Annotated in this window: 53 protein-coding genes, 1 tRNA gene and 2 pseudogenes (2 of these 56 running past the window's edge); 31 read left to right on the forward strand and 25 right to left on the reverse strand. The window is 51.5% G+C overall.

The window, feature by feature from the left end:
* Both ybbO and tesA read right to left on the reverse strand, forming a co-directional pair.
* Positions 1 to 261, reverse strand: the 5' portion of a protein-coding gene (gene ybbO / locus A9587_RS05285; protein WP_105263321.1) for an NADP(+)-dependent aldehyde reductase. 549 nt of this gene lie to the left of the window's left edge; the window shows 261 of its 810 coding nt (coding positions 1-261); it begins with the start codon at positions 259 to 261; its stop codon lies beyond the left edge, outside the window.
* Complete coding sequence (gene tesA / locus A9587_RS05290; RefSeq protein WP_024191847.1) at positions 251 to 874, reverse strand: multifunctional acyl-CoA thioesterase I/protease I/lysophospholipase L1; 624 nt, start codon at positions 872 to 874, stop codon at positions 251 to 253. The genes ybbO and tesA overlap by 11 nt, the downstream gene beginning before the upstream one ends.
* On the opposite strand from tesA, the gene ybbA reads away from it, so the two are divergent.
* Positions 845 to 1,531, forward strand: a complete 687-nt coding sequence (ybbA, locus tag A9587_RS05295; protein WP_001515917.1) for a putative ABC transporter ATP-binding protein YbbA — start codon at positions 845 to 847, stop codon at positions 1,529 to 1,531. The genes tesA and ybbA overlap by 30 nt on opposite strands.
* Entirely contained in the window at positions 1,528 to 3,942 is a 2,415-nt protein-coding gene (ybbP, locus tag A9587_RS05300; protein WP_105263320.1) for a putative ABC transporter permease subunit YbbP, read from the forward strand. The genes ybbA and ybbP overlap by 4 nt, the downstream gene beginning before the upstream one ends.
* A 535-nt stretch (positions 3,943 to 4,477) precedes the next feature.
* Here the strand turns inward: ybbP and mnmH are convergent.
* Entirely contained in the window at positions 4,478 to 5,572 is a 1,095-nt protein-coding gene (gene mnmH / locus A9587_RS05310; protein ID WP_105263974.1) for a tRNA 2-selenouridine(34) synthase MnmH, read from the reverse strand.
* Between the two features lie 68 nt (positions 5,573 to 5,640).
* Positions 5,641 to 6,567: an HTH-type transcriptional activator AllS gene (gene allS / locus A9587_RS05315; protein ID WP_000460115.1), complete on the reverse strand. Its 927-nt coding sequence runs from the start codon at positions 6,565 to 6,567 to the stop codon at positions 5,641 to 5,643.
* Between the two features lie 229 nt (positions 6,568 to 6,796).
* Between allS and allA the strand changes: the two genes are divergently transcribed.
* From allA to glxK, 9 genes are all read left to right on the forward strand, one after another.
* Positions 6,797 to 7,279 (forward strand): ureidoglycolate lyase, encoded by a 483-nt coding sequence (gene allA / locus A9587_RS05320; protein ID WP_000776381.1) that lies wholly within the window; start codon positions 6,797 to 6,799, stop codon positions 7,277 to 7,279.
* Positions 7,280 to 7,356: 77 nt separating this feature from the next.
* Positions 7,357 to 8,172 (forward strand): HTH-type transcriptional repressor AllR, encoded by an 816-nt coding sequence (allR, locus tag A9587_RS05325; protein WP_000141275.1) that lies wholly within the window; start codon positions 7,357 to 7,359, stop codon positions 8,170 to 8,172.
* 89 nt (positions 8,173 to 8,261) lie between these two features.
* On the forward strand, positions 8,262 to 10,043 hold the full coding sequence (gene gcl / locus A9587_RS05330; protein WP_105263975.1) for a glyoxylate carboligase: 1,782 nt from the start codon (positions 8,262 to 8,264) through the stop codon (positions 10,041 to 10,043).
* A 12-nt stretch (positions 10,044 to 10,055) separates the two neighbouring features.
* Positions 10,056 to 10,832: a hydroxypyruvate isomerase gene (gene hyi / locus A9587_RS05335; RefSeq protein ID WP_000943579.1), complete on the forward strand. Its 777-nt coding sequence runs from the start codon at positions 10,056 to 10,058 to the stop codon at positions 10,830 to 10,832.
* 99 nt (positions 10,833 to 10,931) lie between these two features.
* A complete protein-coding gene (gene glxR / locus A9587_RS05340; protein WP_016248432.1) occupies positions 10,932 to 11,810 on the forward strand; it encodes a 2-hydroxy-3-oxopropionate reductase in 879 nt (292 codons plus the stop codon).
* Between the two features lie 196 nt (positions 11,811 to 12,006).
* On the forward strand, positions 12,007 to 13,461 hold the full coding sequence (locus A9587_RS05345; protein WP_105225100.1) for an allantoin transporter: 1,455 nt from the start codon (positions 12,007 to 12,009) through the stop codon (positions 13,459 to 13,461).
* Between the two features lie 60 nt (positions 13,462 to 13,521).
* Positions 13,522 to 14,883 carry an allantoinase AllB gene (gene allB, locus A9587_RS05350; RefSeq protein WP_000006909.1) on the forward strand — a complete coding sequence of 454 codons (1,362 nt, stop codon included), beginning with the start codon at positions 13,522 to 13,524 and terminating at the stop codon, positions 14,881 to 14,883.
* 54 nt (positions 14,884 to 14,937) lie between these two features.
* Complete coding sequence (locus A9587_RS05355) at positions 14,938 to 16,239, forward strand: uracil/xanthine transporter (protein ID WP_105263976.1); 1,302 nt, start codon at positions 14,938 to 14,940, stop codon at positions 16,237 to 16,239.
* Between the two features lie 21 nt (positions 16,240 to 16,260).
* Positions 16,261 to 17,406, forward strand: coding sequence for a glycerate 3-kinase (glxK, locus tag A9587_RS05360; protein WP_001515924.1), 1,146 nt, complete (start codon positions 16,261 to 16,263; stop codon positions 17,404 to 17,406).
* Between the two features lie 221 nt (positions 17,407 to 17,627).
* Here the strand turns inward: glxK and allE are convergent, their stop codons facing one another.
* Genes allE through allD form a run of 3 tightly spaced genes read right to left on the reverse strand, consistent with a single transcriptional unit; the run spans position 17,628 to position 20,730 of the window.
* A complete protein-coding gene (gene allE, locus A9587_RS05365) occupies positions 17,628 to 18,413 on the reverse strand; it encodes a (S)-ureidoglycine aminohydrolase (protein WP_000540973.1) in 786 nt (261 codons plus the stop codon).
* Between the two features lie 10 nt (positions 18,414 to 18,423).
* Positions 18,424 to 19,659 carry an allantoate deiminase gene (allC, locus tag A9587_RS05370; RefSeq protein ID WP_001515926.1) on the reverse strand — a complete coding sequence of 412 codons (1,236 nt, stop codon included), beginning with the start codon at positions 19,657 to 19,659 and terminating at the stop codon, positions 18,424 to 18,426.
* A gap of 21 nt (positions 19,660 to 19,680) precedes the next feature.
* Complete coding sequence (gene allD / locus A9587_RS05375; RefSeq protein WP_001515927.1) at positions 19,681 to 20,730, reverse strand: ureidoglycolate dehydrogenase; 1,050 nt, start codon at positions 20,728 to 20,730, stop codon at positions 19,681 to 19,683.
* Positions 20,731 to 21,046: 316 nt separating this feature from the next.
* Here allD and A9587_RS05380 point away from each other — a divergent pair, with 316 nt between their 5' ends.
* Genes A9587_RS05380 through A9587_RS05395 form a run of 4 tightly spaced genes read left to right on the forward strand, consistent with a single transcriptional unit; the run spans position 21,047 to position 25,705 of the window.
* A complete protein-coding gene (locus tag A9587_RS05380) occupies positions 21,047 to 22,714 on the forward strand; it encodes an acyl-CoA synthetase FdrA (protein ID WP_105263977.1) in 1,668 nt (555 codons plus the stop codon).
* Positions 22,715 to 22,723: 9 nt separating this feature from the next.
* Positions 22,724 to 23,983, forward strand: coding sequence for a DUF1116 domain-containing protein (locus tag A9587_RS05385; RefSeq protein WP_085448756.1), 1,260 nt, complete (start codon positions 22,724 to 22,726; stop codon positions 23,981 to 23,983).
* Between the two features lie 10 nt (positions 23,984 to 23,993).
* Positions 23,994 to 24,809 (forward strand): DUF2877 domain-containing protein, encoded by an 816-nt coding sequence (locus A9587_RS05390; protein ID WP_105263978.1) that lies wholly within the window; start codon positions 23,994 to 23,996, stop codon positions 24,807 to 24,809.
* The gene (locus A9587_RS05395) at positions 24,806 to 25,705 is read left to right on the forward strand and encodes a carbamate kinase (protein ID WP_000855393.1); all 900 of its coding nucleotides are present in this window, start codon (positions 24,806 to 24,808) and stop codon (positions 25,703 to 25,705) included. Before A9587_RS05390 ends, A9587_RS05395 begins: the two co-directional genes overlap by 4 nt.
* 514 nt (positions 25,706 to 26,219) lie before the next feature.
* Here A9587_RS05395 and purK read toward each other — a convergent pair.
* The 5 genes from purK to ppiB form a co-directional block, all read right to left on the reverse strand.
* Positions 26,220 to 27,287, reverse strand: a complete 1,068-nt coding sequence (purK, locus tag A9587_RS05405) for a 5-(carboxyamino)imidazole ribonucleotide synthase (protein ID WP_000815515.1) — start codon at positions 27,285 to 27,287, stop codon at positions 26,220 to 26,222.
* Entirely contained in the window at positions 27,284 to 27,793 is a 510-nt protein-coding gene (purE, locus tag A9587_RS05410) for a 5-(carboxyamino)imidazole ribonucleotide mutase (RefSeq protein ID WP_001295318.1), read from the reverse strand. The genes purK and purE overlap by 4 nt, the downstream gene beginning before the upstream one ends.
* 95 nt (positions 27,794 to 27,888) lie before the next feature.
* Positions 27,889 to 28,218, reverse strand: a complete 330-nt coding sequence (locus A9587_RS05420) for a hypothetical protein (protein ID WP_001250482.1) — start codon at positions 28,216 to 28,218, stop codon at positions 27,889 to 27,891.
* Positions 28,219 to 28,329: 111 nt separating this feature from the next.
* Complete coding sequence (gene lpxH / locus A9587_RS05425) at positions 28,330 to 29,052, reverse strand: UDP-2,3-diacylglucosamine diphosphatase (RefSeq protein ID WP_105263433.1); 723 nt, start codon at positions 29,050 to 29,052, stop codon at positions 28,330 to 28,332.
* Positions 29,053 to 29,054: 2 nt separating this feature from the next.
* Positions 29,055 to 29,549, reverse strand: coding sequence for a peptidylprolyl isomerase B (gene ppiB, locus A9587_RS05430; protein WP_105263432.1), 495 nt, complete (start codon positions 29,547 to 29,549; stop codon positions 29,055 to 29,057).
* A 173-nt stretch (positions 29,550 to 29,722) separates the two neighbouring features.
* On the opposite strand from ppiB, the gene cysS reads away from it, so the two are divergent.
* Positions 29,723 to 31,108 (forward strand): cysteine--tRNA ligase, encoded by a 1,386-nt coding sequence (gene cysS / locus A9587_RS05435; protein ID WP_000912352.1) that lies wholly within the window; start codon positions 29,723 to 29,725, stop codon positions 31,106 to 31,108.
* Between the two features lie 41 nt (positions 31,109 to 31,149).
* Here cysS and A9587_RS05440 read toward each other — a convergent pair whose 3' ends face one another.
* The 4 genes from A9587_RS05440 to A9587_RS25410 form a co-directional block, all read right to left on the reverse strand.
* The gene (locus A9587_RS05440) at positions 31,150 to 31,680 is read right to left on the reverse strand and encodes a metal-dependent hydrolase (RefSeq protein WP_001143525.1); all 531 of its coding nucleotides are present in this window, start codon (positions 31,678 to 31,680) and stop codon (positions 31,150 to 31,152) included.
* 108 nt (positions 31,681 to 31,788) lie between these two features.
* Complete coding sequence (gene ybcJ, locus A9587_RS05445) at positions 31,789 to 32,001, reverse strand: ribosome-associated protein YbcJ (RefSeq protein ID WP_000190288.1); 213 nt, start codon at positions 31,999 to 32,001, stop codon at positions 31,789 to 31,791.
* Position 32,002: 1 nt separating this feature from the next.
* Complete coding sequence (gene folD, locus A9587_RS05450) at positions 32,003 to 32,869, reverse strand: bifunctional methylenetetrahydrofolate dehydrogenase/methenyltetrahydrofolate cyclohydrolase FolD (RefSeq protein ID WP_105263431.1); 867 nt, start codon at positions 32,867 to 32,869, stop codon at positions 32,003 to 32,005.
* A 52-nt stretch (positions 32,870 to 32,921) separates the two neighbouring features.
* A complete protein-coding gene (locus tag A9587_RS25410) occupies positions 32,922 to 33,044 on the reverse strand; it encodes a hypothetical protein (protein WP_256734171.1) in 123 nt (40 codons plus the stop codon).
* 95 nt (positions 33,045 to 33,139) lie between these two features.
* Between A9587_RS25410 and A9587_RS05460 the strand changes: the two genes are divergently transcribed.
* A tRNA-Arg gene (locus tag A9587_RS05460) sits at positions 33,140 to 33,216 on the forward strand.
* A 15-nt stretch (positions 33,217 to 33,231) separates the two neighbouring features.
* On the opposite strand, the pseudogene A9587_RS05465 reads toward A9587_RS05460, so the two are convergent.
* Positions 33,232 to 33,402, reverse strand: a pseudogene (locus A9587_RS05465) (integrase); the annotation flags it as partial.
* 93 nt (positions 33,403 to 33,495) lie between these two features.
* Between A9587_RS05465 and emrE the strand changes: the two are divergent.
* Positions 33,496 to 33,828: a multidrug efflux SMR transporter EmrE gene (gene emrE / locus A9587_RS05470; protein ID WP_001070455.1), complete on the forward strand. Its 333-nt coding sequence runs from the start codon at positions 33,496 to 33,498 to the stop codon at positions 33,826 to 33,828.
* Positions 33,829 to 34,181: 353 nt separating this feature from the next.
* Here emrE and A9587_RS05475 read toward each other — a convergent pair whose 3' ends face one another.
* From A9587_RS05475 to cusR, 6 genes are all read right to left on the reverse strand, one after another.
* Positions 34,182 to 34,859: a hypothetical protein gene (locus tag A9587_RS05475; RefSeq protein WP_105263429.1), complete on the reverse strand. Its 678-nt coding sequence runs from the start codon at positions 34,857 to 34,859 to the stop codon at positions 34,182 to 34,184.
* A 658-nt stretch (positions 34,860 to 35,517) separates the two neighbouring features.
* Positions 35,518 to 36,408: a DUF4434 family protein gene (locus A9587_RS05480; protein WP_105263428.1), complete on the reverse strand. Its 891-nt coding sequence runs from the start codon at positions 36,406 to 36,408 to the stop codon at positions 35,518 to 35,520.
* Positions 36,409 to 39,381, reverse strand: a complete 2,973-nt coding sequence (gene nfrA, locus A9587_RS05485; RefSeq protein ID WP_105263427.1) for a bacteriophage adsorption protein NfrA — start codon at positions 39,379 to 39,381, stop codon at positions 36,409 to 36,411.
* Positions 39,368 to 41,605, reverse strand: coding sequence for a cyclic di-3',5'-guanylate-activated glycosyltransferase NfrB (gene nfrB / locus A9587_RS05490; RefSeq protein ID WP_105263426.1), 2,238 nt, complete (start codon positions 41,603 to 41,605; stop codon positions 39,368 to 39,370). The genes nfrA and nfrB overlap by 14 nt, the downstream gene beginning before the upstream one ends.
* 149 nt (positions 41,606 to 41,754) lie before the next feature.
* The gene (gene cusS / locus A9587_RS05495) at positions 41,755 to 43,197 is read right to left on the reverse strand and encodes a Cu(+)/Ag(+) sensor histidine kinase CusS (RefSeq protein ID WP_038355223.1); all 1,443 of its coding nucleotides are present in this window, start codon (positions 43,195 to 43,197) and stop codon (positions 41,755 to 41,757) included.
* Complete coding sequence (gene cusR, locus A9587_RS05500; protein ID WP_000770938.1) at positions 43,187 to 43,870, reverse strand: copper response regulator transcription factor CusR; 684 nt, start codon at positions 43,868 to 43,870, stop codon at positions 43,187 to 43,189. The genes cusS and cusR overlap by 11 nt, the downstream gene beginning before the upstream one ends.
* 156 nt (positions 43,871 to 44,026) lie before the next feature.
* Here cusR and cusC point away from each other — a divergent pair, with 156 nt between their 5' ends.
* The 5 genes from cusC to pheP all read left to right on the forward strand — a co-directional run bounded on the left by cusC (position 44,027) and on the right by pheP (position 51,782).
* A complete protein-coding gene (gene cusC / locus A9587_RS05505) occupies positions 44,027 to 45,409 on the forward strand; it encodes a Cu(+)/Ag(+) efflux RND transporter outer membrane channel CusC (RefSeq protein ID WP_001515936.1) in 1,383 nt (460 codons plus the stop codon).
* 24 nt (positions 45,410 to 45,433) lie between these two features.
* Positions 45,434 to 45,766 carry a Cu(+)/Ag(+) efflux RND transporter periplasmic metallochaperone CusF gene (cusF, locus tag A9587_RS05510; RefSeq protein ID WP_000753225.1) on the forward strand — a complete coding sequence of 111 codons (333 nt, stop codon included), beginning with the start codon at positions 45,434 to 45,436 and terminating at the stop codon, positions 45,764 to 45,766.
* Between the two features lie 15 nt (positions 45,767 to 45,781).
* Positions 45,782 to 47,005 carry a Cu(+)/Ag(+) efflux RND transporter periplasmic adaptor subunit CusB gene (gene cusB, locus A9587_RS05515; protein ID WP_016248445.1) on the forward strand — a complete coding sequence of 408 codons (1,224 nt, stop codon included), beginning with the start codon at positions 45,782 to 45,784 and terminating at the stop codon, positions 47,003 to 47,005.
* Between the two features lie 11 nt (positions 47,006 to 47,016).
* A complete protein-coding gene (gene cusA / locus A9587_RS05520) occupies positions 47,017 to 50,154 on the forward strand; it encodes a Cu(+)/Ag(+) efflux RND transporter permease subunit CusA (RefSeq protein ID WP_000574009.1) in 3,138 nt (1,045 codons plus the stop codon).
* A gap of 245 nt (positions 50,155 to 50,399) precedes the next feature.
* On the forward strand, positions 50,400 to 51,782 hold the full coding sequence (gene pheP / locus A9587_RS05525) for a phenylalanine transporter (protein WP_000786335.1): 1,383 nt from the start codon (positions 50,400 to 50,402) through the stop codon (positions 51,780 to 51,782).
* A 96-nt stretch (positions 51,783 to 51,878) separates the two neighbouring features.
* Here pheP and A9587_RS24975 read toward each other — a convergent pair.
* Positions 51,879 to 51,980: pseudogene (locus A9587_RS24975) on the reverse strand (hypothetical protein); the annotation flags it as partial.
* 338 nt (positions 51,981 to 52,318) lie between these two features.
* Positions 52,319 to 52,927 carry a helix-turn-helix domain-containing protein gene (locus tag A9587_RS05535; protein WP_236942425.1) on the reverse strand — a complete coding sequence of 203 codons (609 nt, stop codon included), beginning with the start codon at positions 52,925 to 52,927 and terminating at the stop codon, positions 52,319 to 52,321.
* A gap of 169 nt (positions 52,928 to 53,096) precedes the next feature.
* On the opposite strand from A9587_RS05535, the gene A9587_RS05540 reads away from it, so the two are divergent.
* The 8 genes from A9587_RS05540 to A9587_RS05575 all read left to right on the forward strand — a co-directional run.
* A complete protein-coding gene (locus A9587_RS05540; protein WP_001274794.1) occupies positions 53,097 to 53,324 on the forward strand; it encodes a helix-turn-helix domain-containing protein in 228 nt (75 codons plus the stop codon).
* A complete protein-coding gene (locus A9587_RS05545; RefSeq protein ID WP_089552728.1) occupies positions 53,318 to 55,315 on the forward strand; it encodes a transposase domain-containing protein in 1,998 nt (665 codons plus the stop codon). Before A9587_RS05540 ends, A9587_RS05545 begins: the two co-directional genes overlap by 7 nt.
* 38 nt (positions 55,316 to 55,353) lie before the next feature.
* Positions 55,354 to 56,292, forward strand: coding sequence for an AAA family ATPase (locus tag A9587_RS05550; RefSeq protein WP_053272314.1), 939 nt, complete (start codon positions 55,354 to 55,356; stop codon positions 56,290 to 56,292).
* 13 nt (positions 56,293 to 56,305) lie between these two features.
* Positions 56,306 to 56,533 carry a hypothetical protein gene (locus tag A9587_RS05555; RefSeq protein ID WP_000987801.1) on the forward strand — a complete coding sequence of 76 codons (228 nt, stop codon included), beginning with the start codon at positions 56,306 to 56,308 and terminating at the stop codon, positions 56,531 to 56,533.
* A 32-nt stretch (positions 56,534 to 56,565) separates the two neighbouring features.
* Positions 56,566 to 56,829, forward strand: coding sequence for a hypothetical protein (locus A9587_RS05560; protein WP_105281903.1), 264 nt, complete (start codon positions 56,566 to 56,568; stop codon positions 56,827 to 56,829).
* Between the two features lie 14 nt (positions 56,830 to 56,843).
* The gene (locus tag A9587_RS05565) at positions 56,844 to 57,263 is read left to right on the forward strand and encodes a hypothetical protein (RefSeq protein WP_105281904.1); all 420 of its coding nucleotides are present in this window, start codon (positions 56,844 to 56,846) and stop codon (positions 57,261 to 57,263) included.
* Between the two features lie 12 nt (positions 57,264 to 57,275).
* Positions 57,276 to 57,563: a hypothetical protein gene (locus tag A9587_RS05570; RefSeq protein ID WP_105266491.1), complete on the forward strand. Its 288-nt coding sequence runs from the start codon at positions 57,276 to 57,278 to the stop codon at positions 57,561 to 57,563.
* A 20-nt stretch (positions 57,564 to 57,583) separates the two neighbouring features.
* Positions 57,584 to 57,671, forward strand: part of the annotated coding region (locus A9587_RS05575; protein ID WP_172955456.1) for a host-nuclease inhibitor Gam family protein (this coding region is incomplete at its 3' end). Its footprint extends 195 nt past the window's final position; 88 of its 283 annotated nt are in view.

Genomic DNA, 57,671 nt, shown 5'->3' on the forward strand with positions numbered 1-57,671 from the left:
ACAATTATCGGTCAGGGCGATCACTTCGTCGGCTGCGCGATCAACACTTTCCGGTGAATCCAGATCGATCAACACGCCGGTTAATCCCATATTGTTCATGCGCTCAACATCATCCGGTTTCCGGCAACCTGCCAGTACATGAAAACCCTGGCGTTTTAATTCGAGCGCGCTTTCCAGGCCAATTCCACTGGAACATCCGGTAATTAAGACCGATTTTTGCATAACTTTACCTGTCAGGATCTCCGTTGCTTTATGAGTCATGATTTACTAAAGGCTGCAACTGCTTCGCCATCCAGTCGGCAATAAACGGCTGGGCGTCGCGGTTGGGATGAATACCGTCATCCTGCATCCATTGTGGTTTGAGGTAGACCTCTTCCATAAAAAAGGGCAGCAGCGGGACATCGAACTCTTTGGCGAGTTTGGGATAAATGGCGCTAAAGGCTTCATTATAACGGCGACCATAGTTTGCAGGCAGACGTATTTGCATTAACAATGGTTCAGCGTTGGCGGTTTTGACATCCTGCAAAATCTGGCGCAGCGTCTGCTCCGTTTGCTGCGGCTGAAAACCACGCAAACCGTCATTGCCGCCCAGTTCAACCAGCACCCAGCGCGGCTGATGCTGTTTCAGCAGAGCCGGAAGGCGCGCCAGCCCTTGTTGCGAGGTGTCGCCGCTGATGCTGGCGTTGACTACCGACGTTTTACTCTGCCACTTATCATTCAACAAGGCAGGCCAGGCCGCGCTGGCAGACATTCGATACCCGGCGCTCAGGCTATCACCCAGAATTAATAACGTGTCCGCTGCGGCGGCACGGAAAGTTAACAGGACCAGGAACAGGAAGGGCAAATGCCAGCGGAAAACATTGTTGAAGTTCATCATCTTAAGAAGTCCGTCGGTCAGGGGGAGCATGAACTCTCCATCCTCACCGGAGTTGAGCTGGTTGTCAAACGCGGCGAAACCATCGCGCTGGTGGGCGAGTCAGGGTCGGGTAAGTCAACCTTACTGGCGATCCTCGCCGGGCTGGATGACGGTAGTAGTGGTGAAGTGAATCTGGTGGGGCAACCGCTACATACTATGGATGAAGAAGCGCGGGCAACGTTACGCGCGAAGCATGTCGGCTTTGTTTTTCAGTCATTTATGTTAATTCCTACCCTTAATGCACTGGAAAATGTCGAACTTCCGGCGCTGCTGCGCGGTGAGAGTAGCGCGGAAAGCCGTAACGGTGCGAAAGCGTTGCTCGAACAGTTGGGGCTGGGTAAACGTCTTGATCATCTTCCGGCACAGCTTTCCGGTGGAGAACAGCAACGGGTGGCGCTGGCGCGAGCTTTTAACGGTCGGCCTGATGTGCTGTTTGCCGATGAACCCACCGGCAACCTTGACCGCCAGACGGGCGATAAAATTGCCGACCTGCTGTTTTCCCTCAACCGTGAGCATGGCACCACCCTGATTATGGTGACCCACGACCTGCAACTGGCGGCACGCTGCGACCGCTGCTTACGGCTGGTGAACGGACAGTTGCAGGAGGAAGCATGATTGCACGTTGGTTCTGGCGCGAATGGCGCTCGCCGTCGCTGTTGATTGTCTGGCTGGCGTTAAGCCTGGCGGTGGCCTGCGTGCTGGCGCTGGGCAATATCAGCGATCGGATGGAGAAAGGTTTAAGCCAGCAAAGCCGTGAGTTTATGGCGGGCGATCGGGCGTTGCGCAGTTCGCGCGAAGTACCGCCAGCGTGGCTGGAAGAGGCGCAAAAGCGCGGCCTGAAAGTCGACAAGCAGCTTACCTTTGCCACCATGACCTTTGCGGGCGACACGCCGCAACTGGCGAACGTCAAAGCGGTTGATGATATCTACCCGATGTATGGCGAGCTACAGACCAATCCTTCTGGACTAAAACCGCAACCGGGCAGCGTATTGCTGGCTCCACGGCTGATGGCGCTCCTGAATTTGAAAACGGGCGATACCATCGACGTGGGTGATGCCACGTTGCGCATTGCCGGAGAAGTGATTCAGGAGCCGGATTCCGGTTTTAATCCCTTCCAGATAGCCCCACGCCTGATGATGAATCTGGCAGATGTCGATAAAACAGGAGCCATACAGCCGGGAAGTCGGGTCACCTGGCGTTATAAATTCGGCGGCAACGAGAACCAGCTCGACGGCTATGAGAAATGGTTGTTACCACAGCTTAAACCCGAACAACGCTGGTACGGTCTGGAACAAGACGAAGGTGCGCTGGGGCGTTCGATGGAACGCTCGCAACAGTTCCTGCTGCTTTCGGCGTTGCTGACCTTGCTGCTGGCGGTGGCGGCGGTCGCGGTGGCGATGAATCATTATTGCCGCAGCCGCTACGATCTGGTGGCGATCCTCAAAACGCTGGGGGCTGGGCGGGCGCAACTGCGTAAGTTAATCGTCGGTCAGTGGCTGATGGTACTGATACTTTCAGCCGTTACCGGCGGAGCGATTGGCCTGTTGTTCGAAAGCGTGTTGATGGTTTTGCTCAAGCCTGTTCTGCCCGCCGCGCTACCGCCTGCCAGCTTCTGGCCGTGGTTGTGGGCGCTCGGCACCATGACGGTTATCTCGTTGCTGGTGGGGCTGCGACCGTACCGACTGTTGCTGGCAACGCAGCCTTTACGCGTATTACGTAATGATGTGGTCGCCAACGTCTGGCCGCTGAAGTTTTATCTGCCGATTGTCAGTGTGGTGGTTGTGCTGCTGCTCGCCGGATTAATGGGTGGCAGTATGCTGCTGTGGGCGGTGCTGGCGGGCGCGATAGTGCTGGCTTTGCTGTGCGGTGTGCTGGGCTGGATGCTGCTCAATGTATTACGCAGTATGACGCTGAAATCGCTGCCTCTGCGCCTGGCGGTTAGCCGCCTGTTACGTCAGCCGTGGTCAACGTTAAGCCAGCTTTCGGCATTTTCGCTCTCCTTTATGCTGCTGGCACTGCTGCTGGTGTTGCGTGGCGATCTGCTTGACCGCTGGCAGCAGCAGTTGCCGCCAGAAAGCCCGAACTACTTTTTAATCAACATCGCCACGGAACAGGTAACGCCGCTGAAAGCGTTTCTCGCGGAACATCAGATAGTCCCGGAATCGTTTTATCCGGTGGTGCGGGCGCGGTTGACGGCGATTAACGACAAGCCGACAGAAGGCAATGGAGATGAGGCGCTTAATCGCGAGCTGAATCTCACCTGGCAAAATACGCGGCCGGATCATAACCCGATTGTCGCCGGTAGCTGGCCGCCAAAAGCCGATGAAGTGTCGATGGAAGAGGGGCTGGCAAAACGCCTGAACGTTGGTCTGGGCGATACCGTCACCTTTATGGGTGACACCCAGGAGTTTCGCGCCAAAGTCACCAGCCTGCGCAAAGTGGACTGGGAAAGTCTGCGTCCGAATTTCTATTTTATTTTCCCTGAAGGGGCACTGGACGGGCAACCGCAGAGCTGGCTCACCAGTTTCCGTTGGGAGAACGGCAACGGCATGTTGACGCAACTCAACCGCCAGTTCCCGACCATTAGCCTGTTGGACATTGGTGCGATCTTAAAACAGGTCGGCCAGGTGCTGGAGCAGGTAAGTCGGGCGCTGGAAGTGATGGTGGTGCTGGTCACTGCCTGCGGTATGTTGCTGTTGCTGGCACAGGTGCAGGTGGGAATGCGTCAGCGGCATCAGGAATTGGTGGTGTGGCGCACACTCGGCGCGGGCAAAAAGCTGCTGCGCACAACATTGTGGTGTGAGTTTGCCATGCTCGGGTTTGTTTCCGGCCTGGTAGCCGCAATCGGCGCGGAAACGGCGCTGGCGGTGTTGCAGGCGAAAGTGTTTGATTTCCCGTGGGAGCCAGACTGGCGATTGTGGATTGTGCTGCCGTGCAGCGGTGCGTTGCTTCTTTCCCTGTGCGGCGGCTGGCTGGGTGCGCGACTGGTTAAGGGGAAGGCACTGTTCAGGCAGTTTACGGGGTGATGAGAGGCGTTAGATTGCCCGATGCGACGCTTTGCGCGTCTTATCAGGCCTACGGTCTACGGGCAAAATGTAGGCCGGATGAGGCGCTTGTGCTGCATCCGGTAGCCGTGCACTGATGCCCGATGCGACGCTTTGCGCGTCTTATCAGGCCTACGGTCTACGGGCAAAATGTAGGCCGGGTGAGGCACTTGTGGCGCATCCGGTAGCCGTGCACTGATGCCCGATGCGACGCTTTGCGCGTCTTATCAGGCCTACGGTCTACGGGCAAAATGTAGGCCGGGTGAGGCGCTTGTGCTGCATCCGGTAGCTGTGCACTGATGCCCGATGCGACGCTTTGCGCGTCTTATCAGGCCTACGGTCTACGGGCGAAATGTAGGCCGGGTGAGGCACTTGTGGCGCATCCGGTAGCTGTGCGCTGATGCTCGATGCGACGCTTTGCGCGTCTTATCAGGCCTACGGTCTACGGGCAAAATGTAGGCCGGATAAGGCGTTTACGCCGCATCCGGCATGAACAACGCGCACAGAATGCCGCCCATCACTGCGCCTTCACCCACTCCATCACTTCCGCCCACTCACCGCGAAAGACAACTTTTTCCGCTTTTTTCTCAAGCTGATAGCGATACATCGGGTCGTAATACTCTTCAAGCAGCGGCACCAGCCAGGCCATATGACCGTCGGTGCTGCCGGTTGCGAGTTGCGTTGTCAGCGCCGCATCCAGCCGTGCCGCCAGTTCGTTATAGCGCTGTAATCCCAGCCGACGCTTAATTGCTGAAAGCCCATGATGCAGGTACTCGCAATACTCTTGCCAGCCCTGTTCTTCACCATATGCATGGGTAAAATCATGATGCATACGCAGGAAATACTCTTCGTTCAGGCGTTCAAGACGGATCTCAAACGGGTCTTCCACCACCGCAATCGCCGCCTGGGTCATTCGCTCGCGCAGACATTCCGGAAGGTGATTTGAACCAATCATCCGGCTTTCATCTTCCAGCACCCACAGGTGCAGATCCTGACGGGCGTCGGTTTTTAGCATTTCGGCGGCCAGCAGGTTTTCAAAACTCGCCTGGCTAAGTTGTGGTTGTAACGTGCGACCAAAAGCAGAACCACGATGGCGCGCCAGCCCTTCCAGATCAACACCGTTCGGTTGCTGTTGCACTAACAGCGTTTTGCCGCTGCCGGTACAACCGCCAATCAGCACTATCGGTTTTTTTGACAGTTCAATGGTCGCCTGAATCGCGGTCTGGCGCAGTGCCTTATAACCGCCTTCCACCAGCGGATAATCAATCCCTGCGTCATGCAGCCAGCGTTGCACAATATGTGAACGTTGACCGCCGCGGGCGCAGCAGAGAATACCTTGTGGATTTTGCCGGCACGCTGCCCGCCAGGCGTCCATGCGATGCTGACGAATTTCACCCGCCACCAGTTTATGCCCCAACGCCAGCGCCGCCTCTGATCCTTGCTGTTTATAGCAGGTGCCAATGGCGGCGCGTTCATCGTTATTCATTAACGGCAGGTTGATAGCGGCGGGCATTGCGCCTTGCTCAAACTCGATGGGGGCACGAACATCAATAATGGGCGTATCAGCAATCAGCAGGGCACGATAGTCCTGTTCCGTGTATCTCTCTTGCATAGTAAAAAGTGAACCTCAAATCAGCTTGCGCGCTATTTTACGCGCCAACGCGCAAGGAAACTTGATTTTTAACTACGTGGGTTGCCGAAAATTTCTAAAAAACCGCTGATTTCCGGCCTGCGCTGGGTAAACAAGGTCACAATATCTTCCACCGCTTTGCCGCTGCCAAACTTGCGCCATGCCAGACTTAATGGCGAAGGAGGGCGCATCGTCGGGATGACCCGGCTGACCAGTTGTTGATTATCAATCATCGACTGGCAAAGTGATTTTGGCAAAAAACCAATGCCAACGCCCGCCAGATGGGCGGCGATTTTCGTTTCCATATCAGGAACAATAATTTCCTTTTGTCCCGGCAAACGCCAGGCGACGCGTTTGGTTAAGGTTCGGGCGCTGTCTTCAATATTGACCGCCGGAAAGCGCCGTAACTGCGCTTCTGTTAGCGGCTCTTCAACGTTCGCCAGCGGATGATCCGCCGCGATAACAAAGCGCCATTGCACCGAACCTAAAGGATCAAGGCTAAAAGTATTTGCCAGTGCTTCGGTCCCCGTGACGCCGATAGCCAGGGAAAAGCCTTCGTACAATAGCGAATCCCAGACACCCATATAGATTTGTCGGGAGATGTGAAACTGGGTAAAGGGATAACGTTCATTCAGCCACGCCAGCAGTTGGGCGACGGCCTGGGGATTGTAGAGCAGGTTGTTGATGACGATATTCACCTGGCGTTCCACGCCATCATTCACCTGTTGCAGCTCGCTGGGCATACTTTCCAGCCAGCTCAGCCAGTCTCTGGCCTGACAAAGCAGATGCTCGCCTGCCGCTGTCAACGTCACGCTGCGAGTCGTGCGGAAAAACAACGCCACCCCGGTATTCTCTTCCAGAAGTTTAATGCGATAACTGATAGTCGCCGTGGTCTTACATAATCGTTCAGCCGCTTTTGAAAAACTTCCTGTTTCAGCAACAGCAATAAAAGTTCGCAAGGTTTCTGGATCAAACATCTTCAGGTATCCCATTTTAAATCAGCAAGTTGCATGATTTTCTTGTCCTTTGATTTACCTGTATTTTCACATGATAACCCTGCGTGATTTGTGGACTAAATCTGGTTTTGGAAAAATATTCCAACTTTTGTATTGATGTTGTTCTCTTAAGGTTTTAGATTGCCTGTTATTGAAACCTGGCTGACCGGTCGGCGGTGGTTGAACGGAATTATGTTACAAGGACAAAAAGATGAAACTTCAGGTATTACCGTTAAGTCAGGAAGCCTTCAGTGCTTATGGCGACGTTATCGAAACGCAGCAACGGGATTTTTTCCATATAAACAATGGACTGGTGGAGCGTTATCACGATTTGGCGCTCGTTGAGATTCTTGAGCAAGACCGGACGCTTATCAGCATTAACCGCGCGCAACCGGCGAATCTGCCGCTGACCATCCACGAACTCGAACGCCATCCGTTGGGCACCCAGGCATTTATTCCGTTGAAAGGGGAAGCGTTTGTGGTGGTCGTGGCGTCAGGTGATGAAACCCCAGATCTGTCAACGCTGCGGGCGTTTATCACCAACGGTGAGCAGGGGGTGAATTACCATCGTAATGTCTGGCACCATCCGCTTTTCGCCTGGCAGCAGGTTACCGATTTTCTGACCATCGATCGCGGCGGCAGTGACAACTGTGATGTCGAAAGTATTCCTGAACAGGAACTCTGTTTTGCGTGACGCCTGGAACCGACTTGCATAAGATAAACTAATTGTTCATTGTTTATGCTCACTTGTAGGTCGGAGTTAACGTAGGTATGACGGAAGTTAGACGGCGCGGCAGGCCAGGACAGGCAGAGCCTGTGGCACAGAAGGGCGCACAGGCGTTAGAACGGGGAATTGCGATCCTGCAATATCTGGAAAAAAGTGGGGGAAGTTCATCGGTTAGCGATATTTCTCTCAATCTGGATTTGCCGCTCTCAACGACCTTTCGCTTGCTGAAGGTTTTACAGGCAGCGGATTTTGTCTATCAGGACAGTCAGTTAGGCTGGTGGCATATAGGATTAGGTGTCTTTAACGTCGGCGCGGCGTACATCCATAACCGCGATGTCCTCTCCGTTGCCGGGCCGTTTATGCGCCGCCTGATGTTGCTTTCCGGCGAGACGGTCAATGTCGCAATTCGTAACGGCAATGAAGCGGTTTTAATTGGTCAGTTAGAGTGTAAATCGATGGTCAGGATGTGCGCGCCGCTGGGCAGTCGTCTGCCGTTACATGCTTCCGGCGCAGGCAAGGCGCTGCTTTATCCGCTGGCGGAAGAGGAGCTGATGAGCATCATCCTGCAAACCGGTTTGCAGCAGTTTACGCCAACGACGCTTGTGGATATGCCCACCTTGCTGAAGGACCTGGAACAAGCGCGTGAACTGGGCTATACCGTAGATAAAGAAGAGCATGTTGTAGGCCTGAATTGCATAGCTTCAGCAATTTACGACGATGTAGGTAGTGTTGTTGCCGCTATCTCTATCTCCGGGCCTTCATCACGACTGACAGAAGATCGTTTTGTCAGCCAGGGTGAGCTGGTCAGAGACACCGCCCGCGATATTAGTACGGCGTTGGGACTGAAAGCACATCCATAGTGTCTGTCGCATCCCGCTCTGCGGAGCGGGTTTTTTTGACAAAAAATGAAAGTTGGAAAATTTTTCCAATTAATAGAGGTAGGAATAAAATGGCAAAAATGAGAGCCGTTGACGCGGCAATGTATGTGCTGGAGAAAGAAGGTATCACCACCGCCTTCGGCGTTCCGGGAGCAGCAATCAACCCTTTCTATTCAGCGATGCGTAAGCACGGCGGTATTCGTCACATCCTGGCGCGTCACGTAGAAGGTGCGTCGCACATGGCTGAAGGCTATACCCGCGCAACGGCAGGGAATATCGGCGTTTGTTTGGGGACTTCCGGTCCGGCGGGCACTGATATGATCACCGCGCTCTATTCTGCTTCTGCTGATTCCATTCCTATTTTGTGCATTACCGGTCAGGCTCCGCGCGCTCGTCTGCATAAAGAAGATTTCCAGGCGGTGGATATCGAAGCTATCGCCAAACCGGTCAGTAAAATGGCGGTTACTGTACGTGAAGCGGCGCTGGTGCCTCGTGTGCTGCAACAGGCATTTCACCTGATGCGTTCTGGTCGTCCGGGGCCGGTACTGGTGGATTTACCGTTCGACGTTCAGGTTGCGGAAATCGAGTTTGATCCTGACATGTACGAATCGCTGCCGGCCTACAAACCTGCTGCCAGCCGTATGCAGATCGAAAAAGCGGTAGAAATGTTAATTCAGGCCGAACGTCCGGTGATTGTTGCCGGGGGCGGGGTAATCAACGCCGATGCCGCGGCGCTGTTACAACAGTTTGCTGAACTGACCAGTGTTCCGGTGATCCCAACGCTGATGGGCTGGGGCTGTATTCCGGACGATCACGAACTGATGGCCGGGATGGTGGGGCTGCAAACCGCGCATCGCTACGGTAACGCAACGTTGCTGGCGTCCGACATGGTGTTTGGTATTGGTAACCGTTTTGCCAACCGTCATACCGGTTCGGTAGAGAAATACACCGAAGGGCGCAAAATCGTCCACATCGATATTGAGCCGACACAAATTGGCCGCGTGCTGTGTCCGGATCTGGGTATTGTCTCTGACGCTAAAGCGGCGCTGATGCTGCTGGTTGAAGTGGCGCAGGAGATGCAAAAAGCCGGGCGTCTGCCTTGTCGTAAAGAGTGGGTTGCAGAGTGCCAGCAGCGCAAACGCACTCTGCTGCGCAAAACCCACTTCGATAACGTGCCGGTGAAACCGCAGCGCGTGTATGAAGAGATGAACAAAGCCTTTGGACGCGATGTTTGCTATGTCACCACTATTGGTCTGTCGCAAATTGCCGCTGCACAAATGCTGCATGTCTTTAAAGACCGTCACTGGATCAACTGTGGTCAGGCAGGCCCGCTGGGCTGGACCATTCCGGCGGCGCTGGGCGTGTGTGCGGCTGATCCAGAGCGTAATGTGGTGGCGATTTCCGGAGACTTCGACTTCCAGTTCCTGATTGAAGAGTTAGCCGTTGGCGCACAGTTCAACATTCCGTACATCCATGTGCTGGTCAATAACGCCTATCTCGGTCTGATTCGCCAGTCGCAGCGTGCATTTGATATGGATTACTGCGTACAGCTCGCGTTCGAAAATATTAACTCCAGTGATGTGAACGGTTACGGCGTTGACCACGTAAAAGTGGCGGAAGGTTTGGGTTGTAAAGCCATTCGCGTCTTCAAACCGGAAGATATTTCTCCGGCCTTTGAACAGGCGAAAGCTTTAATGAATCAGTACCGTGTTCCGGTGGTAGTGGAAATTATGCTGGAGCGTGTGACTAATATTTCGATGGGCAGTGAACTGGATAACGTCATGGAATTTGAAGATATTGCGGATAACGCAGTGGACGCACCGACGGAAACCTGTTTCATGCACTATGAATAAGGGAGATAAATAATGTTACGTTTCTCTGCTAATTTATCGATGTTATTTGGCGAATATGATTTTCTCAGCCGTTTTGAGAAAGCCGCTCAGTGTGGTTTTCGCGGTGTTGAATTTATGTTTCCTTATGACTATGACATTGAAGAATTAAAACAGGTACTGGCGAGTAATAAACTTGAACATACGCTGCATAATTTACCGGCGGGTGACTGGGCGGCAGGCGAGCGGGGTATTGCCTGTATTCCAGGGCGTGAAGAAGAGTTTCGTGATGGCGTAGCAGCAGCGATTCGTTATGCCCGTGCGCTGGGTAATAAAAAAGTTAACTGTCTGGTCGGGAAAACACCAGCAGGCTTCAGCAGTGAACAGATTCACGCAACGCTTGTGGAAAATCTGCGTTATGCCGCGAATATGCTGATGAAAGAAGATATTTTATTATTGATTGAGCCAATCAACCATTTCGATATTCCTGGTTTTCATCTCACCGGAACTCAGCAGGCACTGAAACTGATTGAAGATGTTGGCTGCTGCAATGTAAAAATCCAGTATGACATTTATCATATGCAACGGATGGAAGGTGAATTAACCAATACCATAACCCAATGGGCCGATAAAATTGGTCATCTGCAAATCGCTGATAATCCACATCGCGGCGAACCAGGAACCGGAGAAATTAATTACGATTATCTCTTTACGGTAATTGAAAATTCTGACTACAACGGTTGGGTTGGGTGTGAATATAAACCCCAAACCACTACGGAAGCCGGTTTACGCTGGATGGAACCGTACCGTTAAAACGTAACGCTGTTCAGACAATGCTTTTTTAGGCCGCAACATCGGCAGGGGATCGTGTTGTCTGAATTCAGGAATGGCGACATTTAAAAGAGGTTAATTATGAAACTGGGATTTATTGGCTTAGGCATTATGGGCACCCCGATGGCCATTAATCTGGCGCGTGCCGGTCATCAATTACATGTCACGACCATTGGACCGGTTGCTGATGAATTACTGTCACTCGGTGCCGTTAATGTCGAAACCGCGCGCCAGGTAACGGACGCTGCCGACATCATTTTTATTATGGTGCCGGATACGCCGCACGTTGAAGAGGTTCTGTTTGGTGACAATGGCTGTACTAAAGCTGCGCTGAAGGGCAAAACCATTGTTGATATGAGTTCTATTTCACCGATTGAAACTAAACGTTTTGCTCGTCAGGTAAATGAACTGGGTGGTGATTATCTCGATGCGCCCGTTTCCGGCGGTGAAATTGGCGCGCGTGAAGGGACGTTGTCAATTATGGTTGGCGGTGACGAAGCGGTATTTGAACGCGTGAAACCGCTGTTTGAACTGCTCGGTAAAAATATCACCCTCGTGGGCGGTAACGGCGACGGTCAAACCTGCAAAGTGGCGAACCAGATTATCGTGGCGCTCAATATTGAAGCGGTTTCTGAAGCCCTGTTGTTTGCTTCGAAAGCCGGTGCTGATCCTGTGCGTGTGCGTCAGGCGTTGATGGGCGGCTTTGCCTCCTCGCGCATTCTGGAAGTTCACGGAGAGCGTATGATTAAACGCACCTTTAATCCGGGCTTCAAAATCGCTCTGCACCAGAAAGATCTCAACCTGGCGCTACAAAGTGCGAAAGCGCTGGCGCTGAATCTGCCAAACACCGCGACCTGCCAGGAATTATTTAATACCTGTGCAGCAAACGGCGGCAGCCAGTTGGATCACTCTGCGTTAGTGCAGGCGCTGGAATTAATGGCGAATCATAAACTGGCCTGATAAATGAGCATCATGGCTGATGAAGCTACGATGCCCGCAATAAATAATGGCCGATATCAAATAATTGATTCGGCCTGCAGTAAAAAAGAAAGCAGCCAACGATGTTGCTTCAGTATTAAATCTATTTTTTATTTTATTAGTTCCTCATAGCTAGATTAAAACAGCGTTATTCAATACGTGAAATTAAGAGGGATTTATGGAACATCAGAGAAAACTATTCCAGCAACGTGGCTATAGCGAAGATCTATTACCGAAAACGCAAAACCAGCGGACCTGGAAAACATTTAACTATTTTACCTTATGGATGGGGTCGGTACATAACGTTCCCAACTACGTAATGGTAGGTGGCTTTTTTATTCTCGGCTTGTCTACCTTTAGTATTATGCTGGCAATTATCCTTAGTGCCTTTTTTATTGCAGCGGTAATGGTATTAAACGGTGCGGCGGGCAGTAAATACGGCGTACCATTTGCCATGATCCTGCGTGCTTCTTACGGTGTACGTGGCGCACTGTTTCCCGGATTATTAAGAGGTGGTATTGCCGCTATCATGTGGTTTGGCCTGCAATGCTACGCGGGGTCACTGGCCTGCTTGATCCTGATTGGCAAAATCTGGCCGGGGTTTTTAACTCTCGGTGGTGATTTCACTCTGTTAGGACTTTCTCTACCCGGCCTGATTACCTTCTTGTTTTTTTGGCTGGTTAACGTTGGAATTGGCTTCGGTGGCGGCAAAGTTTTAAATAAATTCACCGCCATTCTTAACCCGTGCATCTATATCGTTTTCGGTGGCATGGCGATTTGGGCGATTTCGTTGGTTGGGATCGGTCCAATCCTCGACTACATCCCCAGTGGTGTACAGAAAGCAGAAAACAGTGGTTTCCTGTTCCTGGTGGTGATAAACGCGGTGGTTGCAGTCTGGGCAGCACCGGCGGTAAGCGCATCCGACTTTACGCAAAACGCCCACTCGTTTCGTGAGCAGGCGCTGGGGCAAACGCTGGGTCTGGTCGTGGCCTATATTCTGTTTGCGGTTGCTGGGGTAAGTATTATTGCCGGAGCCAGTATTCATTACGGCGCTGATACCTGGAACGTGCTGGATATTGTTCAACGTTGGGACAGCCTGTTCGCCTCATTCTTTGCGGTACTGGTTATTCTGATGACGACCATTTCGACTAACGCTACCGGTAATATTATTCCGGCCGGTTATCAGATTGCTGCTATTGCACCGACGAAACTGACCTATAAAAACGGCGTACTGATTGCCAGTATTATCAGCCTGCTGATCTGCCCGTGGAAATTAATGGAAAATCAGGACAGTATTTATCTGTTCCTCGATATTATCGGCGGAATGCTGGGGCCGGTAATTGGTGTGATGATGGCTCACTATTTCGTGGTCATGCGTGGGCAAATTAATCTTGATGAATTATATACCGCATCCGGTGATTTTAAATACTACGATAACGGCTTTAACCTTACCGCGTTCTCAGTAACTTTGGTGGCGGTTATTTTATCTCTCGGCGGTAAATTTATTCCGGTCATGGAACCATTATCTCGAATTTCATGGTTTGTCGGCGTTATCGTCGCCTTTGCGGCTTACGCTTTATTAAAAAAACGCACAGCAATAGAAAAAACAGGAGAACAAAAAGTCACAGGTTAATTAATCCCGATATTGAACATTGAGTTAAAAAAACAATCTGTATTTTACAAGGAGTTTGTTATGTCTTTTGATTTAATTATTAAAAACGGCACTGTCATTTTAGAAAATGAAGCTCGCGTTGTAGATATCGCCGTTAAAGGCGGAAAAATTGCCGCTATCGGTCAGGAGCTGGGCGATGCAAAAGAAATTATGGATGCGTCTGGTCTGGTGGTCTCTCCGGGCATGGTTGATGCGCACACCCATATTTCTGAGCCAGGTCGCAGCCACTGGGAAGGTTATGAAACCGGCACTCGCGCAGCGGCAAAAGGCGGTATTACCACCATGATCGAAATGCCGCTCAACCAGTTGCCAGCTACCGTTGACCGCGCTTCTATTGAACTGAAGTTTGATGCCGCTAAAGGCAAGCTGACTATCGATGCGGCACAACTCGGTGGCCTGGTGTCTTACAACATCGACCGTCTGCATGAGCTGGATGAAGTGGGCGTTGTCGGCTTCAAATGCTTCGTCGCAACCTGTGGCGATCGCGGTATCGACAATGACTTCCGTGACGTCAATGACTGGCAGTTCTTCAAAGGCGCGCAGAAGCTGGGCGAACTGGGTCAGCCGGTGCTGGTGCACTGCGAAAACGCGCTGATCTGTGACGAACTGGGCGAAGAGGCGAAGCGTGAAGGCCGCGTAACCGCGCATGACTATGTCGCTTCGCGCCCGGTATTTACGGAAGTGGAAGCGATTCGCCGCGTACTGTATCTGGCAAAAGTTGCCGGTTGCCGTCTGCACGTTTGCCACATCAGCAGCCCGGAAGGTGTTGAAGAAGTGACTCGTGCGCGTCAGGAAGGTCAGGACGTTACCTGTGAATCCTGCCCGCATTACTTTGTGCTGGATACCGATCAGTTTGAAGAAATAGGCACTCTGGCGAAGTGTTCACCGCCGATCCGCGATTTGGAAAACCAGAACGGCATGTGGGAAAAACTGTTCAACGGTGAAATCGACTGCCTGGTTTCTGACCACTCTCCATGCCCTCCTGAAATGAAAGCCGGTAACATCATGAAAGCATGGGGCGGTATCGCTGGTCTGCAAAGCTGCATGGACGTGATGTTCGATGAAGCGGTACAGAAACGTGGTATGTCTCTGGCCATGTTCGGCAAATTAATGGCCACCAATGCGGCGGATATTTTCGGTTTGCAGCAAAAAGGTCGTATCGCCCCAGGAAAAGATGCCGACTTCGTCTTCATTCAGCCGAATAGCAGCTATGTTCTTACCAATGACGATTTGGAATATCGCCACAAAGTCAGCCCGTATGTTGGCCGTACCATTGGCGCGCGTATCACGAAAACCATCTTACGTGGTGATGTGATTTACGACATCGAACAGGGCTTCCCTGTTGCGCCTAAAGGTCAATTTATCCTTAAACATCAGCAGTAATCTGGCCCCTGCAATGCCCGCCGCGTGCGGGCATTCTCCGGTTAAGGTGTGTTTATGTTCAATTTTGTAGTCAGCCGCGAAAGCCTGTTATCAGGGTTTCAGTGGTTTTTCTTTATTTTTTGCAACACCGTTGTGGTTCCTCCTACGTTGCTTTCGGCTTTTCAGTTGCCGCAAAGTAGCCTGCTTACGCTCACCCAATATGCTTTTCTCTCTACCGCGCTGGCCTGCTTTGCTCAGGCATTCTGCGGTCATCGTCGCGCAATTATGGAAGGGCCGGGGGGCCTGTGGTGGGGAACCATCCTCACCATCACCCTCGGAGAAGCGTCGCGCGGTACACCGATCAACGATATCGCCACCAGTCTGGCGGTGGGAATTGCGCTCTCCGGCGTACTGACAATAATGATTGGTGTTAGTGGCTTAGGTCATCGCCTGGCGCGGTTATTTACCCCGACGGTGATGGTGCTGTTTATGCTGATGCTTGGCGCACAACTGACCAGCATCTTTTTTAAAGGTATGCTCGGGCTGCCGTTTGGCATAGCCGATCCTGATTTTAAAATTCAGTTACCGCCGTTCGCGCTCTCGGTGGCGGTAATGTGTCTGGTGCTGGCGATGATTATCTTTCTGCCGCAACGTTTTGCCCGTTACGGCTTGCTGGTCGGCACGATAACCGGGTGGTTGTTATGGCATTTTTGCTTTTCGTCCTCGCATTCGCTTTCCGGTGAGTTGCACTGGCAGTGGTTCCCGCTCGGCAGTGGTGGCACGTTGTCACCGGGAATTATTCTGACGGCGGTGATTACCGGTCTGGTTAATATCAGTAATACCTACGGTGCGATTCGCGGTACAGATGTTTTTTATCCGCAACAGGGCGCGGGGAATGCGCGTTATCGTCGCAGCTTTGTGGTGACCGGATTTATGACCTTGATAACCGTACCGTTGTCGGTAATTCCATTCTCGCCGTTTGTTTCATCAATTGGTTTATTAACCCAGACCGGCGATTACTCGCGACGCTCGTTTATTTATGGCAGCGTTATTTGTCTGCTGGTGGCGCTGATTCCTGCACTTACACGACTGTTCTGTAGTATTCCATTACCGGTGAGTAGCGCGGTTATGCTGGTTTCTTATCTACCGCTGCTCTTTTCTGCTCTGGTATTTAACCAGCAAATAACTTTTACCGCTCGCAATATTTATCGCCTCGCATTGCCGTTATTTGTCGGCATATTTTTAATGGCATTACCGCCTGTGTATCTGCAAGATCTTCCATTAACGCTTCGTCCTCTACTCAGTAACGGTCTACTGGTCGGAATTTTACTGGCTGTTCTTATGGATAATCTTATTCCGTGGGAACGCATCGAATAATTTGTTGAAAAAGGATTAATAATGAAAATTGTCATTGCGCCAGACTCTTTTAAAGAGAGCTTAAGTGCAGAAAAATGTTGTCAGGCAATTAAAGCTGGATTTTCGACCCTCTTTCCCGATGCGCACTATATCTGTTTGCCGATAGCGGATGGTGGAGAGGGGACGGTTGATGCGATGGTTGCTGCGACGGGCGGCAAAATCGTGACGCATGAAGTCTGTGGACCGATGGGCGAAAAAGTGAATGCTTTTTATGGCATTACTGGGGATGGGAAAACGGCGGTGATCGAGATGGCGGCGGCAAGTGGCCTGATGCTGGTCGCACCTGAAAAGCGTAATCCGCTACTGGCGTCAAGTTATGGCACCGGTGAGTTAATTCGCCATGCGCTTGATAACAGCATTCGTCATATTATTCTCGGCATTGGCGGCAGCGCGACGGTAGACGGCGGCATGGGCATGGCGCAGGCACTCGGTGTGCGTTTTCTCGATGCTGATGGTCTGGTGCTGGCGGCAAATGGCGGTAATTTAGCCCGTGTGGCAAGCATTGAGATAGAGGAGCGCGATCCGCGTCTGGTGAGCTGCCATATCGAAGTCGCGTGCGATGTCGATAACCCGCTGGTAGGGGCACGCGGTGCGGCTACGGTGTTTGGCCCACAAAAGGGGGCAACGCCGGAAATGGTCGAAGAGCTGGAACAGGGGCTGCAAAATTACGCCCGTGTTTTACAACAGCAAACTGAAATTAACGTCTGCCAGATGGCAGGTGGCGGCGCAGCGGGCGGAATGGGCATTGCGGCGGCAGTGTTTCTCAATGCGGATATCAAACCGGGTATTGATATTGTGTTAAATGCGGTCAATCTTGCGCAGGCGGTGCAAGGTGCGGCGCTGGTGATCACCGGTGAGGGGCGCATTGACTCACAAACGGCAGGCGGTAAAGCGCCGCTGGGTGTGGCGTCAGTGGCGAAGAAATTAAATGTCCCGGTGATTGGGATTGCTGGCGTATTGGGTGATGGCGTGGAAGTGGTGCATCAATATGGTATCGACGCTGTTTTCAGTATACTGCCGCGGCTGGCACCTTTAGCCGAAGTGCTTGCCAGTGGTGAAACCAATCTCTTTAACAGCGCGCGGAATATTGCCTGTGCCATTAAAATAGGTCAGGGAATTAAACTCTGATTCTTACCTTAATAAAGTGGATGCGGTTCATATCGCATCCGTTCAGATTACTGACAACGTGCGTGTTGTGTATGCCGGTTCCGTCCTGGAAATCGCGAAAATTATCATGTAGGCCTGATAAGTGAAGCGCATCAGGTAATGTTGCGAAAAAAAAGCCACGGTATAAACCGTGGCGAAATCCAACATAGCTAAAATAAAAATCTCAGCGAGAGTGGTATTAATTAAATCTCAACGTCGCGGTTGCAATCTTTCGAATAAATATAACTAAACGCTTCACCGCGCCCTACGCCATAACCGGCTTGCAAGGAATATGCGCCCATAAAGATGTAATCGCCTTTTTTCACTGGGATCCAGTTATTGTCGAGGTTATAAACCCCCTGACCGGAAAGAATATAGGCACCGTGTTCCTGAACGTGGGTTTCGATATAACCGTGGCTGGCACCTGGCGCAAAAGAGAGGATATGCATGTTCATATCAAAGCCTAACTCTTTTGGCAGGAAGTCCAGCAGGATCACATCGTCCATACCTTCATAGTGAATACGTTCCAGTTCATTTGCATTGCCAGAAACCAGCCACGGCGCATGGCCTTCTACCGGAATATAACGGCGCTTATATAAGAAGATTTGGCTGTCTTCGGTCTGGGAATTAACAAACGTCATTAAGGAACCTGGCGGGCAATACAGATACCCACCTTCGCTTAAGTCAAATTTTTTCCCTTCAGCTTCGGCAGTGATATTTCCAGAAATCACATACAGGAAAGTTTCTATCCCATCGCCGCCGAAACCCTGCTGATTACCGCCGTTTTGATGCAGCGTGACCAGATAATCGACAAACGTAGCGCCCAGCTTTGGTGTAGACAGGATCGTCGAGTCACAATTTTCAAAGCCCGGAATAATATTTTTCACCAGGCCGTCTGGGGTTAACAGTGCGAAATTACCGTGTTTCACAATCGCGCGGTTAGCCAGTAAATCATCGCGGTAACCCGTGACGTTATTTAAATATCCCATTTATGACTCCTTATTTCTGCCAGGCAAGTTGATAAAGCATGAGTGCCAACGTTTTGACCCCTTCGGCAAGGTCGTTAATATTGGTGCGTTCCGCCGGGTTATGGCTGATCCCGTTAATGCTGGGAATGAAAATCATGCAGGTCGGCACGCGAGGCGCGAAAATTTGCGCGTCGTGTCCGGCACCGCTGTGCATTACCCGATAGTTCAGGGCTTCCTTCTTGCACAGCTCCGTCAGGGTGGCGACCAGTTCTTTGTTCATTGGCACGGGTTCTTCATCCATCCATAAATCGATATCAATACCGATATCCATTTCATCGCAAATCGCCCGCATGTCGTTTTCTAACCGTTGGGTGAAATCACGCAACACGGCGGCGTCAGTATGGCGACAATCAATAGTGAAAGTGGTTTTCCCCGGCACCACATTCACCGTATTCGGGCGCGGCTCCACCTTGCCAAAGGTGAGCACCAGCGGATCGCCCATCTTTTTCGCTTTTTCAACCGCTTGATTGCAAATGCGACTGAACGCGTAGACCGTATCACGACGATAGCCCATCGGCGTGGTGCCTGCATGGTTTGATTCGCCGTTCAGCGTCACCGTGTAGCGACGTTGCCCGACAATTGCATTCACGATGCCAATTGATTGACCATTACTTTCCAGTACACAGCCTTGTTCAATATGCAGTTCGACAAAGGCTTTGATGTCCTCGCGTGGTGGTAGCGGCGCGTTCGGCAGGACAAATCCGCAGGCGAGCATCGCATCAAGGAAGCTGTTGCCTTTGGCATCACAGATATTCCGCACATCGTCAGGATTCGCCAGACCGAAAATGTTTTTACTGCCCCAGAAGACATATGGGAAGCGGCTGCCTTCTTCTTCTGCCATCGCCACCACTTCGACTGTACGCAGCGGCGCGCCGTATTGCGTTTTCAGCCAGTCAATTGCCAGCCACGCCGCCAGTGCGCCGAATTGCCCGTCAAGGTTACCGCCGTTAACAACGGTATCGATATGCGAACCGCTCAGAACCACTTCCTGTGGGTATTCGGTGCCGCTCAGGCGGCCGTATAAATTCCCCACTTTGTCGAAATGTGTTTCCAGCCCGCTGACGGCCATTCTTTTTTTGAATTGTTGCTGGGTTTCCAGCCATTCCGGCGAATAAAGTAAACGGGTCATTCCACCCGTTGGGTCTGCGCCAAAAGAGGAAAGCCAGGGCAGCGTTTCTTCTATGGCCTGGCGAAAATGTGTGATCATAGGAAAGTCCTGTCTCAATTATTATTGTGCAAAGGGATTTTTCGTTTCATATGACGTGTTATAAAGCGCGTCGGAAATTAAATACTGGTAAATATCATCAACAATCTCGATACCTTCGACGGCGGCTTTGCGTTGTTTAATATCTTGATCCTGTCCGGGATAATAAACTTGGCTAAAACCGGGCGCGGGGGTAATGGCATTTAATTCGCACATGGTCTGGCTAAGATGTTGTCGGAATAATTCGCTGGAGGAGAAAAAGTCAGGATTAATTACCAGATGTAATTGCCCCAAATTACGTCCGGCGTGTAAATCGTCATACATTGAACTGACCTGACGCCCGAACGGTAAACCGAGTAACACGCCTGAAAGCAGATCAATCATCATCATCAGGCCATAACCTTTCGGTCCGGCAGCGGGCAGCAGGGCGTTAACCGAGAATGGATCGGCTGTTGGTGCTCCGTTTTTATCGACCGCCCAGGTCTCCGGAATAGACATATTGCGCGAGCGCGCGTCGAGTACTTTCCCCCATGCCTGTACGGTAGTCGCCATATCAAAGGTAAGGATCTCGTCACTTTCTCCCGGCGCGGCAAAGGCCAGCGGGTTAGTACCGTAGTAAATTTCCGCCCCGCCAAATGGCACCACCATGGGATCGGACTGACACATCGAAATGCCAATTAATCCGGCGTGAGCTGCCTGCTGCACAAAATAAGAGATTGCACCGCTGTGCCCCATCCGACTAATGCCGACCACGGCAACGCCATTTTGTTGGGCGGTTTTGATGGCATGTTCCATAGCCATTTTTGCGGCAACCTGCCCGGCGGCGTTGTCGGCATGTAAAATTGCTGAGCACGGCCCTGTCTCCTCAAGACGGAATGCCGGTTCGCGGTTAGTGCCGCCTTTTGAAATGCGTTCTGCGTAGTATTCCACGCGTACCGCGCCATGAGAGTGGATCCCTCTGGCATCGGCGTAAACCAATACTTCAGCAACGGTTGCAGCGTGCTCACGTTTTAACCCAGCCAGGCAGAGTTTATTCTCAATTAGCTGGTGGAGTGTTTCCCGACTGATTTTCATCTGTCTTCCTTTTTAACGACGGTGTGAAGCATGACTGCAATTAACATACAGGGAAAATATCTGGATTATGTGATCCAGACAGGCAAAAAAATATAGTTAGAATTTATTTGATAATCCGCCTGTTTTTAATCTGATTTTTAAAATTACGTCGCTTGTTAAAAAATAACACGTAATGCTCTGGCGGTTATTTGATTTATTTTACTAATAATCTCTGTGTGATGTTTATCACCTTATTTACCATCGGCCGACGATACCGTAATTGACACATTAATACTGCTCGTGCAATTGCCATGGGTGCAATTTTTAAGGAGTTGTTATGATCCACGCCTTTATTAAAAAAGGGTGTTTTCAGGATTCGGTCAGTTTAATGATTATTTCACGAAAACTCAGCGAATCAGAAAATGTTGATGATGTTTCCGTAATGATGGGTACGCCCGCTAATAAAGCGTTATTAGAGACTACAGGTTTCTGGCATGACGATTTTAATAACGCCACGCCGAACGATATTTGCGTGGCAATTCGTAGCGAAGCGGCGGATGCGGGGATCGCGCAGGCGATTATGCAGCAGCTTGAAGAGGCGTTAAAGCAACTGGCGCAGGGGACGGTCAGCAGCCAGGCGTTAACGCAGGTGCGCCGCTGGGATAGCGCCTGTCAGAAATTACCCGACGCTAATCTGGCGCTGATTTCAGTGGCGGGTGAGTACGCGGCGGAACTGGCTAATCAGGCGCTGGATCGCAACCTCAACGTGATGATGTTCTCCGATAACGTCACGCTGGAAGACGAAATCCAACTCAAAACTCATGCGCGGGAAAAAGGCTTGCTGGTGATGGGGCCGGATTGCGGTACGTCGATGATTGCCTCTACGCCGCTGGCTTTCGCTAATGTGATGCCGGAAGGCAATATTGGTGTCATTGGCGCTTCTGGTACAGGGATCCAGGAATTGTGCTCGCAGATTGCGCTGGCAGGGGAGGGGATCTCCCACGCAATTGGTCTGGGCGGGCGCGATCTCAGCCGTGAAGTGGGTGGCATCAGTGCGCTGACGGCGCTGGAAATGCTCAGTGCAGACGAGAAAAGCGAAGTGCTGGCGTTTGTCTCAAAACCGCCAGCCGAAGCCGTGCGCCTGAAAATTGTTAATGCCATGAAAGTAACCGGCAAACCGACGGTGGCGCTGTTTTTAGGTTATACCCCGATGGCGACTCGTGACGAGAATGTGTGGTTTGCCTCCTCGCTGGATGATGCCGCGCGTCTGGCTTGCCTGCTTTCACGCGTTACAGCGCGACGTAATGCGATAGCTCCGGCCAGCAGTGGATTTATTTGCGGCTTGTATACCGGCGGTACGCTGGCAGCCGAAGCGGCGGGATTACTCGCCGGACATCTGGGCGTGCCAGCCGACGATGCCCATCATCACGGCATGATGCTGGACGCTGATGGTCACCAGATCCTCGATCTGGGCGATGATTTCTACACCGTCGGGCGTCCCCATCCGATGATCGACCCGACGTTACGTAATCTGTTGATTGCCGATCTCGGTGCTAAACCACAAGTGCGTGTATTGCTACTCGATGTGGTGATTGGTTTTGGTGCGACTGCCGATCCTGCCGCATCGCTGGTAAGCGCATGGCAACAAGCCTGTGACGCCCGTCCAGATAGTCAACCTCTGTATGCCATTGCCACGGTGACGGGTACTGAACGTGACCCGCAATGCCGTTCGCAACAAATTGCCACACTGGAAGATGCGGGGATCGCGGTGGTCAGTTCACTGCCTGAAGCCACGTTGCTGGCGGCGGCGCTGATTCATCCGCTTTCGCCAGCCACGCATAAATACACTCCATCATTACTGAAAAACGTCGCTGTGATTAACGCCGGGTTACGCAGTTTTGCGCTGGATCTTCAAAGTGCCAGCAAACCGGTAGTGCATTACCAATGGGTGCCAGTCGCTGGCGGCAATAAAAAACTGGCTCGTTTATTAGAACGTTTGCAATAAGGGGTTCCCATGTTTACATCAGTGGCGCAAGCCAATACTGCGGTTATCGAACAAATTCGTCGCGCTCGTCCACACTGGCTGGATGTGCAACCGGCTTCTTCACTCATTAGCGCGTTAAATCAGGGTAAAACACTGCTTCACGCCGGGCCACCGATGCGCTGGCAGGAGATGACCGGGCCAATGAAAGGAGCGTGCGTGGGCGCATGTCTGTTTGAAGGCTGGGCAAAAGATGAAGCGCAGGCTTTGGCGATGCTGGAGCAGGGGGAAGTGAACTTCATTCCTTGCCACCATGTGAATGCTGTCGGGCCAATGGGCGGTATTACCTCTGCCAGTATGCCGATGCTGGTGGTTGAGAATGTGACCGACGGTAACCGGGCGTATTGCAACCTCAACGAAGGTATCGGCAAAGTGATGCGTTTCGGTGCCTATGGCGAAGATGTTCTGACTCGCCATCGCTGGATGCGCGATGTGTTGATGCCAGTATTAAACGCCGCGCTGGGGCGCATGGAGCATGGTATCGATCTCACCACGATGATGGCGCAGGGCATTACGATGGGCGATGAGTTCCATCAACGCAACATTGCTTCCTCAGCACTGTTGATGCGTGCGCTGGCACCGCAAATCGCCCGTCTCGATCACGATAAACAGCAAATCGCGGAGGTGATGGACTTCCTTAGCGTGACCGATCAGTTCTTCCTCAATCTCGCGATGGCCTATTGCAAGGCGGCGATGGATGCAGGCGCGATGATCCGTGCGGGCAGCATCGTTACGGCAATGACCCGCAACGGCAATATGTTTGGGATTCGGGTAAGCGGTCTGGGCGATCGCTGGTTTACTGCGCCAGTTAACACTCCACAAGGTCTGTTTTTCTCCGGCTTCTCGCAGGAGCAGGCGAATCCGGATATGGGCGATAGCGCGATTACCGAAACCTTTGGTATCGGTGGAGCGGCAATGATCGCCGCCCCAGGCGTAACGCGTTTTGTCGGTGCGGGTGGCGTGGAGGCTGCAAGAACGGTATCTGAAGAGATGGCGGAAATCTTCCTTGAACGCAATATGCAGTTGCCGATCCCCGGCTGGGATTTCCAGGGCGCATGTCTGGGGCTGGATATTCGTCGCGTTGTGGAAACCGGCATTACGCCGCTCATCAATACTGGTATCGCCCATAAAGAAGCGGGGATCGGGCAGATTGGGGCAGGCACTGTACGGGCACCGCTGGCCTGCTTTGAACAGGCGCTGGAAGCCCTGGCTGAAAGTATGGGTATTGGTTGAGGAACGCGCGATGACGATCATCCATCCTCTGCTTGCCAGTCGTAGCGCACCAGACTATCGCCAGTCCTGGCGGTTAGCGGGCGTCTGGCGGCGGGCGATTAATCTGCTGACGGAAAGCGGCGAACTGTTAACGCTGCATCGTCAGGGAAGTGGTTTCGGCCCCGGAGGATGGGTGCTTCGCCGCGCGCAATTCGATGCGCTATGCGGTGGATTACGTGGCAATGAACGACCGCAAGTTGTGGCTCAAGGGATTTGCCTCGGGCGTTTTACGGTTAAACAGCCACAGCGTTATTGTTTGCTACGTATTACGCCGCCTGCGCATCCTCAACCGCTTGCCGCTGCATGGATGCAACGCGCGGAGGAAACCGGGCTTTTTGGGCCACTGGTGTTGGCGCTAAGCGATCCGCTACCCGCTGAATTGCGCCAGTTTCGTCACTGTTTTCAGACCGCACTCAATGGCGTTAAGACCGACTGGCGGCACTGGCTGGGAAAAGGTCCGGGATTAACGCCAAGTCATGATGACACGCTGAGCGGAATGCTGCTGGCGGCCTGGTATTATGGCGCTTTAGATGCGCGCTCCGGTCGCCCGTTTTTTGCCTGTTCCGACAATCTTCAACACGTTACCACGGCGGTGAGCGTTAGTTATTTGCGTTACGCCGCCCAAGGCTATTTCGCCTCGCCACTCCTGCACTTTGTTCATGCTCTGAGTTGCCCGAAACGTATCGAAGCAGTGATTGATTCGCTGTTGGCGCTGGGGCATACGTCAGGGGCAGATACGCTGCTGGGGTTCTGGCTTGGTCAACAATTATTACAAGGAACACCATGAAAACACTGGTTGTAGCTCTTGGGGGCAACGCCTTACTCCAGCGCGGTGAGGCGCTGACGGCAGAAAATCAATATCGCAATATTGCCAGTGCTGTACCCGCGCTGGCACGTCTGGCGCGTTCTTATCGGCTGGCGATTGTTCACGGCAACGGGCCGCAGGTGGGGCTGCTGGCGTTACAGAATCTGGCGTGGAAAGAGGTGGAACCGTATCCGCTGGATGTGCTGGTGGCGGAAAGCCAGGGGATGATTGGCTATATGCTGGCGCAGAGTTTGAGCGCACAGCCGCAGATGCCACCGGTGACGACGGTGCTGACGCGCATTGAAGTTTCACCTGATGATCCGGCATTTTCGCAGCCAGAGAAGTTTATCGGTCCGGTTTATCAGCCGGAAGAGCAAGAGTCGCTGGAAACGGCATATGGCTGGCAGATGAAACGCGACGGTAAATACTTGCGCCGGGTGGTGGCATCTCCACAACCGCGTAAAATTCTCGACAGCGAAGCCATTGAGTTGTTGCTCAAAGAGGGGCATGTGGTGATTTGTAGTGGCGGCGGCGGTGTTCCGGTGACGGATGACGGAGCTGGGAGTGAAGCGGTGATTGATAAAGATCTCGCCGCTGCGTTGCTCGCCAGGCAGATTAATGCCGATGGGCTGGTGATCCTCACCGATGCTGATGCGGTATATGAAAACTGGGGAACGCCACAGCAACGCGCCATTCGCCATGCCACACCGGATGAGTTAGCGCCATTTGCCAAAGCCGATGGTTCGATGGGGCCGAAGGTGACGGCGGTGAGTGGTTATGTCAGAAGCCGTGGTAAACCCGCGTGGATTGGTGCGTTATCGCGAATTGAAGAGACGCTGGCGGGCGAGGCGGGAACCTGTATTTCGTTGTCGTCGTAGGCATTTGTGCCTGATGCGATGCTTGACGCATCTTATCAGGCCTACAATTGGTGCCGGATCGGTAGGCCGGATAAGGCGTTCCCGCCGCATCCGGCAATTGGCGCACGATACCTGACGCGATGCCGGCGCATCTTATCAGGCCTACAATTGGTGCCGGATCGGTAGGCCGGATAAGGCGTTCCCGCCGCATCCGGCAATTGGCGCACGATGCCTGATGCGATGCCGGCGCATCTTATCAGGCCTACAATTGGTGCCGGATCGGTAGGCCGGATAAGGCGTTCCCGCCGCATCCGGCAATTGGCGCACGATGCCTGACGCGATGCTGGCGCATCTTATCAGGCCTACAATTGGTGCCGGATCGGTAGGCCGGATAAGGCGTTCCCGCCGCATCCGGCAATTGGCGCACGATACCTGATGCGATGCTTGACGCATCTTATCAGGCCTACAATTGGTGCCGGATCGGTAGGCCGGATAAGGCGTTCCCGCCGCATCCGGCAAGAATATGAGCACCAGGTTAACTGAACTTACTCTGCGCCCAAATCACGCCGCTGGCATACTCCGGCGGCAGCAGTGGGATTAATGCTTCCAGCGTCGCGGTCAGACGCGATGTGTCGCTGTCGGTCAAATTCAGATGCCCCACTTTACGACCTGGGCGTACTTCTTTGTCGTACCAGTGCAGATGCACCAGCGGCAGTTTCAGCCAGTCATAGTTCACATCGCTACCAATCAGGTTGATCATCACCGACGGGCTATTAACCACCGGTTGCGGTAACGGCAGATCGGTAATCGCCCGCAGGTGCAGCTCAAACTGGCTGATGCTGGCACCGTTTTGCGTCCAGTGACCGCTGTTATGCACACGCGGAGCCAGTTCGTTGATCAACAGACCTTGCGGGGTGACAAAACACTCCATCGCCATCACACCGACATAACCCAGTTCCTGCATAATCGCTGACAGCATTTCTTCGGCCTGCGCCTGCTGCGGTGCATTGGCCTGCGGGAAAGCCACGCTGGTGCGTAAAATACCGTCCTGATGCAGGTTGTGCGTCAGCGGATAAAACACTGTGCTGCCATCAAAGCCGCGCGCGCCAACCAGTGACACTTCGCCAGAGAAGTTAATGCCCTGCTCGACAATACATTCGCCGTAGCATTCAGCCGGTAACTGTTCGGTTTCATCGGCGCGTAAACGCCATTGACCGCGACCGTCATAGCCACCAATACGACGCTTAACAATCGCCAGCTCACCTAAACGATCAAACACCGCAGGCCACTCGCTGCGATCGGCAAGTAACTGCCACGGCGCGGTCGGTAGGTGAAGTTTGTCGAAAAGCTGCTTCTGAGTCAGGCGATCGGCAATAATCGGGAATACATCGCGGTTCACAAAGGCCGGATGGCGCGCCAGCTCGCGAGTTAATGCGGTTTCTGGCCAGCGTTCGATCTCAGCGGTAATCACGCTTTGTTGAAAAGGCACCGCCGCCGGTTCAGCGTCCAGCCCGACCGGCCAGACAGCAATGCCTAACGGTTCGCCTGCCTGGCGCAACATACGGCCTAACTGCCCGTTACCGAGGACGCAAACCTGTTTCATGCCGCACCTCGCGGGTCCGGGTTTTCCAGTACTTCGTCGGTCTGGGCTTTGCGCCAGTCATTCAGACGCTGGTGCAGTTCTTTATCATGAGTAGCAAGAATTTGTGCTGCCAGTAACGCCGCGTTTGCCGCGCCCGCTTTACCAATCGCCAGCGTACCCACCGGAATGCCGCGCGGCATTTGCACGATGGAGTAGAGGCTATCGACACCGCTCAGTGCGGCGCTCTGTACTGGTACGCCCAGCACCGGCACCAGCGTTTTTGCGGCAATCATGCCTGGCAGGTGCGCTGCGCCGCCAGCGCCCGCAATAATCACCTGATAACCGTTCTCTTCGGCGCTTTCAGCGAAGCTGAACAGTTTATCAGGGGTGCGGTGAGCAGATACCACTTCTACGTGGTGCGGGACATTCAGGATTTCGAAGATTTCGGCGGCGAACTGCATGGTAGCCCAGTCGCTTTTGGACCCCATCACGATGGCGACACGCGCCGGATTATTGCGGGAAGACATGCGTCTTAAAACTCCTGTGGTGCACAACTCTCGGCTTTAGAGGGCACAGAGAATAGCACGGAAAGAGAGCAAGGAAAACGGTTGCGTAGGCGGGATTAACCGTCATTTGTTGAGTTTTTAATCTGATCTGCGTGTTGATTATGCGCTCTGGATGAACTGGCAAAGAATGCCCATATCAGCACAATGCTCCACGGAAAAAAGCAAATACCGACAATCAATACAAATCTTTCGACAAAACGTTGGTTATGGGGGCGGGTGAGTACTAAGTAAATGAGCCAGAAATAGACTATCCACGAAATGACCGCTGCAACTACCAGTGACAATACGCCAAAATAGAAGCCGACAAGGCCAAACCAGCTAATACACAGAGGCGCTCCTGCCGTAAGGGCGATGCCAGAAATCAAAAATCCGTTGCAGCGTCGCATAATAATATTCCCTGTTGTTATTTCACTCAGGGACTTATTACCTTGCTGACTCAGAAAAAGATATACAGGTTACGGTAGTCTGGCGCTTTTTCAGAATCTGTTCATTCGCGGTCAGAAAGGAAAATGGATTAGCTCAACGTCATCTGCCGTGACTTTCACCATCGAACCTTCGGTATGCCAGGCTCCCAGCACGACGCGGAAAGCAGGTTGCGCATTGGCGATGAGTTCATGCACCGCCGGGCGATGCGTATGCCCGTGGATCAGCCATTGCACCTGATGCTTTTCCATCGCACTGACCACCGCGTTTTGGTTAACGTCCATGATCGCCAGCGATTTACTGCTGTTGGCTTCTTTACTGTTTGCGCGCATTCGCGCAGCAATACGTTTACGTAAAAACAGCGGCAGGGCGAGGAATAGCGTTTGCAACCAGGGCTTGTGGACTTTGGCGCGAAAAGCCTGATAACCGACGTCATCGGTGCACAGCGTGTCGCCATGCATAATCAGCACCCGACGACCATAAAGTTCGAGCACTTTTTCTTCTGGCAATAACGTCATGCCGCTTTCACGGGCAAAGCGTTTGCCGAGCAGAAAATCACGGTTGCCATGAATGAAATAACAGGGAACGCCGGAGTCGGATACCGCTTTGATCGCCGCCGCCATCTGGCGATGAAACGGGCTGGGATCATCGTCGCCAATCCATGTTTCAAACAGATCGCCAAGAATATACAGCGCGTCGGCCTTGCGGGCTTCTCCCGCTAAAAAACGCAGAAAACCGGCGGTGATCGCCGGTTCTTCCACGCAGAGATGAAGATCTGCAATAAAGAGTGTCGCCACGATTACTCGCTAACGGTCACGCTTTCAATGATAACGTCTTCTTTTGGCACGTCCTGGTGCATACCGCTACGACCGGTTGCGACACCTTTGATTTTGTCGACTACGTCCATGCCTTCAACCACTTCGGCAAATACGCAGTAACCCCAACCTTGCAGGCTCTCGCCGGAGAAGTTCAGGAAGTCGTTATCAACCACGTTGATGAAGAACTGGGCAGTTGCAGAGTGCGGAGCCTGAGTACGAGCCATTGCCAGCGTACCACGGGTGTTTTTCAGACCGTTGTTGGCTTCGTTTTTGATTGGCTCTTTGGTGGCTTTTTGCTTCATGCCCGGTTCAAAACCGCCGCCCTGAATCATAAAGCCGTTGATAACACGGTGGAAAATGGTGTTGTTGTAAAAACCTTCGTGGCAGTAGTCCAGGAAGTTTTTAACTGTTTCAGGTGCTTTATCGTCAAAAGTTTTGATGACAATATCGCCGTGATTGGTGTGGAAAGTAACCATTTTTGCATCCTGTTCCGTTTGATTGGTGCTTCAACCCGGTTCGGGTCATATATAGGGTGGTGTTATAGCATAACCGCACGATCGGATCATCTCGCAATGTATGCTGATTCGCGCGGGAAATATGGGTATTATACGCAACTCAATTACCCACACATGTCTAAACGGAATCTTCGATGCTAAAAATCTTCAATACTCTGACACGCCAAAAAGAGGAATTTAAGCCTATTCACGCCGGGGAAGTCGGCATGTACGTGTGTGGAATCACCGTTTACGATCTCTGTCATATTGGTCATGGGCGTACTTTTGTCGCCTTTGACGTAGTTGCGCGTTACCTGCGTTTCCTCGGTTATAAGCTGAAGTATGTGCGCAACATTACCGATATCGACGACAAAATCATCAAACGCGCCAATGAAAACGGCGAAAGCTTTGTGGCACTGGTGGATCGCATGATCGCTGAAATGCACAAAGATTTCGATGCTTTGAATATCCTGCGCCCGGACATGGAGCCGCGTGCAACGCACCATATCGCAGAAATTATTGAACTCACTGAACAACTGATTGCTAAAGGTCACGCCTATGTGGCGGACAACGGCGACGTGATGTTCGACGTACCGACCGATCCAACTTACGGCGTGCTCTCGCGTCAGGATCTCGACCAGTTGCAGGCAGGCGCGCGCGTTGACGTGGTCGATGACAAACGCAACCCGATGGACTTCGTGCTGTGGAAGATGTCGAAAGAGGGCGAACCGAGCTGGCCTTCTCCGTGGGGCGCGGGTCGTCCTGGCTGGCACATTGAATGTTCGGCAATGAACTGCAAACAGTTGGGTAATCACTTTGATATCCACGGCGGCGGTTCTGACCTGATGTTCCCGCACCACGAGAACGAAATTGCCCAGTCCACCTGTGCGCACGATGGTCAATACGTCAACTACTGGATGCACTCCGGCATGGTGATGGTTGACCGCGAGAAGATGTCCAAATCGCTGGGTAACTTCTTCACCGTGCGCGATGTGCTGAAATACTACGACGCCGAAACCGTGCGTTACTTCCTGATGTCGGGTCACTATCGCAGCCAGTTGAACTACAGTGAAGAGAACCTGAAACAGGCGCGTGCGGCGCTGGAACGTCTCTACACTGCGCTGCGTGGCACAGACAAAACCGTTGCTCCTGCGGGTGGCGAAGCGTTTGAAGCGCGCTTTATCGAGGCGATGAATGACGACTTCAACACGCCGGAAGCCTATTCCGTGTTGTTTGATATGGCGCGTGAAGTGAACCGTCTGAAAGCAGAAGATATGGCAGCGGCGAACGCAATGGCGTCTCACCTGCGTAAACTCTCTGCCGTGCTGGGTCTGCTGGAGCAAGAACCGGAGGCGTTCCTGCAAAGCGGCGCACAGGCAGACGACAGCGAAGTGGCTGAGATTGAAGCGTTAATTCAACAGCGTCTGGATGCTCGTAAAGCCAAAGACTGGGCGGCAGCGGATGCGGCGCGTGATCGTCTTAACGAGATGGGGATCGTGCTGGAAGATGGTCCGCAAGGAACCACCTGGCGTCGTAAGTAACACCCTCACTCTTATCCTCTCCCGCAAGGGAGAGGATACGCTCAGCGCAATTTACGCCTGCTCCACCACAATATTCCCATCACTATTATTCCTGGTAGCCATACCCACATTAGCTCTGAAATAATCACCTGATGCCCATATGGCGTGGTGTAACGTGATAACGCAAACGGCGCGACTTTAATCACCTGCCAGGGGGCGAAAAATCGTTCCTCTGACCACGGCCACAACCAGCCAACACCTTTGCCGCCAGTGGTTACCGAATCCAGCAAGCTGTGTGATAGCAGCGATACGGTTAAAAATAGCCAGCAGCGAATCAGCCCCGTCCTGAACCATCGATGCCCAATAAGCACGCATAACAGCGGGACAACAAACGCAAATACCAGCGAATGAGTAAAACCGCGATGGCCAAAAACATTGCCGTAAGCAACGCCAAATTTAAACGACAATACGTCGGCGTCTGGCAGCATCGCCAGGACGATTCCGGCAAATAACAGACGCGGCGGGATGATTTTCGACCCCAACCCTAAACCAATACAAAGGGGGACGGCGGCGTGGGTAATAACGGTTGGCATGATGATTGCTTCGGCAAAATGTTGATGCTAACAGCATGAATGAAAGCAACGAAGAGGGCAAAGGTCTGAAAAGAGAATCGGCCTGCATACAGGCAGGCCGGAATGGGGTCAGGCAACAACCTGTACGCTGTGACCTGCAAAACTCACTGTCTGACCGGCGACGATTTTGCAACGTTTGCGCGTTTCAACTGCGCCGTCGACTTTCACCTGGCCTTCAGCAATCGCGATTTTCGCCTGCGCGCCGCTTTCGCTCCAGCCTTCCAGTTTCAGCAAGTCGCACAGCTCAACGTGCGGATGTTTACCTAAAGAAAATGTCGCCATGTTACTCACCCTGTGGATCATGATATTCAACGCACGCCTGTAGCGTGTTTTCAATCAGCGTGGCAACCGTCATTGGGCCAACGCCGCCGGGAACAGGCGTAATGTATGAGGCGCGCTTAGCCGCTTCTTCAAACACGACGTCGCCCACAACTTTGCCATTTTCCAGACGGTTGATACCGACATCAATCACAATTGCGCCTTCTTTGATCCAGTCACCGGGAATAAAGCTTGGCTTGCCGACGGCGACGATCAACAAATCGGCGTTTTCCACATGATGACGCAGATTTTTGGTGAAGCGGTGAGTCACGGTGGTGGTGCAACCTGCCAGTAGCAGTTCCATGCTCATCGGGCGACCGACGATATTCGATGCACCAATCACCACAGCATTAAGGCCAAAGGTATCAATGTTGTAACGCTCAAGCAGCGTGACGATACCGCGCGGGGTGCAAGGACGCAGGCGCGGCGCACGCTGGCACAGACGACCAACGTTATAAGGATGGAAACCGTCTACGTCTTTGTCCGGGTGAATACGTTCCAGTACTTTGACGTAGTCAATTCCCGCCGGAAGCGGCAACTGCACCAGAATACCATCGATGGTATTGTCGGCATTCAGCGCATCGATAAGCTCAAGCAGTTCTGCTTCGCTGGTGGTTTCAGGAAGGTCATAGGAGCGGGAGACGAACCCGACTTCTTCGCAAGCTTTGCGTTTGCTTGCGACATAAATTTGCGATGCAGGGTTGCTGCCGACCAGCACAACGGCCAGTCCTGGCGCCCGCAGTCCGGCCGCAACGCGTGCCTGAACTTTTTGAGCAACTTCAGAGCGCACCTGCTGCGCAATCGTTTTACCGTCAATAATCTTTGCTGCCATCAGAGAGAGGATTCCATCTGTTACGTAGGTCGAAGGGGATGCGTCTATTTTGTCAGAAGCGTAGCGCGCTGTCAGTTTTCGTTTTCTGAAAAGTAAAACCTTCTGTACCAGGCAGATTAACGCCGATAATGATAACCGCCGTTGGTTTGCCGTCGTAGTGAGATAAATCAGACACGACCGTACACTTGTTCAGCAACCAGTTCAAAAGCCATTGACTCAGCAAGGGTTGACCGTATAATTCACGCGATTACAGCACATCGTGGTATCAATGCGCCCTTAGCTCAGTTGGATAGAGCAACGACCTTCTAAGTCGTGGGCCGCAGGTTCGAATCCTGCAGGGCGCGCCATTACAATTCAATCAGTTACGGCTTCTTTATATCCTCCATAATTCCAGAGTGGGACATATTTTGGACATTATCACCAAAAATGTCGTCTATTTTCCTCGCGTGCTCTGTCAAATGATTAGACGTAAGGTGAGCATATCTACGCACCATTTCTATGGATCCCCATCCGCCCATTCCCTGAAGCACTGATGAAGAGCATCAATGAATGCACCAGGGGGAACCAGTGAGTTAAGTTCGAACTGTAGTACAATTCTCTCCGGTATTAACAGGAATGAATATGCTATGAACCCTTATATTTATCTTGGTGGTGCAATACTTGCAGAGGTTATTGGTACAACCTTAATGAAGTTTTCAGAGGGTTTTACACGGTTATGGCCCTCTGTTGGTACAATTATTTGTTACTGTACATCATTCTGGTTATTAGCTCAGACGCTGGCTTATATTCCTACAGGGATTGCTTATGCTATCTGGTCAGGAGTCGGTATCGTCCTGATTAGTTTACTGTCCTGGGGATTTTTCGGCCAACGGCTGGATCTTCCAGCCATTATAGGCATGATGTTGATTTGTGCCGGAGTGTTGGTAATTAACTTATTGTCACGAAGCGCACCACATTAAAAAGAGTTTCGTTCGAGTTTAATGAAATACGTCAGCTCGTATGTTTATACGGGCTGCTTTTTTATACTGCGGGTAAATGTTTTTTGGCAAGTGGAGCAGGGGATTACCATATTTGTGTTTTGAATAGCAATAACAAAGTTGTAGGCAAGAAATACTGTCGGCATTTTGTGATTAAATGGTTTATAGCAATATAACAAGAAACTCTTAAGTCTGTTTGTTTTTTAAACTTCATCCACATCGTGGATAAATATGAGAGCCACCCGCTGAACGGGTGGTTTTACGTAAGTTAAATTTTATAATTTCAGTGAATGTTTACGCTACAATAATACAAATGATAGTGGGCAAAAACACAATCAGGCGATGGATTCACCGTAGGATGCAACTGCCTGAGCGGTGAAACCCACGCTCAATTCCTGTCTGACCCCATCATTTTTAAGCCAATAATAAATATTATCTTCTTTATTAAAAGCGTAAATTCTACAAATGCCCGCACATTCACTATTTGTGTTCCATCCACTATTAGCTACATCGCCCCATTCCTGGTAAAGTCCTGCGTTAACTTCTCGCTTAATAATATGCCCTGAATCATGATCATTATAATCGTAACTATCGATATCCTGCGCTTCGGGAAATTCCCCGTTCATTTTTTTAACCCACGGTAAAATATCTTTAACTGAATCATAAGCTTCAATGCTGTATTTGAAAAAACGCTTCACGGTAAAAATATAAATACCGGCAGATTTGTTCGTTGATTTATCAGTAGCGAAAATGGCAAAAATATTCCCGATGCACTTTTCGTCAACGTCAGGAAAAGTTACTGTGCCATCCTGACTGATCGCCAGAACATTATTGTCTGCATCAGTGCTACAGCTCCATTTTACCTTGCCATTATTAACCGGGTCATTATCAATGACCATCTTAAAGGTGGCACCTGGAAACAAGCAGTTAGGGAAATGGTAACCATTCGTCATATCATTTTTAATATCATAGATATGGTTGTCAACTAAAACGCCTGTAATTTTACTCATCATTGACTCTCTTTGTTTATTAAATAAAAGGTTTTATTCCTGTGTAAAGGAATATGCTGATATTAATGCGCTTGATGAATAATTGTTCTTATTTAAAAGTTATATAGCGGTATAAATATGATTATATAATCCCTCTGAGTAGTGGTTACGCCGCTTATTTGTGTTATGTACGGGAATATCTGGAAAGTGCCAAATCGTCGCAAGCGTAATCCTGAGCCGAAGCATTGCAAGATCTGATGGCAACTATCATGTGGTGACAAATGGTAAAGCGGGTAATGATGTTTATTGTGAATATAATGGTGTAACCGCTGATAAGAATATTTGACTGGAGGGCAGATAATTAAAAGATAACGTATGAAAGAATGAGCTTTGAAGTTTCATGACAAACAGCAGTTTAAAACCTTCCGGTTATCTATTGACCGGTAGGAGAATGAAGACCTCCAGAACAAACAGTTAGTCGATGAAATTAGTTTCACCTATATTATTCCTTTAACGCCTCCTCTTTCGCAAATTACACTATCACTTTTTGATCGCGGTTTGGTTAAATAATTGAAAAACGTCAGACACATAAAATGCGTTGAAAACTGAGAATTAATACAGACAGGATTCTGATCAGGCAAGTGAAAAGGAAGGGAGCAAGCAAAGTTGCTCCCTTAAACAATTAATACTCGAGGATGCCACGCGCGACGGGCAAATAGCGCAGAGAGAAATAGAGTGCGTCTTTGCCACAGGCGGAATGTTTTGCTAGTAGCGAGGCGATCTCCGCATTCGGTTTTGGTTTAGCTGCAAACGTTTTACCTTTGCCCGCGACAAACAACTCATAAACAATGCCGCTGGCGGGTGAGGCAGTTTGGCAATCTGCGCTGGCTTGCAGATAACGGTCACGCTGTTCGGCGGTGAGTTTATCAACGCCGCCGCCATCCTGTACCCAGACATTAACGCCTGTCGCTCTAACTTGTTCCAGCAGTTGCCGATAGCCATCGGGCGACATATTGCCAGCGAAAAAGCTACTGATATAAACCGGTTTTGCTGAAACATTGCTAATCAGTCGCTGCGTATTGTTTAACCATTTTAGTAAAGGTTGTCGGGCGGCTTCACTGCGCCAGTTCAGATCGTCAATTTCCGCACTGATGTACCAGCCATCCGGCGTTACGCCAGGCGCGGCACGCCATAATCTGGCTTGCTGGAGATCGGCGGCCAGCAGGCGATTAAGGTAGCTTTCCAGCGCTGCAGATGACTGCTTCTGATGCAGAAAAAACTCCGGATCGGCGTTCAGACCAACAATCAGCTTCAGACCAGCCTGTTGCGCTGCTGCGGCACGCTTAAACAATAACGCGCGCTGTTCTGGCTGGGTGAATGCATCGCCATAACGAGTCCATTGCAGAATCAGGGTGTCGAAGCCCTGGAGACGCAACTGACTCATCAGTCCCTGCCACTGGGCGTCGGTGACCTGACTGTCACGGTTTTGCGGTTGCCAGATAATACCTTTCATTGCAAAGGAAAAAGGGCTGACCAGGAGCAGTGTCAGCAATACGAAAATGAACTTACGCATTTACCAGTGCACTCCAATGGTGAGAAACGCGTTGTTGCGCTCCCCGCTACGTTGATTAATCACCTTAAAGGTATGCTGATATTCGACGCCGAGACTGACTTTGTGCGGCCAGGCATCGTAATGCGTCTCGCCGGTCCAGATATTCCAGCGCACGCCGACGCCACCAAGCTGTGCGCCCTGAGTGCCTTTATCACGATAGCCGTTATCCTGTATGTGAGCGTAAGGTTCGATTGTCTGCCCGTTCGCGACTTTCTGATGCCAGCTCACACGGTAATCAGCCGTCCACGCCTGAATATCCTGGCGGACATATTGCGCCGCATCGAAATACAGGTTTTGGGCAAACCAGCCTGAACCGTTCGGGTGCCACTCATCGCTGTATTTACCGCCGTTAAAGAACGAGGCGCTGGCACGCAGCATGGTGTCGGAGGTGCCATTTTGCCCATTCAGCGGGAACTGCTGTTCAACGGCAAGGAAAAAGATCTGATCGCGCAGCGGCTTCCAGCGCAGGCCGGTGCCGGACATCGGATTTTTCACCGGCATCACCACACCGTTTTCTCCGGTATCGGCAAACACACGGCTGTAAACCGAAAGCAGGTCGCCTTCCAGCAGTATATTGCGCCCGATGCGGTATTCGGCTTCCAGTTGTCCGTAGCTACGATAGCTTTTACCTGGCGCAGCGCCACCGACGTTATTGCTAGCTGAACTCATCGCGCCGGAACGCAAGCCGATGGAGGAATCGAAACTGAACGTCCAGCGGCGACCGACGTCCTCATGCAGACGACGGAAATTGAAGCGTTGCTGATTTTGTTCCGGTGTCAGCGGTGTAATCAGCGCCTGGTTATCAATGTCATCAATCACCAGCCGGGCGTAGTGTTGCGTCGCAGGCATATCATCCAGACGCTGATTCACGTAAGCCAGTTGTCTGATGAGTGCCGGATCGTCCGGTAGCCCTTTATGCGCCTGTTCCAGCATCTCCCGCGACTGCGCGATATCGCCGCTATCCCACAAGGCGTAACCGAGCGCCGCCTGGGTATTGCTGTTATTCGGTTCCAGTTCCAGAGCGGCGCGCAAATCGCTCACTGCCGCTGAGACATTATGACGTTGCCGATAAATCGTCGCCCGCGCAACGTAAGCGTTAGCTGAAGGCGCAATGTTAATTGAGCGAGTGAGATCGTTCAGTGCAAGTTCTGGCTGAGCAGGAATATAACGTTGTGCATGTAGCCACCAATACTGAGCATTGTTGCCCAGCCCGCGTTGTTCTGCCTGCTGAAGCCAGCGATCGCGAGCCGTGCCATTTCCAGCCGCCTGGGCGGTATTGGCGGCAGCGAGCAGATCTTCATTGCTCATGTCGTGAAGACTGATTTTCTGCCAGGCCGCCAGTGCGGTGGCGTAGTCTTCAACCTGATACGCCTGATAGGCCACCGCGCGATGTTGCCACGCGTTCGGTTGCCGTTTTTCTGCCTGAAGCCATGCATACAACGCCACACCAGGTAGCGTCTCCCGATAACACTTCGCCAGACGGTTCCAGGCGGCTGCATCGTAAGTCGGTGACATATCGCCCAGTAAACGGACGATTGCCGGGCAATTGTCAGCAATACCCGGCAACTGGCTTTGCCACTGGCGTTGCGCCGCCAGCGGCAACGGTTTCGATAAAATCGCCACTTTCGCTGGCGTTGCCAGGTAAGGATGACTTTCCAACAGAGACGCCAGCCGCGTCATTAACGTATGGCTGGCGCTTGCATCGCCCTGGAAAGGGTAGCGTTGCAGTAACAAATCAGCAGCTTCACGTGACTGTCCGTTCTGCATCAGTTGCCAGGTCAGTTGATCCAGGCGCGTAAGATTTGCTGGTTCTCGCTGATACAGCAACCGCGCCAGACGTAGTGCTTCAACTCTGTTGTGGGTTGCCACACTGACGGCATAACGCTCTTCAAGCATTTCATTGGCGGGGAGGGTGGCGAGCAGTTTTTGCGCCGCGTCGTACTGACCCTCTTTTAACAGCTCCGGAAGCGTTGCGCCAATAACGTACTGGCGGTTATCGGCAAACTGTACCGTGTAATTCGCCAACGCTTGCACCGGAGTGTCACTGTATTTTGATAACAGATAGAGCCAGCTTTTCTCTTGTAAGTCAGTAGTGAACAGAGGTTTGTTTTCAGCGAGATAACGCTGGAGGCGTGCTTTTTCGCCACGATAAGCCAGTGCGGTCGCGTAAGTAATATACGACTGTGGATCGGTGAAGATCCCCACTGATTGCAGCGCCAGGATCCGATCATCCAGATGCCCGGCAAGAAGCACGTCAAACCACTGACGGCGCTCTGCTGCGCTTAATGTATTCTGCTGGCGTGCTTCATTGTATAGCGTATCCGCCTGGGACCATTGTTTCAGGTAGATTGCGCGTTGCAGCAGATCGGTTCGTAACGTTTTTCCTTCCGGCGATGCGGCAAACGTCGCATCGTTCAGTTGCGCTTTGGCAACAGATAACTGTGCCAGCCGCAGCGCATTCTGCCCAACTTCACTGCGGCAACGCAGAGTCGGCGCAGCATCGCACGCTTTTTGCTGGGCCAGCAGCTCCTCGACGGTATTCACTGTTTTGACTTCCACAGGAATTGCCGCAAGGCTACGTTGAAGTCGGGCATCGCCGGGAGTTCGTTTAAGCTGATCCTCAAGCAACAGCCGCGCGCGGTCATCATGACCAAAATGGCGATAGGCTTCTGCCAGATATAAAGTCAGCGGAATATTATCCGGCACCTGCTGATGAATATATTCAAATTCACGGATGGCGGTTGCTTCGTCGTTATTTTTCTGTGCTTTCAGCGCCTTATCGAGGCGGGGATAAATAACAAAATGGCGATAGTCGCTAAGCCCCAGCTCTTTGGCGCTGGTGCCAATATTGTCTGCGAGTGCGCCAGTACTCAATAAAGACGTCAGCAGTAAACCAGACCATCCGATGATGCGATTAAGGTTATTTTCCTTCATTTTCGGACTCCAGTTGCGCAACCTGTTCTGTGGTTAAACCTGCTTTGAGTAATAGAGATTGCATCGAAACTTGTAATTCGCGTTGAATTGTCAGTACGCGATCCAGCGTTTCCTGGCTGATGACACCTTCAGTAACCAAAAATTTGCCGAGCGGCAGAGAGCTGCGTTCATGACGCAGTAGCAGCACATTAATCGCTGAACGATTAATATGGCCGAGTGTGGTCAGTATTTCGGCAAACAGGAACTGATGCGGCACATATTGCTGCCAAATATCGCTGGCCTGTTGTTCCGTGAGCCACTGATGCTGAACCGCATTGTACAACATTGCCCGCGGATCGTGACCGCGGCGGCGTGCATACCAGTGGCGTAATCCGGTGACAATTTGCCCGCGCAGAACAATGACGTAGCGCACTTTACGTCCAACCTTGCGCGTCAGTGCCGCCAGTGACACCGGATCAATGCCGTCTTCACTACCGACAATTAACTCATCATTTTCCAGACGCAGTGGCAGCACCGCATAATGCAGCGCTACGGAAGCCGGCATTTCGGCAATCAACGAGGAAGGGATCTGCCAGGCATCGATGGATTCCCATGCCACGCCGTTTTGCTCAGCCAGCGCCTGCGCCAGTTGTTCGGCGCTGATCAACTCCTGCATCAGCATCGAACCGCCGAGACGCAGACCTTCGACACGATTACGCAGTGCTGTATCGAGTTGTTCTTCGGTGATGACCTGATTTTCCAACAAAATTTGACCTAACGGGCGCAACGAACGGGTATCGCCAGTCACGCTGGGGAAATCGTGCGTCGTTTTATCCCACGCTACGCGACGCGGATCGCCATGTTGAAGCACCTGTTTCAACGCGCGCCAGTTAGCCATAAAGTTAATCAGGTTGCCCCAGAATAGCCGCAGGACGGATAGCAGGCCCTGCGTCAGGCCGTAGTAACCGGTGACAAAAATCACCCGCTGCACAATACGGTTAACCATCAAGCCAAAGTTTAGCCATAGCAGGGTCATTAACCATGCGCTGCCGCTGAAAATAGAAAGAAAATGCCAGGCATCAGGGCATAAACTTTCATACGCCAGTAACAGCAAAAGCTGGATCATCACTAGCATCGCGAGGAAACTAACAAAGTTGCTGATTGCCCCTTTGCGGTCACGCCAGAGAAAGTAGTTGAGTGTCAGGCTGGAAGTCCATTTATGGGTTTTAAATCCCTGGAAAACAATGCCGATGATCCAGCGAGACTTTTGCCGTACTGCGGTGGAAAAGGTATCGGGGAAATATTCGCGCACGCAGATCATGTTTGACGTCCGCGCGTGCTGTAAAAATTTACGCTGCTCGCGTTCTTTAGCTTCGTCCACCACCGGAAAACGGACAAAAATCTCCGTCATTCCTTTCTCTTTCAGGCGGAAACCAATGTCGTAATCTTCGGTGAGACTTTGCACGTCAAAAGCAATGCCGTCACCGTCAGCCAACAGCGCGGTCACGGCGCGGCGGCTGAAACAGGTGCCAACACCTGCGCTGGGCACCTGTCCGGCGAGGGCTTCACGCACCGGAACATCTTTGCCATGCAGTTCGGAAAACTCATCGATATAGGTCATGCTGGTGAAGTGCGTCCATTCGCGTTCGAACGGATACACCGGGATCTGAATCAGATCCTTACGCTCGACAAGGTAGTTGAACAGACGCAGTTCCATTGGCGAAATCACATCTTCGGCGTCATGCAGAATAAAACCCGCAAAGGCGAAATTGGCGCTTCGCTCAAACTGGGTGATGGCGTCCAGCACATTGTTCAGACAATCTGCTTTGCTGGTGGGGCCAGGACGTGCGCAGACCACCTTATGCACGTTCGGGAAGCGAGCACACACTTCGTCAACATCACGCTGAGTATCGGGGTCGTTCGGGTAAGTGCCGACAAAGATATGATAGTTTTCATAGTCGAGCGTGGTTGCCGCCAGCTCGGCCATATTGCCGATGACGCCAGTTTCATTCCACGCCGGAACCATAATCGCTAACGGTTTTTCATCTGGTTTGTACAGTTCGCGGTAACTCATTCGTGGGTAGCGCCGATAAACACTCAACTTGCGCTTAATGCGACGAACCCAGTAGACGACATCAATGAAAAAATCGTCCAGTCCGCTGATGAACATTATGACCGCTAACGTTATCGCGATTACTTTTAAGCCATAAAGCCAGGTAGCAAAAACATCAAGAAGCCAGTCCACGCCAAAACCTTACATTAACGCTGCTTATGTTTAGGGTGGCGTATATTAAGGTTTTTTATGAATTGTGACAGCTTTTTACCATTAATAGGTATGACTATTGCGGCACGTTATTTTTACACTGGTGATAAAAGTTGCTGTTTGCTGAATGATTAAGCGGGTAATGAGATCACAAACCTTGTCCCACGCGCATCTGACGTTACCGCAACCGTGCCTTTATGCGCGACAACAATCGATTTCACAATCGCCAGGCCAATGCCGCTACCTTCACCTTTTCGTTGGCGGGAGGGGTCAACGCGGTAGAAGCGGTCGAACAATCGCGGTAAGTGTTCGGGCGGAATGGGCGTACCGGGGTTTTCGACGGTAACCTGTACCTGGCGATCGGTAGCCTGGCAACGCACTACAATTGCCTCTCCGGGCGGCGTATAACGCAGGGCGTTAGAAAGCAGGTTGCTTAACGCCCGACGCAACATCAACGGATCGCCCGCGACCTGACACTTGTCGCCAACAAATCGCAGTTCCACGCCGCGATCTTCCGCTAACGCCTCGAAAAAATCGAAAACTTTGCTGACTTCATCTGCCAGGTTGAGCATTTTCTTTTCCGGGATTAGCTGGTTGTTATCGGCCTGGGCGAGAAACAGCATATCGCTGACCATTTTCGCCATTCGCGTCAACTCTTCCAGATTAGAGTAGAGCACATCTTCCAGTTCCTTCTGGCTGCGCGACTGACTCAGGGCAATTTCCGTTTGCGTCACCAGATTCGTAATTGGCGTGCGAATTTCGTGGGCGATATCTGCCGAGAAGTTGGACTGGCGGGTAAAGACATCTTCAATACGTTCAATCATATGATTAAACGACAGCACCAGTTGCTCCAGCTCAATCGGCACGGTCTGCGGGTCCAGGCGAACGTCGAGATCTTTCGAAGTGATATTCTGGATCTGGCGGCTGACGCTGCGGATCGGCGCGTGACCTTTATGTACCGCCAGCAGCACGATAAAGACGATCAGGATGCTGATGATCGATGCAGTCATTACAAGTTTATTCATCAAATCATTTATGTAATGAAGATGAAAATCGATCGACAGCGCAATGTAGAGCGTATAAGCCGGTTTGCCGTCCACCAGCGGGCCAACCGACAAGTTAATCATCCGCCAGTTGCTGTGTTCCCTATGCCCGTGACCGTGGCCCGGCATCATAATCGTCGGGCCGGAGAGGAGATACACCTCACCACCACGTGCGTCTTTATCGGGTATGGCATCGCGTGCAAACTCGCGGATATCCGGCGCGCCTGGGGAGTGATATACCGTTTTACCGTGGCTATCTGCCAGGGAAATCAAGACGTTGGAATAACCACTGACGATATCTTCCAGCGTCATTAAGCGTCGGGCTTGTGTCTCGTCAGGGTGATTAAGTACCCGTTCAAGGGTGGTGCTAATCTCTTTTAAATCATTAATATCCTGCTCAGCAAAATGGACTTTTACCGAGTGGATCATGATCCATGCAAAGGCGAAAAATGCCGCGATGGTGGCAAGGCTGATAAAAAAGGTCAGGCGGGTTGCCAGCGAAAACGGGCGCTGAAATGGCTTATTGGCCATCCGGCACCTCAAGCATGTAACCCACGCCACGCACGGTTTGAATCAGCTTTGGCTCAAAATCATTGTCGATTTTGCCGCGCAGTCGCTTCACCGCCACATCAATGGCGTTGGTGTCGCTGTCAAAATTCATGTCCCATACCTGTGAAGCGATAAGCGAGCGGGGCAGTACTTCGCCCTGATGACGGAGGAAAAACTCCAGCAGGGTAAATTCTTTACTGGTCAAAGTGATACGCGTGCCGCTGCGGGTGACTTTGCGGCTGACAAGATCGACCATCAGGTCGGCAACCTGAAACTGGCTTTCGATAATCACCGCCGCTCCGCGCCGCAGTAAGGTGCGCACCCGCGCCAGCAGTTCAGCAAAAGCGAATGGCTTCACCAGATAATCATCCGCTCCCAGCTCCAGCCCCTTGACGCGATGTTCAATCGTACCCAGCGCGCTGAGCAGCAGAATCGGCATCCCTTTGTTGGCAGAACGCAACATGCGCACGATATCCCAGCCGTTCACGTCTGGCAGCATAATATCGAGGATTATCAGGTCGTAATCTCCAGTCATCGCCAGATGGTAGCCGTTAAGTCCGTTATCGGCCAAATCGACCACAAAACCGGCTTCGGTTAACCCTTTGGTCAGATATTCGCCGGTTTTCTTTTCATCTTCGACAATCAACAGTTTCATGTTTCCTCCGCATACTGCCCGGCCAATTCTAGAGGAGCGCGATCAGATGGCAATCGCTTATTGGCAAAATGACAATTTTGTCATTTTCCTGTCACCGGAAAATCAGAGCCTGGCGGGTAAAGTTGGCGGCATAAAATCACCAGAAATTATGCGCCTATGTCTCATTGTAAACTCCTGACACTTTGTGTGGCCCTCGCGCTAAGTGGTTGCTCACTGGCACCGGATTATCAGCGCCCGGCAATGCCCGTGCCGCAGCAGTTTTCGTTAAGTCAGAATAGCCTGATCAACCCGGTCGATAATTACCAGAGTGCGGGCTGGCGCACCTTTTTTGTTGATAATCAGGTGAAGACGCTGATTAGCGAGGCGCTGGCGAATAACCGGGATTTGCGTATGGCGGCGCTAAAAGTGCAGGAGGCGCGGGCGCAATATCGACTGACCGATGCCGATCGCTACCCGCAACTCAACGGCGAGGGTAGCGGCAACTGGAGCGGTAATCTTAAAGGCAATACCGCCACGACACGGGAGTTCTCGACTGGCCTTAACGCCAGTTTTGACCTCGATTTTTTCGGTCGCTTAAAGAACATGAGCGAAGCCGAGCGACAAAATTATTTAGCTACTGAGGAAGCCCGGCGCGCGGTGCATATTCTGCTGGTTTCGAATGTCGCGCAAAGCTATTACAACCAGCAACTGGCTTATGCGCAATTGCAAATAGCCGAAGAAACGCTGCGTAATTATCAACAGTCATATGCGTTTGTCGAAAAACAACTGTTAACCGGTAGCAGCAATGTTCTGGCGCTGGAACAGGCTCGTGGGGTGATTGAAAGTACCCGTAGCGATATTGCTAAACGTCAGGGGGAACTGGCGCAGGCGAATAATGCGTTGCAACTGTTATTGGGACGCTACGGCAAGCTGCCGCAAGCGCAGGCAGCAAACAGCGACAGCTTGCAAAGCGTTAAATTACCGGCGGGTTTGTCATCGCAAATCTTATTGCAACGCCCGGATATTATGGAAGCCGAACATGCATTAATGGCAGCCAATGCCAATATTGGCGCTGCACGCGCGGCATTTTTTCCGTCTATAAGCCTGACCAGCGGAATATCAACCGCCAGCAGCGATCTGTCGTCATTATTTAACGCCAGCAGCGGGATGTGGAATTTTATCCCCAAAATTGAGATCCCCATTTTTAATGCCGGACGTAACCAGGCCAATCTGGATATCGCTGAAATTCGCCAGCAGCAGTCGGTGGTGAATTATGAACAGAAAATCCAGAACGCCTTTAAAGAAGTGGCCGATGCGCTGGCGTTACGCCAAAGCCTGAATGATCAAATCAGCGCTCAGCAGCGTTATCTGGCGTCGTTGCAAATTACCCTGCAACGGGCGCGGACGTTATATCAGCACGGCGCGGTAAGTTATCTGGAAGTGCTGGATGCCGAACGTTCTTTATTTGCTACCCGACAAACCTTACTCGACCTGAATTATGCCCGTCAGGTTAACGAAGTTTCCTTATATACCGCTCTGGGTGGCGGTTGGCAGCAATAATTTTTTAACTCCAGGAGATATAAAATGAAAAAGACACTGCAAGTCGCAATGTTCAGTCTGTTTACCGTTATTGGCTTTAATGCGCAGGCTAACGAACATCATCATGAAACGATGAGCGAAGCACAACCGCAGGTAATTAGCGCCACCGGTGTGGTAAAAGGTGTTGATCTGGAAAGCAAAAAAATCACCATCCATCACGATCCGATTGCTGCCGTGAACTGGCCGGAGATGACCATGCGTTTTACCATCACCCCGCAGACGAAAATGAGCGAAATTAAAACCGGTGACAAAGTGGCGTTTAATTTTGTCCAGCAGGGCAACCTTTCTTTATTACAGGATATTAAAATCAGCCAGTAACCCAGGTTTAATGAAATGAAAAAAATCGCGCTTATTATCGGCAGCATGATCGCGGGCGGTATTATTTCCGCGGCAGGTTTTACCTGGTTTTCCCAGGCGGAACAGCCAGCAGAAAAAACACCAACCGCAGAACGTAAAATTTTATTCTGGTATGACCCGATGTATCCCAATACGCGGTTCGATAAACCGGGTAAATCGCCGTTTATGGATATGGATCTGGTGCCGAAATATGCCGATGAAGAGAATTCTGCGTCTGGTGTGCGTATTGACCCGACCCAGACGCAGAATCTGGGGGTGAAAACGGCCACCGTCACGCGCGGGTCGTTGACGTTTGCCCAGAGTTTCCCGGCAAACGTCAGTTACAACGAGTATCAGTTTGCTATTGTGCAGGCCCGCGCCGCCGGGTTTATCGACAAGGTTTATCCGCTTACCGTGGGTGATAAAGTGAAAAAGGGCGCGCCGCTTCTCGAGCTGACTATTCCCGACTGGGTGGAAGCGCAGAGTGAGTATTTACTGCTACGTGAAACCGGCGGTACGGCGACCCAGATCGAAGGCATTCTTGAGCGGCTGCGACTGGCGGGAATGCCGGAGGCCGATATTCGCCGCTTGATCGCCACGCAAAAAATCCAGACTCGCTTTACGCTCAAAGCGCCCATTGATGGCGTGATCACCGCGTTTGATCTGCGCGCGGGAATGAATATCGCCAAAGATAACGTGGTAGCGAAAATTCAGGGTATGAACCCGGTGTGGGTCACTGCCGCGATCCCGGAGTCCATCGCCTGGCTGGTGAAAGATGCCTCGCAGTTTACGCTCACCGTTCCGGCGCGACCCGATAAAACGCTCACCATTCGCAAATGGACGCTGCTACCCGGCGTGGATGCCGCGACCCGCACGCTGCAACTGCGTCTGGAAGTCGACAACGCCGAAGAGGCGCTAAAACCGGGAATGAACGCCTGGTTGCAACTCAATACCGCCAGCGAACCGATGCTGCTGATTCCGTCACAGGCGCTGATCGACACCGGCAGCGAACAGCGGGTGATTACCGTTGATGCCGACGGGCGTTTTGTTCCGAAACGCGTTTCCGTTTTCCAGGCATCACAAGGTATCACCGCGCTACGCTCTGGTCTGGCGGAAGGTGAAAAGGTGGTTTCCAGCGGGCTGTTTCTGATTGATTCCGAAGCCAATATTTCTGGTGCGCTGGAGCGGATGCGCTCTGAAAGTGCTACCCATGCGCATTGAGGGAATAACCAATGATTGAATGGATTATTCGTCGCTCGGTGGCGAACCGTTTTCTGGTGCTGATGGGCGCATTGTTTCTGAGTATCTGGGGCACCTGGACCATTATTAACACGCCAGTGGATGCACTGCCGGATCTCTCCGATGTGCAGGTGATTATTAAAACCAGTTACCCCGGTCAGGCACCACAAATCGTTGAAAATCAGGTCACTTATCCGCTAACCACTACCATGCTGTCGGTGCCGGGCGCGAAGACAGTGCGCGGTTTCTCGCAGTTTGGCGACTCTTATGTGTATGTCATTTTCGAAGATGGCACCGATCCGTACTGGGCGCGCTCGCGGGTGCTGGAGTACCTCAACCAGGTGCAGGGTAAGCTGCCTGCGGGTGTCAGTGCCGAGTTGGGGCCAGATGCCACGGGCGTTGGCTGGATTTATGAATACGCGCTGGTGGATCGCAGCGGGAAGCACGATCTGGCTGATTTACGCTCATTGCAGGACTGGTTTCTTAAATATGAGCTAAAAACCATCCCCAATGTTGCGGAAGTGGCATCGGTGGGCGGTGTGGTAAAAGAGTATCAGGTAGTTATCGATCCTCAGCGCCTGGCGCAATATGGCATCAGTCTCGCAGAAGTGAAAAGTGCGCTGGATGCCTCAAACCAGGAAGCAGGCGGTTCGTCGATTGAACTGGCGGAAGCAGAGTATATGGTACGTGCCAGTGGCTATCTGCAAACGCTCGACGACTTTAATCACATCGTTTTAAAAGCCAGTGAAAATGGTGTTCCCGTTTATCTGCGTGATGTAGCGAAGGTTCAGGTTGGGCCGGAAATGCGCCGGGGTATTGCGGAGCTGAACGGCGAAGGCGAAGTGGCGGGTGGGGTCGTTATCCTGCGCTCCGGCAAAAACGCCCGTGAAGTTATTGCCGCCGTGAAGGACAAACTGGAAGCGCTGAAAAGCAGCCTGCCGGAAGGCGTGGAGATAGTTACAACATACGATCGCAGCCAGCTTATTGACCGCGCTATCGACAATCTCAGCGGCAAGCTGCTGGAAGAGTTTATTGTGGTGGCGGTAGTCTGTGCGCTGTTCCTCTGGCATGTGCGCTCGGCGCTGGTGGCGATTATTTCGTTGCCGCTGGGGTTGTGTATTGCTTTTATTGTCATGCACTTTCAGGGGCTGAACGCCAATATTATGTCGCTGGGCGGTATTGCGATTGCCGTCGGGGCGATGGTCGATGCCGCTATCGTCATGATCGAGAATGCCCATAAACGGCTGGAAGAGTGGCAGCATCAGCATCCTGACGCCCCGCTGGATAATAAAACACGCTGGCAGGTGATCACCGATGCTTCTGTTGAAGTAGGGCCAGCGCTGTTTATCAGCTTGCTGATTATTACGTTGTCGTTTATCCCGATCTTCACCCTTGAAGGACAGGAAGGGCGTTTGTTTGGTCCACTGGCGTTCACTAAAACCTATGCGATGGCGGGGGCTGCGCTGCTGGCAATCGTGGTGATCCCGATCCTGATGGGTTACTGGATCCGTGGCAAAATTCCGCCAGAAAGTAGTAATCCGCTCAACCGCTTTTTGATTCGGATTTACCATCCGCTGTTGCTGAAAGTATTGCACTGGCCAAAAACCACACTGCTGGTGGCGGCGCTTTCGGTGCTGACGGTAATCTGGCCGCTCAATAAAGTTGGCGGCGAATTTTTACCGCAGATCAATGAAGGGGACTTGCTGTATATGCCTTCGACGCTACCGGGGATTTCCGCGGCGGAAGCGGCGAGTATGCTGCAAAAAACTGACAAGCTGATCATGAGCGTGCCGGAAGTGGCGCGGGTATTTGGCAAGACCGGGAAAGCGGAAACGGCAACTGATTCTGCTCCGCTGGAGATGGTAGAAACGACCATTCAACTTAAGCCGCAGGATCAGTGGCGGCCAGGTATGACGATGGACAAAATCATCGAAGAGCTGGATAACACAGTGCGGCTGCCGGGGCTGGCAAATCTGTGGGTGCCGCCAATCCGTAACCGTATCGATATGCTCTCGACCGGTATTAAAAGTCCCATCGGGATTAAGGTTTCCGGCAACGTGCTGGCGGATATCGACGCGATGGCGGAACAAATCGAAGAAGTGGCGCGAACGGTGCCAGGCGTGGCTTCTGCGCTTGCCGAACGCCTGGAAGGTGGGCGCTATATCAACGTTGAGATTAACCGCGAAAAAGCCGCGCGTTACGGTATGACGGTGGCGGATGTGCAGTTGTTTGTGACATCCGCAGTGGGCGGAGCGATGGTTGGCGAAACGGTGGAAGGGATTGCTCGTTACCCGATTAATCTGCGTTATCCACAAAGCTGGCGCGACAGCCCGCAGGCGCTGCGACAGCTACCGATTCTGACGCCGATGAAACAGCAAATCACCCTTGCTGACGTTGCTGACGTCAAAGTCTCTGGCGGACCGTCAATGCTGAAAACCGAGAATGCGCGACCGACGAGCTGGATTTATATCGACGCTCGCGACCGTGACATGGTGTCGGTGGTTCACGATCTGCAAAAAGCGATTGCCGAGAAAGTGCAGTTGAAACCGGGCACTAGTGTGGCGTTCTCCGGGCAGTTCGAGTTACTGGAGCGCGCGAACCATAAGCTGAAACTCATGGTGCCGATGACGTTGATGATCATTTTCGTGCTGTTATATCTGGCGTTCCGTCGCGTAGGCGAAGCGTTGTTGATTATCAGCAGTGTACCGTTTGCGCTGGTGGGTGGTATCTGGTTCCTGTGGTGGATGGGCTTTCATCTTTCCGTGGCAACGGGCACCGGTTTTATCGCTCTCGCCGGAGTCGCTGCCGAGTTTGGTGTGGTGATGTTGATGTATTTACGTCACGCCATAGAGGCAGAGCCGTCGCTGGATAATCCGCAAACCTTTAGTGAACAGAAGCTGGATGAGGCGTTGTATCACGGCGCGGTACTGCGCGTGCGCCCGAAAGCGATGACGGTGGCGGTGATTATCGCTGGTCTGCTGCCGATTCTGTGGGGAACAGGGGCGGGTTCCGAAGTGATGAGTCGCATCGCTGCGCCGATGATTGGCGGTATGATCACCGCACCGTTGCTGTCGCTGTTTATTATCCCGGCGGCGTATAAGTTGATGTGGCTGCACCGTCATCGGGTTTAGGCAAAATTGCCTGATGCGCTATGCCTTATCAGGCCTACAGCGTGAATTATAATTTATTGAATTTGCACGTTTCTGTAGGCCAAATAAGGCGTTAACACCTTATTTGGCAATAACAGAGTACTTTTTGTCGGCAATTTGCATAAGATAAAGGATACCCGGTTTAACTGTGTGGATTGTGTCTTGCGACGACCAGCACTAAATGTTAAAAGATGCCCCTCATTAAAAAAGACACACAGGGGAAAGGCGTGAAAAACGCGTCAACCGTATCGGAAGATACCGCGTCGAATCAAGAGCCGACGCTTCATCGGGGATTACATAACCGTCATATTCAACTGATTGCGCTGGGCGGTGCAATTGGTACTGGTCTGTTTCTTGGCATTGGCCCGGCGATTCAGATGGCGGGGCCGGCCGTGTTGCTGGGCTACGGCGTCGCCGGGATCATCGCTTTCCTGATTATGCGCCAGCTTGGCGAGATGGTGGTTGAGGAGCCGGTTTCCGGTTCGTTTGCCCACTTTGCTTATAAATACTGGGGACCGTTTGCAGGCTTCCTTTCCGGCTGGAACTATTGGGTAATGTTCGTGCTGGTGGGAATGGCAGAGCTGACCGCTGCGGGCATCTATATGCAGTACTGGTTCCCGGATGTTCCTACGTGGGTCTGGGCCGCCGCCTTCTTTATTATCATCAACGCCGTTAACCTGGTGAACGTGCGCTTGTATGGCGAAACCGAGTTCTGGTTTGCGCTGATTAAAGTGCTGGCGATTATCGGCATGATCGGTTTTGGTCTGTGGCTGCTGTTTTCTGGTCACGGCGGCGAGAAAGCCAGTATCGATAACCTCTGGCGCTTTGGTGGTTTCTTTGCCACTGGCTGGAACGGGCTGATTTTGTCGCTGGCGGTGATCATGTTCTCCTTCGGCGGCCTGGAGCTGATTGGGATCACTGCCGCTGAAGCGCGCGATCCGGAAAAAAGCATCCCGAAGGCGGTAAATCAGGTGGTTTATCGTATCTTGCTGTTTTATATCGGTTCGCTGGTGGTATTACTGGCGCTCTACCCGTGGGTGGAAGTGAAATCTAACAGTAGCCCGTTTGTGATGATTTTCCATAACCTCGACAGCAACGTGGTGGCTTCTGCGCTGAACTTCGTCATTCTGGTGGCATCGCTGTCAGTGTATAACAGCGGGGTTTACTCTAACAGCCGGATGCTGTTTGGCCTTTCCGTCCAGGGTAACGCACCGAAGTTCCTTACCCGTGTTAGCCGTCGCGGCGTGCCGATCAACTCGCTGATGCTTTCCGGGGCGATCACCTCACTGGTGGTGTTGATCAACTATCTGTTGCCGCAAAAAGCGTTTGGTTTGCTGATGGCACTGGTGGTGGCAACCTTGCTGTTGAACTGGATTATGATCTGCCTGGCGCATCTGCGTTTTCGTGCAGCGATGCGACGTCAGGGGCGTGAAACACAGTTTAAGGCGCTGCTCTATCCGTTTGGCAACTATCTTTGCATTGCCTTCCTCGGCATGATTTTGCTGTTGATGTGCACGATGGATGATATGCGCTTGTCGGCAATTTTGCTGCCGGTGTGGATTGTGTTCCTGTTTGTGGCGTTTAAAACACTGCGCCGGAAAGCGAAATAATAGTGTAGGTCGGATAAGGCGTTCACGCCGCATCCGACAAAATGATGTCAACAATTTGAAGCCGCTCTCATCCATTCGATGAGAGCGGTTTTTTAATTACTGCTTAAATGCTTCTGCCAGGGAGCGAATATCATTGCTGGTTGGTGACTGATGAAGTCGCAGACCAAACTCTTCGACGATGGCAAATATGTGGTCGAATGTATTGATTCACTTGAAGTACGAAAAAAACCGGGAGGACATTGGATTATTCGGGATCTGATGGGATTAGATTTGGTGGGGCTTGCAAGCCTGTAGCGCAAATTTTAGTCGTTAATCAATGAAACGCGAAAGATAGTAAAAAATTGCTTTTGTTTCATTGAAAATACGAAAAACAAAAACACTGCAAATCATTTCAATAACAGCTTCAAAAAACGTTCAAAACCGATAACAACCAGGCTGTAACCAAATGACTCATATCACAAATCAGCTCATGCCGTTTAGGTATGTTACATGTGTGATTATGTGAGGTGAAGTATGTTTTAGCTGGTTCATGGTTGTTATACGGCTTTTTTTACATCTTGTGGTTCTTGTGAAGGAGCTACAAGACCTTCCTGTTCATAAATACCATACTTTGACAAAATCTCTTTACGAGTATCTGTTGGTAATGATTCAAGCATTTTGGCTGTTTGTAAGGTTTGCTGCGAAATACCTTGCAAATTAGCCTGGATAGAATCATCGGAAGAAAAAATCTCAGGCATAAGAGCTTCAAATCCTTTCTTTCTGAACAACTCAATCGCAGAATGCAGTTCCTTGTCCTCTAACAATTCGACAATTGCGATCAGTTTAGTTTTCAATGTGCTGCGGTCAGGTTGAGAATTTTTATTCTCTTGAGTATTTTTATGCTCAACCATTGGCATGCTCTGACTTTGGATAAACCACTCTATTGGACGCCCTGTTGCGTAGGCTATTTGTGCTAATCGATCTAAAGACGGGTATGTCTTGCCAGACAGGTAGTTTCTGATAACCCCATCAGAGAGTCCGCACTTAGCTGCAAACGCCCGGCTTGATTCTCCATTCATTGCCTCTTCAAGGCGTTCCTTGAAACGCATTATTTCAGATGGCATAAAAATGCGCTCTGCATTTTTGCTTTCTTTTTCACCTGTCATGCTCAATCCCTCTGTTATATAAAGAATTTTACAGAATGCTTTGATTTGCATTGGTTAAAATAAAAATGCGCACAACTCTTGAAATGCGCATTTTTCTGCGCTATCGTTTTTCCCGATAGCGGTAGCCGGTATCAGTTACCGAAAACGTTAAGAAAGTAAGGATCGCAGAATGTCAGCAAAAAACCAAGACTGGCACGCAGAGCAGATAAAGGCTGCTGTTCGTATGAAGGGGAAGACACTATCTCAATTATCCAGAGAGGCAGGCTTAAAGCCTGACACTATGCGTAACGTATTTCGCTGCCATATACCACGATACGAAGCAATCATTGCTAGATATTTGGATATGGAACCAGCCCAGATTTGGCCTTCTCGGTATATGGAGAAAACATCATGTTAACCCATTGGGTAACAGCGCAAGAATGCGTAGGAATGTCATGCTTTCCTAAACATGAGGTGAGTATTCGCCGCAATCTTGAAAAGCTTGCAGCCAATCATCCAGAACTACGTCGCAAGCGTACGGGTTCAAAGGCTTTGGAATTTCATATATCAGTTCTGCCAGCGGCAGCACGTGCTGAGTTGTTATTAAAATCTGAGCAAATAGAAACAAGCCAGGGGTATTTTGAAATCGCCCGCCCCACGCTGGAAGCCCATGATTATGATCGTGAGGTGCTGTGGAGCAAATGGGATAAAGCCAGCGATTCTCAGCGCAGACTTGCTGAAAAATGGTTGCCTGCGGTTCAGGCTGCAGACGAAATGCTGAACCAGGGGATTTCAACGAAAACGGCTTTTGCGACCGTTGCAGGGCATTACCAGGTCAGCGCATCCACTTTGCGGGACAAGTATTACCAGGTACAGAAGTTTGCGAAGCCTGACTGGGCGGCTGCACTTGTTGATGGACGTGGTGCATCCCGTCGCAATGTTCACAAAAGTGAATTTGACGAGGATGCCTGGCAGTTTCTGATTGCAGATTTTCTGCGACCGGAAAAACCCGCCTTCCGCAAATGTTATGAGCGTCTGGAACTGGCAGCCCGCGAGCATGGCTGGAGTATTCCCTCCCGTGCCACGGCCTTTCGCCGGATTCAGCAACTGGACGAGGCAATGGTTGTTGCCTGCCGTGAAGGTGAACATGCACTGATGCATCTGATACCGGCACAACAACGAACTGTGGAACACCTGGACGCCATGCAGTGGATCAACGGCGACGGTTATCTGCATAACGTCTTTGTACGCTGGTTTAACGGTGATGTGATCCGCCCGAAAACATGGTTCTGGCAGGATGTGAAAACCCGAAAAATTCTGGGCTGGCGCTGCGATGTGAGCGAGAACATTGATTCAATTCGCCTCTCGTTCATGGATGTTGTGACTCGCTACGGTATCCCGGAGGATTTTCACATCACCATTGATAACACCCGTGGTGCTGCGAATAAATGGCTGACGGGAGGCGCGCCCAATCGCTACCGCTTTAAGGTAAAAGAGGACGATCCAAAAGGACTGTTTTTACTGATGGGTGCGAAAATGCACTGGACAAGCGTTGTTGCGGGTAAAGGCTGGGGCCAGGCAAAACCTGTTGAACGTGCTTTCGGTGTTGGTGGGCTTGAGGAATACGTTGATAAGCATCCGGCACTGGCTGGCGCATATACGGGGCCTAATCCGCAGGCAAAACCTGATAACTATGGCGACCGCGCTGTTGATGCAGAGCTGTTTCTGAAAACCCTTGCTGAAGGTGTTGCGATGTTTAATGCCAGAACAGGCCGTGAAACAGAAATGTGCAGGGGTAAACTCTCGTTTGATGATGTTTTCGAGCGTGAATACGCCAGAACGATTGTGCGTAAGCCTACCGAAGAGCAAAAACGGATGCTGTTACTGCCTGCCGAGGCGGTGAACGTTTCACGCAAAGGCGAGTTTACGCTTAAAGTTGGCGGCTCCCTTAAAGGCGCGAAAAACGTTTATTACAACATGGCGTTAATGAATGCCGGTGTGAAAAAAGTTGTGGTCAGATTTGATCCGCAGCAGCTACACAGCACGGTTTATTGCTACACCCTGGACGGTCGATTTATCTGTGAAGCGGAATGTCTGGCACCTGTTGCGTTTAATGATGCTGCGGCAGGCCGTGAATATCGCCGCCGCCAGAAACAACTGAAATCTGCAACTAAAGCAGCCATTAAGGCGCAGAAACAAATGGACGCGCTGGAAGTTGCTGAACTGCTGCCGCAGATAGCCGAACCGGCAGCACCAGAATCAAGAGTTGTTGGTATTTTCCGGCCTTCCGGTAACACGGTGCAGGTGAAATACCAGGAACCCGATGAGGAATATGAAACTGATCGTGATGAATATCTGAATCATTCGCTGGATATTCTGGAACAGAACAGACGTAAAAAAGCCATTTAATTAACGTTTAAACAAAATTTAATTACGAGGTTATTCAGATGAATATTTCCGATATTCGCGCAGGACTGCGCACGCTTGTAGAAAGTGAAAAAACAACTTATGCACAAATTGCCCGCGAGTCCGGCGTGGCCGCAGGAACGTTAAGCGCATTCGTGAATAACAAGTACAACGGCGACAATGACCGTGTCGCGCAGACGCTGGAACGCTGGCTGGAGAACTATCACCGCGCCGCAGAGCTGCCAGAACCCCCGCGTTTTGTGGAAACCAGAACAGCACGCCAAATCTGGACGAGTATGCGTTTTGCCAGTCTGACTGAAAGTATTTCTGTTATCTGCGGTAATCCAGGTGTGGGAAAAACTGAAGCGGCCCGCGAATTTCGGCGCACCAATAACAATGTCTGGATGATCACCATTACCCCATCCTGTGCCAGTGTTCTGGAATGCCTGACTGAACTGGCTTATGAACTGGGAATGAATGACGCACCGCGCCGTAAGGGGCCACTCTCCCGCGCTTTGCGACGCCGCCTTGAAGGTACGCAGGGGCTGGTCATTATCGACGAAGCTGATCATCTTGGCGCTGAGGTTCTGGAAGAACTCCGCCTGTTACAGGAATCCGCCCGTATTGGTCTTGTTCTGATGGGGAATCACCGTGTTTATTCAAACATGACCGGTGGTAACAGAACGGTTGAATTTGCCCGCCTGTTTTCCCGTATTGCAAAGCGGACGGCAATTAATAAAACCAAAATTGATGATGTAAAAGCCATTGCGGATGCCTGGCAAATTACCGGCGAAAACGAGCGGGAATTATTACAGCAGATTGCACAAAAGCCAGGTGCGCTTCGCATCCTGAACCACTCGCTGCGCCTTGCTGCCATGACCGCCCACGGTAAAGGTGAACGTGTTAATGAAGATTATCTGCGTCAGGCTTTCCGTGAATTAGACCTGGACGTTGATATTTCAACCCTGCTGCGCACGTAAGGAGAGCGAAATCATGATGTCACGGAATATCAAAATGGCAACGGAAGTAAAGAGCTGGTTACAAGAGCGCGGCAGCCACGTCAACGAATCCTGGCTGGGCGTAGCCCGCCCGGTGCTTGAAATCACCTGCCCACCACCGGAGCTTGTCAGGAATGCTGTCAGGATTATGGAGCATAAATCAGGGGTTGCCCGTTCAGTATGGACGGCACGCCTTAATGGTTGCCAGATTATCTGGCGTTAATAACGGCTTATTTATTTGTGAGGAATAACAAAATGGCAAAAGTCATTATCGAAATCAAAAATGTGACATCTGAAGTTAAAGGGCAGCATTTACGCACCAATGTTAACGTGGACCACAGCGCAGAACTGGATGGTGATGAGTACACGCTTGCTGGTGCGATAGCGTTACTGGTTCTGGAAAAAAGACGGGATATCGTTCGCGAATCAGCCCATGAGGCCATTGAAATACTGAAAAATGATGGCGTCATTTCGGGTGGCAGTGTCACAGAAGCGACAGTTGAAGGAACACGTCACTGAAAGGAACGCTGACAATGAACGCCAAAATCAGAAACGAAATTCAGGCATTAATTCGAATTAAAATGCGTAATAACAATCCAGGAGAATTACGCGAGTTTATTTTCACCCGCAAAGTTTATGAGCATGGTGAAACTACTTATCTGATTACATTTGACCATTACAGCATTTGTGCGCGTTATTGTGGTGAAAACATCTCTAATGCCATCACGTTTGGCGGTGCGTTTAACGAGGATTTATGGGAATACGTCATGGACCGCGAATACATCAGCGCGTCAGACCCGGACGCACGGGAGCAGTGGCAGAACATCTGGCGCGATTACCGGCAAATGGCGAAAGGCTGGACGCAGGGGACGTATTCTTCCCTTGCCCTGAAAGCGGTTCAGTTATCGCTACGGCATATTCCGGCATCACTGCGCGACCCCATGTTGTACTGAGTGGTGACCGGAATGATGTGTAAGCGTAAACGCTGGTCACGCGAAGACCGGGAATTTATCGAAGCCAGTGTCGGGAAAATGACCGTCGAGGAAATGGCGAAAAAACTGAACGTTGCCACAACCGCCCTACGGGCACACGCCAGAAGGCACGGAATATCGTTGTGTGCATATCGAATCAGTGAGCACGACAAATATTTGTGTCGAGAACTTTATAAAGACGGGCTGGCTATTCATGTGATAGCCCAAAAGATGGAATTAAGCAATCGTGCTGTATCCAGCATTGTATACAGCGAATATTAATTAACAGGAGCTTTATTTATATGGCTAAACCAGCAAAACGAATCAAGAACGCCGCAGCGGCTTATGTTCCGCAATCCCGCGATGCCGTGGTATGTGATATCCGCCGGA

Source organism: Escherichia sp. MOD1-EC6162, from assembly GCF_002965125.1.
Taxonomy (GTDB): Bacteria; Pseudomonadota; Gammaproteobacteria; order Enterobacterales; family Enterobacteriaceae; genus Escherichia; species Escherichia marmotae.

Coding starts and splice junctions, on each gene's coding strand:
- ybbA (WP_001515917.1), top strand. CDS start 845: ATGCCAGCGGAAAACATTGTTGAAGTTCATCATCTTAAGAAGTCCGTC.
- tesA (WP_024191847.1), bottom strand. CDS start 874: ATGAACTTCAACAATGTTTTCCGCTGGCATTTGCCCTTCCTGTTCCTG.
- ybbP (WP_105263320.1), top strand. CDS start 1,528: ATGATTGCACGTTGGTTCTGGCGCGAATGGCGCTCGCCGTCGCTGTTG.
- mnmH (WP_105263974.1), bottom strand. CDS start 5,572: ATGCAAGAGAGATACACGGAACAGGACTATCGTGCCCTGCTGATTGCT.
- allS (WP_000460115.1), bottom strand. CDS start 6,567: ATGTTTGATCCAGAAACCTTGCGAACTTTTATTGCTGTTGCTGAAACA.
- allA (WP_000776381.1), top strand. CDS start 6,797: ATGAAACTTCAGGTATTACCGTTAAGTCAGGAAGCCTTCAGTGCTTAT.
- allR (WP_000141275.1), top strand. CDS start 7,357: ATGACGGAAGTTAGACGGCGCGGCAGGCCAGGACAGGCAGAGCCTGTG.
- gcl (WP_105263975.1), top strand. CDS start 8,262: ATGGCAAAAATGAGAGCCGTTGACGCGGCAATGTATGTGCTGGAGAAA.
- hyi (WP_000943579.1), top strand. CDS start 10,056: ATGTTACGTTTCTCTGCTAATTTATCGATGTTATTTGGCGAATATGAT.
- glxR (WP_016248432.1), top strand. CDS start 10,932: ATGAAACTGGGATTTATTGGCTTAGGCATTATGGGCACCCCGATGGCC.
- A9587_RS05345 (WP_105225100.1), top strand. CDS start 12,007: ATGGAACATCAGAGAAAACTATTCCAGCAACGTGGCTATAGCGAAGAT.
- allB (WP_000006909.1), top strand. CDS start 13,522: ATGTCTTTTGATTTAATTATTAAAAACGGCACTGTCATTTTAGAAAAT.
- A9587_RS05355 (WP_105263976.1), top strand. CDS start 14,938: ATGTTCAATTTTGTAGTCAGCCGCGAAAGCCTGTTATCAGGGTTTCAG.
- glxK (WP_001515924.1), top strand. CDS start 16,261: ATGAAAATTGTCATTGCGCCAGACTCTTTTAAAGAGAGCTTAAGTGCA.
- allE (WP_000540973.1), bottom strand. CDS start 18,413: ATGGGATATTTAAATAACGTCACGGGTTACCGCGATGATTTACTGGCT.
- allC (WP_001515926.1), bottom strand. CDS start 19,659: ATGATCACACATTTTCGCCAGGCCATAGAAGAAACGCTGCCCTGGCTT.
- allD (WP_001515927.1), bottom strand. CDS start 20,730: ATGAAAATCAGTCGGGAAACACTCCACCAGCTAATTGAGAATAAACTC.
- A9587_RS05380 (WP_105263977.1), top strand. CDS start 21,047: ATGATCCACGCCTTTATTAAAAAAGGGTGTTTTCAGGATTCGGTCAGT.
- A9587_RS05385 (WP_085448756.1), top strand. CDS start 22,724: ATGTTTACATCAGTGGCGCAAGCCAATACTGCGGTTATCGAACAAATT.
- A9587_RS05390 (WP_105263978.1), top strand. CDS start 23,994: ATGACGATCATCCATCCTCTGCTTGCCAGTCGTAGCGCACCAGACTAT.
- A9587_RS05395 (WP_000855393.1), top strand. CDS start 24,806: ATGAAAACACTGGTTGTAGCTCTTGGGGGCAACGCCTTACTCCAGCGC.
- purK (WP_000815515.1), bottom strand. CDS start 27,287: ATGAAACAGGTTTGCGTCCTCGGTAACGGGCAGTTAGGCCGTATGTTG.
- purE (WP_001295318.1), bottom strand. CDS start 27,793: ATGTCTTCCCGCAATAATCCGGCGCGTGTCGCCATCGTGATGGGGTCC.
- A9587_RS05420 (WP_001250482.1), bottom strand. CDS start 28,218: ATGCGACGCTGCAACGGATTTTTGATTTCTGGCATCGCCCTTACGGCA.
- ppiB (WP_105263432.1), bottom strand. CDS start 29,549: ATGGTTACTTTCCACACCAATCACGGCGATATTGTCATCAAAACTTTT.
- cysS (WP_000912352.1), top strand. CDS start 29,723: ATGCTAAAAATCTTCAATACTCTGACACGCCAAAAAGAGGAATTTAAG.
- A9587_RS05440 (WP_001143525.1), bottom strand. CDS start 31,680: ATGCCAACCGTTATTACCCACGCCGCCGTCCCCCTTTGTATTGGTTTA.
- ybcJ (WP_000190288.1), bottom strand. CDS start 32,001: ATGGCGACATTTTCTTTAGGTAAACATCCGCACGTTGAGCTGTGCGAC.
- folD (WP_105263431.1), bottom strand. CDS start 32,869: ATGGCAGCAAAGATTATTGACGGTAAAACGATTGCGCAGCAGGTGCGC.
- emrE (WP_001070455.1), top strand. CDS start 33,496: ATGAACCCTTATATTTATCTTGGTGGTGCAATACTTGCAGAGGTTATT.
- A9587_RS05475 (WP_105263429.1), bottom strand. CDS start 34,859: ATGATGAGTAAAATTACAGGCGTTTTAGTTGACAACCATATCTATGAT.
- A9587_RS05480 (WP_105263428.1), bottom strand. CDS start 36,408: ATGCGTAAGTTCATTTTCGTATTGCTGACACTGCTCCTGGTCAGCCCT.
- nfrA (WP_105263427.1), bottom strand. CDS start 39,381: ATGAAGGAAAATAACCTTAATCGCATCATCGGATGGTCTGGTTTACTG.
- cusS (WP_038355223.1), bottom strand. CDS start 43,197: ATGGCCAATAAGCCATTTCAGCGCCCGTTTTCGCTGGCAACCCGCCTG.
- cusR (WP_000770938.1), bottom strand. CDS start 43,870: ATGAAACTGTTGATTGTCGAAGATGAAAAGAAAACCGGCGAATATCTG.
- cusC (WP_001515936.1), top strand. CDS start 44,027: ATGTCTCATTGTAAACTCCTGACACTTTGTGTGGCCCTCGCGCTAAGT.
- cusF (WP_000753225.1), top strand. CDS start 45,434: ATGAAAAAGACACTGCAAGTCGCAATGTTCAGTCTGTTTACCGTTATT.
- cusB (WP_016248445.1), top strand. CDS start 45,782: ATGAAAAAAATCGCGCTTATTATCGGCAGCATGATCGCGGGCGGTATT.
- cusA (WP_000574009.1), top strand. CDS start 47,017: ATGATTGAATGGATTATTCGTCGCTCGGTGGCGAACCGTTTTCTGGTG.
- A9587_RS05535 (WP_236942425.1), bottom strand. CDS start 52,927: ATGACAGGTGAAAAAGAAAGCAAAAATGCAGAGCGCATTTTTATGCCA.
- A9587_RS05540 (WP_001274794.1), top strand. CDS start 53,097: ATGTCAGCAAAAAACCAAGACTGGCACGCAGAGCAGATAAAGGCTGCT.
- A9587_RS05545 (WP_089552728.1), top strand. CDS start 53,318: ATGTTAACCCATTGGGTAACAGCGCAAGAATGCGTAGGAATGTCATGC.
- A9587_RS05550 (WP_053272314.1), top strand. CDS start 55,354: ATGAATATTTCCGATATTCGCGCAGGACTGCGCACGCTTGTAGAAAGT.
- A9587_RS05555 (WP_000987801.1), top strand. CDS start 56,306: ATGATGTCACGGAATATCAAAATGGCAACGGAAGTAAAGAGCTGGTTA.
- A9587_RS05560 (WP_105281903.1), top strand. CDS start 56,566: ATGGCAAAAGTCATTATCGAAATCAAAAATGTGACATCTGAAGTTAAA.
- A9587_RS05565 (WP_105281904.1), top strand. CDS start 56,844: ATGAACGCCAAAATCAGAAACGAAATTCAGGCATTAATTCGAATTAAA.
- A9587_RS05570 (WP_105266491.1), top strand. CDS start 57,276: ATGATGTGTAAGCGTAAACGCTGGTCACGCGAAGACCGGGAATTTATC.